Genomic DNA, 57,671 nt, shown 5'->3' on the forward strand with positions numbered 1-57,671 from the left:
GCCCTACTCAACTGTGCGGAGGTGGGACGACGAAATCGAATTCTAACGAATTACCGATTTCTGTCCCACTCTCAAGAAATAGAATTCCTAGGAAATCATTGAATTATCAATCACCCTACCAAGTTTTTCTGAGTTACTTGAAAAGTCTAACTTAATTTGACAATTTAGGTTCTTAAACGTCTCTAGTTAATCAACTAAAAATTATAACTAGCTGGGTGTTATCTAATCTCCCCTCATTTTTAAGTTTTTATCATTTTTGATATAATGGTAGAGAATGAAAGGAGACTTTATGTCAACTAAAAATTTAACGCCGGTCTTAAAAACCTCTTTTGTGCTACTGGCTATCCTCGTCCTTCTTGGTATTGTTATGCCTGACGGCTACCAAGTTTGGTCAGAACAACTAAGGGAAGTTATTTCAGATAAACTTGGCTGGTTTTACTTATTACTGGTCACGTCAATCGTTCTACTTTGTGGCTTTTTCCTGGTTAGTCCCGTTGGGCAAATCAAACTGGGGGAACCCAATTCGGTGCCTGAACACTCTACTATCTCTTGGATTGCCATGATATTTTCTGCTGGAATGGGAATCGGCCTTGTCTTCTACGGTGCCGCAGAGCCCTTATCCCATTATGCCATTTCAACGGTACGAGCTACCCCAGGGTCGCAGGAAGCCTTAGCCGATGCTTTCCGTTACACTTTCTTTCACTGGGGCATCCATGCCTGGGCAATATATGCTTTAATCGCCCTGGCCCTCGCCTACTTTGGTTTCCGAAAAAAAGAGAAATATCTTTTATCGGTTACCTTAAAGCCCTTGTTTGGTAAAAAAACAAACGGTATCCTTGGTAAGATCGTAGATACGATTACAGTGGTCGCTACTGTTATCGGGGTGGCAACCACTCTTGGTTTTGGGGCAGCCCAAATCAATGGGGGACTCAACTACCTCTTTGGTATTCCAAACAATGCCCTTGTGCAAGTTATTATCATCATTATCACAACCATCCTCTTTACCATTTCAGCCCTTTCTGGTCTTGGAAAAGGGGTAAAAATCTTATCAAACACCAATCTTATTTTAGCGATTGGACTACTCGCCATCACCATAATCATCGGTCCCACAGTCCAGATTTTTAATACCTTGACCGATAGTATCGGACTGTATATTTCCAATTTCTTCCGTATGAGTTTCAGTGCTGGTTCCTTTGGTCAATACAATCGTGACTGGATCAATACTTGGACGATTTTCTATTGGGCTTGGTGGATTTCTTGGTCACCATTCGTGGGAGTTTTTATTGCCAGAATTTCTAAAGGACGTAGTATCAGACAATTTCTATCCATCGTCTTATTAGCACCGACTGTATTAAGCTTTTTATGGTTTTCTACCTTTGGAACACTTTCAACGCATGTTCAATCACTTGGAAATGTAGATTTAACACAGTTTCCAAGTGAGCAGACCTTGTTTGCAACCTTCAGTCAACTGCCATTTGGTTTTATTGCCTCCGTTGTTGCCATCATCTTGATCATTACCTTCTTTATCACGTCAGCAGACTCTGCGACCTATGTGCTAGCTATGCTCTCTGATGATGGGAATCTCAAACCAAAGAATAACCTTAAAATCTTCTGGGGCGTACTCCTTGCGACTATTGCCATCGTCTTACTTCTTTCAGGGGGCTTAGTAGCCTTGCAAAATACGCTGATTATCGTAGCCTTTCCATTTTCACTCATCATGGTACTGATCATGGTTTCCCTAGTCATTGAATTGCTACACGAAAAAGACAAGATGGGACTGTCAATCACACCGACGCGATACCCTAAAAAAGATCAACCCTTCAAATCTTATGAAGAATAAATAACCCAATTTGTAAAACGAAGCTAGACAGAAAAAGCCATCTATGTTAGGCTCAGATAAACACCACATTTGTCTGAAAGGAACTAAGATAAATGACCTATACTCATCTTACCACAAACGAGCTTGTAACGATAGAGGCTTACTATCAAGAAAACATAATAAAAATTAATATAAAAAGTTTCTAAAATACATATTTAGACACTTTTTGTATGCTATAATTTTCATTAACACTATAACAAAGGAGAACCAAATGAAACGTTTAAATACTCTATTTCATATTATAAAAGTTACAGGTTTTAATCAATTTTTGACAAGTTTTGTAAGTTTTATTTTTATTTCAGGAGGAATACTTTTATTAGTTGAACCTCAAATAAGTAATTACTGGGATGGACTATGGTATGCTTTTGTCACATCAACAACAGTAGGTTACGGAGATATACTAGCTACTACTCTAATCGGACGTATTACTAGCGTCTTTTTAACTGTATATGGACTTATTTTTTTTGGATGCTTATCAGCCGTAATTGTCAATTACTACAGCAAATTAAATACACCTAATAATAAAACTGACTAACATATTTCTTAGTAACTGTAAAAAATAATTCTTTCTCTGCCAATTCCAAACGGCTACAATTTCCTGACCTCGCGATACTTCTTGACTATCCTCTCCAGTCTGAACAAGATTACCATCTTCGACATCATCTAAGTCTAATTCTTTCTTGATAGTCTTGAAGAGTTTTCCAAATCCAATCTGTCGTTTCCGATAAAGTCCCTCAAACAAATCACCCGTTATCCGTTCCTTCGTCTCTTCAGGCAAGACAATCACTTGTTTGTCATTCTCTTTCTCGACATCAAATGGATTTTACTAATATTTCTCAAAATTATGAGGCTGGGACAAAAGTCCTAGCCTCTTTATTGTTTTTGGATTGTCGAGCAAGACGCAGTGGTTGAGTGGGCTCTACTACGCTGATTTCATCAGCTTTTACTGCCCTACTCAACTGTGCGGAGGTGGGACGACGAAATCGAATTCTAACGAATTACCGATTTCTGTCCCACTCTCAAGAAATAGAATTCCTAGGAAATCATTGAATTATCAATCACCCTACCAAGTTTTTCTGAGTTACTTGAAAAGTCTAACTTAATTGTTATCATTTAATTTATCTAACAGAGCCTCTGCTACTTTTTCTGGAATGCCAAGGGAATGGATATCCTCAACAGTAGCTTTTTGGATAGCTGTCATAGACTTGAAGTGTTTGAGGAGTTTTTGTTTGCGCTTAGGTCCTAACCCCTCCACGCCATCAAGTTTAGAACTGAAACTATTCTTACTACGGACTTGACGATGGAAGGTGATGGCAAAGCGGTGAACTTCATCCTGAATGCGGTGAAGGAGGAAAAACTCCTCGGATTGACGTGGCAAATCAATGACTCGCAAAGGATCCCCAAAGAGCAATTCATTGGTTTGGTGCTTGTCATTTTTCTGAAGACCTGCAACTGGGATAGATAGATTCAGCTCATTACGAAGGACGTCCTTGGCGACATTGACCTGACCTTGACCACCATCCATGATAATGAGGTCTGGTGGCGTTAAACCATCTCGTTTGACACGACTATAGCGACGACGAATGACCTCACGCATACTGGCATAATCATCAGGGCCTTCAACAGTCTTAATCTTATATTTGCGGTACTCTTTTTTATTAGGTTTACCATTTTCAAAGACAACCATGGCAGAGACAGGGCTAGTTCCCATGATATTAGAGTTATCGAAAGACTCGATACGGACCGGTGTCGGAATCCCCATGAGTTTGCCTAGATTTTCAATAGCTCCTTGGGTCTTAGCCAAGTCTTTTTCGAGGAGATCAAATTTTTGGGTCAAACTGACTCGGGCATTTTTCGTCGCCAGATTAACCAACTGCTTTTTCTCGCCTCTTTGTGGTTTAAAAACCTTGACTTCATCTCCGACCAGAGCTTCGACAGACTCTTGATCAATGTCTCCAGGAATAAAAATTTCCCTAGGCTTGAGATGCCGACTATCCAGGTAAAATTGACCCATATAAGTTAGAAAATCTTCCTCAGCATCATTATAATATGGGAACATATTGACATCACGCTGAATGAGTTTCCCTTGGCGAACAAAGAAAACCTGAACACACATCCACCCCTTGTCCACGTAGTAACCGAAGATATCACGGTCCTGCATGTCCTGACGGATAACCCTTTGCTTAGTCCTGAGCGTCGATACTGCCTCAATCAAATCACGATACTCCGCAGCACGCTCAAACTCCATCTGGTCAGACATATCCTTCATCTTGGCCTTAAGCTGATTAACGATTTTATCATCATGACCGTTTAGGAAATTCTTGACATCCTCAACCAAACCTTGCCAATAGTCTTCAGTGGTGTGACAGATGGTATGGGCATTACATTGGCCAATATGGTAATAGAAACAGACCTTGTTGGCGGGATTTTTACATTTCTTAAAGGGGAAAATACGGTCCAAAAGCTTCTTAATTTCATTAGCTGCACCAGAGTCTGGGTAAGGACCAAAATAGAGACCGCCATCCTTCTTAACCTGGCGAGTAATCATGAGCCTTGGATAGAGCTCCTTAGTAATCTTGATAAATGGATAAGACTTGTCATCCTTGAGGCGGATGTTGAATTTAGGCATATTCTCTTGGATAAGATTAATTTCCAAAAGCAAGGCCTCAATATTGGACTCGGTTACGATAAATTCAAAATCTGCAATCTCAGATACCAAAAGCTCTGTCTTGGTATCATGGCTTCCACGAAAATAGCTACGCACACGATTTTTTAGATTTTTAGCCTTACCGACATAGATAATATTGCCGAATTTATCCTTGTGGAGATAGCACCCCGGGTTGTTTGGGAGTAATTCCAACTTATGTTTAATCAGATCATTCATGCTTTCATTGTAGCAAAAAAAGAGCTGAAAAGCTCTTAATAGTCATGGTTGAATACAATTTTGAAAAGTGGCCTATTTGCTCAAAATCGTCAAGATTTCTTGGTAGTTTTTGACTTGATAGGTTGGAATAGCCGGAGTCTCATTAACCAAACCTTTTGGATTAAACCAAATGCTGTCAATTCCTGCATTATTACCACCTTGGATATCAGCAGTTAGACTATCACCAATCATGAGGGCCGAATCGGGATGAAAGTCATTTACCTGATCCGAAATTTTTTCAAAAAAGTCAGTAGACGGTTTGTGGGCGCCCACTTCATCTGAAATGAAAATATCGTCGAAGAATGGCAAGATGCTTGAGGCTTGCAGACGACCACGTTGGATGTAGCTAACACCATTAGTTGCTGCATATATCTTGTGACCTCGGTCTTTAACATTCGATAAGAAAGCATGGGCCTGAGGCAACTCCTGCCCCTGTTGGCTCAAGAAATGCTGGTAACGGCCAGCTAAGTGACTGCCATCAACCTCCTGTCCAAAATGCTCAAAAAGACGAGAAAAGCGCGTGCGAAGCAATTCCGGCTTAGTGATTAAACCATGATTGAGATCTTCCCACATGGAACGATTCATGGGGATATAGTGATCCTTGTAAACTTTAAGATCTCGTGAAGCCACCCCAGCCTCTTCAAGAAGGTAGGTCAAAGCCAAATCTTCAGCACGGTCAAAATCTAGGAGGGTGTGGTCAAGGTCGAAAAGTAAATGGGTGTAGGTCATGGTATATCCTTTCTAACTGGAAATCTTTAGGCTCTATTTTACCACAATCCAGCTATATATAAATAAAGAAACACAAAAGGGCGACCCGCAGGCCGCCCACTCAGATTTATGAAAAATAAGTATTGCTTACTTAATAGGCTGCTATTATATCCATTGAACCTTAAAGAAAGCTTAAAGTAGATTATTTTTTTACTATTTCTATAGATTTTTACTTAAATACCTAATCGCTCTAATTCGTGGTATACTGAAAATACAAGATTAATCAAACGAGGCGTGTTATGAAAAATTTAAAATTTCAATCCGTTTTTGACATCATCGGACCTGTCATGGTCGGGCCTTCCTCTAGCCATACTGCAGGAGCTGTTCGTATTGGCAAGATTGTTTCTGCCATCTTTGGTGAGACACCGACTGAGGTAGAATTTCAACTCTTTAATTCCTTTGCCAAAACCTATCGAGGTCACGGGACTGATGTAGCTCTAGTAGCTGGTATTTTAGGTATGGAAACCGACGACCCTGACATTCCACGCGCTCTGGATATCGCATACGAAAAAGGCATTAAGGTCTACTGGAAAATCAACAAGGATAGTAATGCGCCGCATCCCAATACGACTCGTATTACCTTAAAAAATGATAAAAAAACCATTTCTGCCACAGGTGTTTCTATCGGTGGAGGAAATATCCAAGTAACTGAACTCAATGGTTTTGCGGTCAATCTCAAGATGAATACACCGACTCTTATCATAGTCCACCAAGATGTTCCAGGAATGATTGCTCTTGTGACCGATATTTTATCTCGTTATGGTATCAATATCGCTCAGATGACCGTCACTCGAGAAAATGCTGGTGAGAAGGCTATTATGATTATAGAAATTGACTCGCACCAGTGTGATGAGGCCGTCAATGAAATTGCTAGAATTCCTCATCTACATAATGTCAACTTTTTCAGCTAAGAGGGGGATTGCATGTTTTACACTATTGAAGAATTGGTTCAACAAGCTGACCGAGATTACCAAGGTAATATCGCAGAGCTCATGATTGCCACAGAAACAGAGCTAACTGGACGTGAACGTCCTGAAATCCTATCTCTTATGACTCGAAATCTTGAAGTGATGATAGAGTCTGTTCAGGCTGGTCTATCCCCTGAGAAATCACCAACTGGCTTAACCGGGGGAGATGCTGCCAAACTGGATGCTTATATCAAAAATGGAAAGACCCTGGCTGATTCTGCTGTTCTGGGGGCTGCTAGAAATGCCATGGCCGTCAATGAATCTAACGCCAAGATGGGCTTGGTTTGTGCCACACCAACGGCTGGTTCAGCAGGTTGTTTGCCCGCTGTTCTAACAACAGCTATCGAAAAATTGGGCTTGAGCCAATCACAACAACTAGATTTTCTCTTCACTGCTGGCGCATTTGGTCTAGTCATCGCAAATAACGCCTCAATTTCTGGAGCAGAGGGAGGATGTCAGGCCGAAGTTGGCTCTGCCTCTGCTATGGCTGCTGCCGCTATTACAATAGCTGCTGGTGGAACCCCCTTCCAAGCTAGCCAGGCCATCTGCTTTGTACTAAAAAATATGTTGGGACTCATTTGCGACCCAGTAGCCGGATTGGTCGAGGTTCCTTGTGTCAAACGTAATGCTATGGGAGCAAGTTTTGCCCTAGTAGCTGCCGATATGGCCTTGGCAGGTATCACATCTGCCATTCCAGTCGACCAGGTTGTTGACGCTATGTATCAGGTAGGTTCAGCCATGCCAACTGCCTTCCGTGAAACTGCTGAAGGTGGCTTAGCAGCAACTCCGAAAGGAAAAGCACTCGCAAAAGAAATCTTTGGTTGAGAATTAGTCGATATCCGTAGATTACTAATTCAAACATATAAAAGGCAAACATCTTTTAGTAGATGTTTGCCTTTTTCAGCTATGTCTAAACTTAGGATAGAATCTGTTGGATTTCTCGTCTGATACTATCTTTATCTAAACCATATTCCTTAAGAAGATAATCTTGTTGTCCTACTTGGCCAAAACGTTCTTTTATACCAAGTCGATAAACTGGTGTATTTACTTTGGTCGCCATCATTTCACAGATCGCACTACCTAAACCACCTATAACATTATGATTTTCAACAGTTAGTACTGGTTTATCCAACAACAAAGTTTCTACCTCAGGATGAATTGGTTTAACACGAAAGAGATCAATGACACCAACCGAATAACCTTCTTTTTCTAAAGAGTTCGCTACTTCTAAACAAGGAGCAACCATTATTCCACAACAAACCAAAGTAAGATCTTTTCCTTGTTTTAGATTAATATACCCTTTAGAGAAGTCTTCATCTCCTTTATATAGAGGGGATGGTTTTTTCCGAATAGTTCTAATATATTTTAAGCCACTCAAATGTAAAGTCTGTTGCAATACTGACTCAAATTGGATATCATCACTAACTTCAAAAACCGTAGCGTTAGGGACTAAGCGAAGGAGACCAAGCTCCTCAAAAGGCATATGCGTTCCACCATTCATCTCAGCACTAATACCGGCGTCTGATCCAATAACAGTTGCACTTAATTGAGCATAGCCAAGTGAAATAAACAACTGGTCAAATACTCTCCTTGAAGCAAATGGTCCAAACGTATGGAAATAAGGTTTAAACCCTTGGATGGATAAACCAGCAGAAAGGCCGACCATCTCTGATTCCATGATTCCACCATTAATGTATCGCATGCCAAATGCTTTCCCTAAATTATTTGTTCCCATTGAACTCGATAGATCCGCTTCTAATGCAACAACTTCCGGATGACTTTTATTAATATCAAGTAGGAAATCTCTGTAAACTAGACGCATTTCTTTTGCTTCTCTTTTCATACCATATCCTCCAGCCGCTTACGCAAGTCAAACACTGCTTTTTCTAACATTGCTCTTTGTTCATCTGAAGGGCGTAAATGATGATTAGCTGTCATAGTTTCAAGTTCAGGAACTCCTTGTCCTTTCACAGTATCTAGGACAATACACTTTGGTTGGTTAGAGGTCGAAGATTGCAATTCAATAATCGCATCGTAAATTTCCTTAATATCTGAGCCATCTACACGAATCGTTTCAAATCCAAAGGCTTTAAACTTCTCAACAAAGTCGCCAGGATTGCAGACCTCCTCTGTCGTCCCATCAAGTTGTTTTTTATTATCATCAACAAATACCAAGAGATTTCTCAATTTATGATGTGCTGCAAATTGAATTGCTTCCCAACATTGACCCTCATTTAACTCACCATCACCAACAATTGTATATGTAAAATGTGGAGAATCATTTATAATTTGACCATAAGCTATTCCAGTAGCAACGCTAATTCCTTGACCCAAAGAGCCTGTCGTCATATCAACTCCTGGAGTTAGATTTCTATCTGGATGTGACGGAAGTCGCGTACCATTCGTATTTAAAGAATGAAGAAAGTCTTTATCAAAAAATCCTTTTAAATAAAGTGTGCTATATAGAGCAGGACCAGCATGTCCTTTAGATAAAACGAAGTAATCTCTATCCTTCTTCTTAAATTGCTCTGGAGCCATATTCATCACTTTTCCGTATAACACGGCAAGTACTTCTACGACAGAGAGACTTCCACCATAATGTCCAAATCCTAAATGATTCAAGGTTTCCAGTGTATTTAATCTAATTTTGGTAGCAAAAGACTTTAATTCATGTACCTCTTTTGGACTTAGGGCCATAGCTTACTCCTCCTTAGCAGGTGCTTTATAAACGAGAGAAATTCCAACCATAGCTACAAGGACAACGATAAGACCAATAATAATACCAGCTTGTGAACCAACTTGGTTTAGAACACCAAGAATAATTCCTGACAAACCAAAGTCTGCATCTGAGAAAGTAGAACCTTGGAATCCAAGAGAACCAAGAACAGGCATCAAGAATACTGGCAAGAAGCTAATCAGAACACCTTGTAAAAAGGCACCAATTGTTGCTCCACGAACACCACCTGAGGCATTACCAATAACCCCTGCAGTTGCACCACAGAAGAAATGAGGAACAACACCTGGCAAAATGACAACAGATCCAGTAGCAATCATAAGGGCCATACTTACCAAACCACCAGCGAAACTAGAGATAAAACCAATCAAGACCGCATTGGGAGCGTATGGATAAACAATCGGACAGTCCAGAGCTGGTTTAGAATTTGGAACCAAGCGTTCAGAAATTCCCTTAAAGGCTGGTACAATTTCACCCAAAATTAAACGAACACCAGCGAGGATGACAAATACTCCTGCAGCAAATTGTCCAGCCAATTGAAGGGCATAAACTAAACCACTAGTACCACTACTCAATTCTTTTTCAATGTACCCTGACCCTGCAAAAATGGCAACGATTAGATAGATAATTGACATTGAAATTGTAATACTTACAGTACTATCACGTAAGAATGCTAAACTTTTTGGGAATTTTATATCTTCTGTTGATTTTGATTTATCCCCAACAAGACCACCAACAAATCCACTTAACCAATATCCCAATGAACTAAAGTGACCTAAGGCAACTTTATCATTACCAGTTAATTGAACCATGTATTTCTGAACGAAAGCTGGCGATAGACTCATGATAATACCTAAAGCTAGACCACCCAATAAAATTAATGGTAAGTTAGTAAATCCAGCAACTGATAAGATAACCGCAATCATACATGCCATATAAAGCGTATGATGACCTGTCAAAAAGATATATTTGAAGCGGGTAAATCTTGCAATAAGAATATTGAAGACCATACCTGCAAACATAATCATGGCTGTTGCTGAGCCGTAAGTTGTCAAGGCAACCGCTACAATCGCTTCATTATTTGGTACAACTCCTGATAGATGGAAGGCTTTTTCAAACATTGTTCCGAATGGATTCAAGGAACTTTGAATAATTCCTGCACCACCTGATACAACTAGAAAACCTACAAAGGTTTTAATACCACCCTTAATAATATCTGGTAATGCTTTCTTTTGAAGCACCAAACCTAGAATAGCAATTAAAGCCACCAATATGGCTGGTGTACTTACAATATCTAATAAGAACTTAATCATTGATAGAACCTCCTAAATAAGACCCTTTTCTTCACAAATTTTAGTTACTAATTCTTTCAGCTCATCCATATCAATAATGCTATTTAGTACCCTTACGTCACCTAGGTGTCCTGCTGAATCTTCCAAGTCACGTCCAACAATCCAAATATCCGCAGCACTTGGATCCGCACCACCTAAATCATAGTGTTCAACCTCAACACCAGTCACTCCTAGTTCGCTAAGAATAGATTCGATATTCATTTGAACCATAAAGCTAGAACCTAGTCCTGAACCACACGCTGTACCAATTCTCAACATAATTTAGTCCTCCTGTTGAATAATTTCTTTGATATCATTAAACTCTTGAGCTGTTAACAATCTTTCAACCTTAGCATTATCACGTAAAATCATCGTAAGATGTTTTAATGCTTTTAGGTGAGTCTGATTATCGACAGCAGCAATACAAATTAATAAACGAATTTCTTGAGCTGGATCATCCAGCAGATAAATTGGGTGGTCTAAAACCAACATGGACATGCCCACTTCATTAACACCATCTTCGGGTCTAGCATGGGGAATCGCAATTCCCTTTCCTAGATTAATGAAAGGTCCAAATTCTTCGACTTTTCCAATCATTGCTTCTGGGTAGTTGGCGGTAATTTGGCCACTTTCCAACAATGGCTGAGATGCTTTTCGAATAGCGTCCTTCCATCCCATTTTTTCTGAACTTCTATGAAACATTTTTTCCGTAATTAAATCTTGTAACAAAGGTAACACTTCCTTTCTCTGAATTTCTTCATATATAAATTTTTTCAGAGCAATGCGTAATTCTGATTCTTGTGAAACTGAAGCAAATCGCTTAATCAACTCAAGCAACCTCTCTAGCTCAATATCTTTGGAATCCATTTCTGGAAAATCTTTTGAGACTAATTGCACTAATTGTGAAGATTGCTCAACAGACATCATTACTGATACTAAATACTGAGGTTTTTTAGTATCAACTTTTACTGTTGAAAATACTAAATCGAATTCTTCATCCTTAAACTCATGCAAACGATCAACTCGAGTAACTCCGATAAAGCTAACCTGCGGAAATAAAATGCGTAGGTTTTCCTTTATCATAAGTGAAGAGCTCGTACCATTTGGACAGACAATAACTGCTTTGTAGTTTTTTCTAGTCGTCTCCTTCTTCTTAAGATAACCACCAAAATGAACGACAAAGTAAGCTATTTCACTGTCTGGAATAGGTTGACCTACAACCTTTGACAAGGGCTCCAAGGATTCCTTAACGAATTCAAATAAGTCTGGATGCTGTTCTTTTATCCTATCTGTATAATCATTTGAACTAGGAAGACCAAATTTTAAGCGATAGTAAACTGGAATCAAATGCTTCATCAAATTATCTTTGAGCGTGGCTTGCTTAGAAAATTGTAAAAGTGTAATACTTTCCATTTTTTCTACAATTTGATCCGTTAAAGTTTGGAAATAACTAAAATCAACAGAGGTATTTCCTTCAAAACCACTAGACAAGAGCCCAGCTATATATTGGCGATCTGATCTAGTAAAATTACTATCAAATCCCCCTAAATCATAAGCATTATCCAATAAAATATCTGCCAAATTACGTATCTGAGAAGGAGCCTCTATCTCCTCTGAAACTACTCTGGAAACTTTCCTTTGATAACGACATAAAATAAGCGTTATTCCATACAAACATTCTTGTAACTTATCGGAAATTGGCGTAAGATGTAGAATTTTTGAATAATCCTGAACAAGTTTATTTAAAATCTCAAAGGTAATACCATGAGGCCAAGCAGAAATAACATATTCAAGTCCCCAAAGTCCGACAGGAGAGTTTAGTAACTCATTAATGACTTTAAAAGCCATCAAATGTTTCTGTTTTTCATCACCAAGTATAATGTATCCTTGAGATCTAGAATATTCTATATCCAAGTGATGAGTTTGCAGATTCTTTCTCAAAGAACGAATATCAGACAAGGTGGTATTCTTACTAACCTTCAAAAAATCTTGATAGTGCCAATTGGAAACAAAATCCGTCCGACAAAAAGTATAAAGGTAAATTAACTGTAAACGAATCCTTTTGGGAAGCTGTAATTCTTCAGAACCAATTAAAGTCGCTATATTTTCATCGTTTAGTATGCCAGTAACGTAATACCTCCCTTTATCTTGCTCGATTTTTATTCCTCGGTTATCAAGATAAATAGTTAATTGATTGATACAATCTCTAACGTCTTTTATTGAGCAACGAGTTTTTACAGATAACTCATACAAAGAAAGATTTTGATTAGCCAGTAATGTTATCAAAACTACTATAATTTTATGATCAATCATTTTTTAACCTTTCTACTTAGATTATATGACACCGCTTACAAAACATAAAGATAATTAGGGCACAATTTAGAACGTTGTAAAAACTCTTTAGATTGTGCCCAAGATAGTATTTTAATGGATTTTAAAATAAAGCGACTTACAAAATCAAACCTTTTGAAAAGAACTGAATCATCCCATGACTATTTCTAAGCAAAAAAACTTAGAAGTATGAGTGCTTCTAAGTTTTTTCTTCTTATATAGCCTTTTCAACGTTTTGATCTTAGTTGAATAACCATTTTGTCAAAAAGTGCCATGTTTCTTTGGCAATACTTGCAAGGAAGGTTGATAGACTAAATTTGTTAAATGTTTTTAGGAGATTGTCAACTATTGGAGCAATAGTCTTAGGTGTTTCCACTGGAGTCTTACTTTCTTCTTCCTTACCAGTATTATCCTGAGATGGATTTGGTACTGTACTTGTATTGTCATGGCTATTATTTTGTCCAGTTGGTTCAGGCTCTGGAGCAACCTCAGGTTGATGCTCAGGTTCATCTGGTTTATTTTCCGGACTTGGTTCTGGACTAGGTTGTGGTTGAGGATCAGGTTTGATCGGCTCGTCAGTGGTGTCACTACTTGTGTTTGTCATTTTTTCAGTAACGAAGAAATTTTTGAATTCTACTGCTCCATCCCAAAGACCAACACCTACATGGGCTTGATTGAAGTAATTATCCACGGCATCAAATTGATGATGGAGCACTTCCTTACCATCGACATAGACTGTCATGGTGTCCTTGCCCTTTTCAACCTTGACGTGGTGGTACTGACCATCGTTGATTGCTTTATCCAGATGAGCTTCAGCGATGGTTTCACCACCAAAACGGAAGAGACGTACAGTATCGTTGTCAGCAAATTGGACAGAGTAGGCACGGCCTGGTTCTTCACGTTCCGCAGCTACAAAGAGGTTGACCAATCCATGTTGGTATTTGACGTCGATATCATAGTCAAATTGCTTGAAGCCATTACTTTCATAAGCCATGAAGAAGTCATTGGCACTGACATTGCTATCGTAAAGCGTATCGTCATCAATATACCAATTACCAGTGACAGCTTTCAAGCCTTTAAGGTTGGTCGCAAAATTATTGAGAGTGATGGCAATCTTAAAGGTCTTGGTCAATGAAGGATTTTCAACTGAGGTTGCTGTAACAGTGAGATGACCTTTATGAAGAGCTTTGAGAGAAAGTTTATTGTCATGTTCAGTATATGACACCAAACTTGGATCACTGACCGTCCATGTCACATCTTGCTCTTCAGAAGCGGGTGCGAGGTAAACCTGCAAGTCCTTGCTTTGACCAACTTCGAGGGTCAAATCACCTGCAACTGTGGTGTTCATGGCAACAGCCTTAGTGACTTCCTTCTTGTCAGTCCAAGTACTCTTAATTGGGTAGATAGCAATATTTGCTTTGGCTGGACCACCTTCAACCAAGACGCTCGCTCCAACGGCTCTTGGGCTTGGGAAAATCTGATTGGCACCAGCTACCGTATTGCCCTTAGCAAAGACTTCCACACTCGCACGGTCCACATAAAGATGCAAATCAATAGAACCATCTTCATTGCGAGTCACTTGTTGGCTATTAACCTTAGCAAAGGCATCAGAAAGAATTGTCCCAGATTGGCTACGGTCAATAGACAAAGTTTCCTTGGTTAAATCGTAAACGACCTTTGTAGCTTGACCATCACCGACGCGAAGGTTAAATCCAACTGCAGTCGTGTCCTTACCTGGTACAAAGTGAGAAACCACTTCATAAGTATCACCTGAGAAATCTTTAAGCAGTTCATTGTCAGAAGCTACTCTGACATTTTCAAAATACTGGGCATTATCTGTATCACGAAGGCTTTCATAGGCCTTAACAGGTGTTTGTGTTAAGAGGTAACGGTCGCCTGATTTAACCAAACCAAGGTCAAGGTTAAGGTTAAAGGTACCATTAAATTTTTGACCAACAGTATCTGCAACTAGATTGCAATAATCTTCCCAAGTGTTCATCCAGTTGATTTCAGTCAATTGCGGGATGTTTGGATGGTCAGCTGTCCCAAAATCATGAACATAGTAAGTCATGGCAGCATAGGAATCCTTACCAAAATTCATGATTTCATCATGTTCTTGGTAAACTTCATCAGCTACAAAGGCCCACTTACCATCCACTTGTTTAAAGTCTCCAACCTTGTAAGAACGACCACCACGTGAGAGGACCCACTTGAGTGCCCCATCATTGGCCACAATTGGATAGAGGTCAGGACATTCCGTATGCAAATCCTTATAGGTTGTTTCAACCTGCCAGTTCTTCAAATCTGGTGAGGAATAAATGCGGAGTGGACCACCAGCAAGGACCATAAACCATTGGTTATCCCAGCGAAAGACCTTAGGATCACGGAAATCTTGGTTTTGAAGTGGGTCCTGAGACCAGTCGGCAACCACCTTATCATATTTTTGCCAAGTTCTACCCTCGTCCTCACTATAGGCAATTTCAATCCGTTGCCCATTACCATTTGAAGTGATAATAGCTACCAGACCGCCTTCCGGAGATTTGAAGAGACCTGAGCTATTGGTACTATCAACCACGACAGAGCCTGAGAACATGTGACCTGTTGCATCTGGATAAAAAGCAATTGGCTCTTCATCCCAATGAAGCAAGTCTCGGCTGGTCGCATGAGCCCAGTGCATTGGACCCCATTTGGTATCATCGTAAAATTGATAGAAAAGATGGTAACGTCCTTTGTAGAAGACCAAGCCATTAGGGTCATTAGCCCAGCCATCCTTAACAGAATAATGATACTGATCACGGTAAAGCTCGTTGTAATAGACATCATCGCTCTGTCTTCGGTGGATATTGACACGGTAGGTCAAGGTCACTGGACGACCAAGCGAATCGGTCACACTACTTTCAATAGTAAAGTAATTGGAACCTACAGCCACTGGCAATTGAGAAATATCTGTGTAGACATTTCCTTTGGCATCTTCAACCTTGATGACAGCATTAGGATTGTGCTTAGTAATGTCAAAGCCTACCGTCTCAGCATTATGCCCTACATATTGGATATGAAGTGGTTCTTGGGAGAAGAATTGGGCTTGTTTTTCAACAGATCCTGTCTTTGAGGTCACCACAAGATTGTCAATCAAAGGAAGACTGGCATCATCAAGATTAACATAGCGGGTGTTTTTGAAAATGACATTGGCATTCCAATTAAGAAGTCCAAAGTAACCTTCTGGAAGGACTTGAGGTTGACCCTTGTCACTTTTTTGAAGAACAGCGTCACCTGTACTTGCGACAAGCACATCATTGACATAGTAAGATAGCCACTGATTAGCCGCAACTACTCTAAGATTGTAGGTTTCATCGGCAGTTGGTGTTACATCTTTTTCGTCTACAAGTTGAATATCATGATTATTGACCCAACGCCAAAACTTAACCTTATGGTTACCAGAGTCTACGTTGACCCCGTACATATTTTTATCGCTACTATCATTGTTACCACGGAAAATGAGGGCAGCGGCACCACCAGCTTCCTTGAAGGTCACATCTGTTGAATAGATAAAATTCTTGCCCTCGGATTGAGAATAAAGGAAAGAGTCTCCCTTGTCTTTGGCTTCTGAATGAATACCGTCAGCCTGCATTTCCCAGTGACCATTTTGGTCTGCGGTCATCCCTTCAAGATTGGTAACTGCTTCATTATTAGGCAAATCCGTTTTTTCCTCTGTCACATGAACAGGACTGGTGCTATTCGTTACAACTGGAGATTGTTCTTGATTGGTCTGATTCAAATCGGCTTCTTGCGCTTGGTTAGTTACTTTCTCAGCCTCACTAGCCTGTGTTTGTACTTCTTTTGACTGGTCAGGGATAGGCTGAGTGGGATTCTCTTGAGCTGTTTTAGCAGATTCGGAAACAAGAGACGGGCTCGGCTCTACCACTTGGGGGACTTCCTTGGTCGTGCTAGGAGTAAGCTCCGCTTGAGGGGTAACTTGATGGTCAGTTTTAGCTACCACTTCTTGAGGTACTTGGCTCACAGTTGCCTGTTCCACTTGGTCCGCATAGACAGGACCAGCCAGGGCCAAACCTGCAAAACTTACCAAGGCACAGCCGTAGACCCAAGTCTTCCCACTTTTGCGCATAAACCAATTTTTACAAACAGTATCATTCATGACTCTTCTCCTTCTTTAGAGTAACATTAAATGTTAACTCATTTTTCATGAAAATTCAAAGTCAATACATTCGCCTTTATTAATAAGCCTGTCAAAATTTCCGGAAATATCTCTAGGATTTACATTAAAACGGTAAACGCTTACTTTTAATATCATTATAGCACTATCGTCTGAAAATGTCGCATTTTTCTATAATATTTTTAATAGAAATAAAAAACTTCCGAATTTGCCATTCGAAAGTCCCTTACTTATGTTTAATCTGAGCCTGTTAGCAGGCTATTTCCAATAATACCAATGGTTACAATAGCAATCCCAAAGAATCCCAAAAGGCTAGGCAAAAGCGGCCAGTAAAATCAAAAGACTAGCACTCCACATCCAGGACCCACCCGAAAGATTCATATTTCGATTAAAAATGATAAATTGCAAGAATAAGTGCAACATTTAGTCAAACTCATCCTCTAGAGCTTCACAAGCAGTTCTGTAAGCTAAACATTTTCGCGGTCGGTGATTGATATCATATAAGGCTTTGTTCAAAGCCTCCTCAGAGATAGCGGCTAAATCTGTTTTCTTTGGGAAATATTCTCTTAGTAAGCCATTTGCGTTTTCATTGCTTCCTCTCTACCAGGAAGAATAGGCGTCCGCAAAGAAAAAGGGAATTCCTAAGTTCTCCACCAGAGGATAGCAGGCAAACTCTTTTCCCCTGTCTGAAGTGAAGGTTTTAAGAGTCTCTTTTGGAAATAGCCTACAAAGTTGTTCGATAGCTGAAAACATGGCTTTGGCTGTTCTATCTGGTATCTTGAAAGCTAAGTAAAAACGAGTTTTTCGCTCTAGAAAGTTCGCTAAACAGCCCTTACTTTTGCCTCTGGAAGACACCACAGTATCGAGCTCCCAGTGGCCAAAAGTCTCACGATTCCTGACCTCTTTAAGACGTTTGGCAATCGACGTGCCAATCCTAAATGTCCCACGTGTTTCTTTGGGCTGTCGACTTTTTCCCTTTCGGCGCAGGACGCTTAAATCCGGATCAATCAAACCAGCATAGAGCCAATTATAGATGGTTTTAAAAGCTACCATTGGCTTTTGTTCAAGCTGATAGCGACCACAAATCTGTTCAGGTGACCAAGAGGCTTTTAACCCCTTCTCAATTTTCTTTTTCAACTTTGGTGTCAAACAAGACTTCCGACCCTTTTGCTTAGCCCTGTGGTCGTACTGTTCCTGTGCTAAGACGGCGGAATAACCATTTTGGCATCGTCTTAACTCTCTTGAAATGGTAGACTTATGGACACCAAGTTTACTTGCAATTTGGCAAGATTTCAAACCTAAATCCAAGTAAGTTTCTATCTTTATTCGGTCGGTTATGGTAAGATGGGAGTAGCTCATAGTTTTTCCTCGGGTTCTGTTTGTGTGGTTACTTACAGTTTACACCAATGAAACGCTATGAGTTTTTTTGTTGCACTATATTTTACAATTTATCAAAAAGAAAAACTGCAATTTCTACTTTACAGTTTTCTTCTTTCCTATAATTTTTAGCTTTTCACTATTTTGAAAAGATTAACACTTATTTGTACTTTTCTATCTCCGTTTCTAATAGACTGAGCATGCTAGCATTGTGCTCTTTGACACTGTTATTATCCCATTTTCGATCATATTTCTTGAGCAGGTCACTCATCGCCTTCAACTTGGGACTTTGCTCTATTATATTTGGAAAATGCTCAACCTTCTCAATTGGAAACCGATTCGAAAACTTTGAATTGGCTGAAACAGTGATGAGAGCAAGATTCCCCAACAGATCTCTATTTTCAACAGTCACTGAATTATCAGCGTTAATAGGGTGCTGAGGGAAGAAATGTTCGATAGAATTTCTGAACTGGAATTGGAAATTGCTAAATTCAGATGCTCTATCCCTCGCCAACAGATAATCCAAATAAGTAAAGACAATCCGATCGATACCAAATCCACTTCGATTTCGATAATCTGAAGATTCAATTTTTTTGCAGCAATACTTTTCTAAGGTAGGGATAAGGAGTTTGCCATCTTGCTCTTTATTCACATTCGTCAAGACTCTAGCAATCCAGTGCATGGTCTTAGGGGAAGTATAGGTCACGCGCAGGCAAGATTCTAGGAGTCGTAATTGTTGATTATCCGTTCCTTCTTCTTGATCCATTGAGTCTAAAGTAGATTTATAGGATGGTTTTCTCCCCTTTTTATCCTCATACATGACGAGCTTTTGTAAAGACCATTTCCCTTCGACCTTGTATTCACCGATATATTCTCTTTTAATAATATAACGATCAAATAGATACCGATACTTCAAAAGAGCATAGATAAACTCCAAGGCCTTTTCTTTACTAGCCCATCTGTCCTTTAATAAGTCAAGGAATCGCTTATCATCTAATCCACTATCACGATCCGTCTCAGTCATCTCCATGGCTTCATTGACCTGCAAAAGAAAATTTGGAAAGTTAATGATAGACTCAAACCGTTCATTTTCTTCTTCCCTATCATCAATTTGATTAGACACAGTAGAATCCGGCGCTTGCAAGATAGTTTTTAAGGTAAATTGAGTCTCATCACTGTTATTTTCTGCATTAAAAATGTCACGAAGATCTGAGAAGTCAGCCACCCTCAGCATATCCCAATTTGCACTAAATAGTTTTTCACGTATTTTTACTGGGAGAACCATCTGAAGATAGTTGTCCATTTGTGCACAAGCATCCCAAATCGTAGCTGCAATTAGTTTATCTTTTTTGTCCTCTTCACTGAATCCATTTTCAGACTTGATAGCACCCAAAATCTTTGCTTTCACAATTTCATGGAGCTCCAATTGCTCTCCACGAGTATTCATGATCTCAAAATAGTGATTCAAATCGATATTTTGAGGAACCTGGGTTCGGATGATTGTTACAGTAGAAAACTTATCTCTAAACCGTTTTTTATAATCATCATTAGCGTTTTTGCTCTGGAAATATTTCTTAATTATTTCATATCCTTCTACTAACTCTTCTGAATAAAGAGAAGGCTCTTTACTATCCATTACAGTTTCGATCTCACCTAGAGTGATGTTCGATTTTTCTCTAGCTTCAAATTTCAAAGGATTTCTTTCTACAGAAGGATGATCCAGATAACGAAGAAGCAAAAACAAAGTAGTTAAGCGTTGCTGGCCATCGATTACTTCATAAACTCGAGGTTGGACTTGATTGACCACTAAACTGCCAAGGTAATATTTACTTGAATTAGTTTCGTCAAGATCATCAATATCCATTAGCAATTGCTCAATTTCATCTTTTCTCCATGCGTAATTTCGTTGATAGATTGGGATGACATAGTTGACATTTTCAAAAACATTGTCCACATTCAATTCATCTGGTTGAATATACTTTTCACTTCTCATTAGACTAGTCCTCCTCTCCAAATACTTTATCATAGAGTTTTTGATAGCGTTTTTTATTCACGTTGGAATTCTGGAAAGCTTCCTTTGAGATAATATCTAAAACAATGGTATCCAACCCTATCGGATCCTGCATTTCAGAAATCAAAGCAAAGAGATTCAATCCCTTATTGATACGATCTGATTGTCCTTGTGCGTACTTATTTACCGATTCTCTATAGACTGCTTTCATGATCAATCTTAGAGAATAAGCCCATCTATGTAGAAAAGACAATCTTGCAGGTGTCAATTCCTTCATACTGAATTTATCGACAAAGAAGATCAAAATATTTATGAAGAGATTATAAACATAGAGATCACCAGTTCCGTTTTTTATGACCTCTTCTTCATTAAATCTACTATCGACCAAGTTCACAATCTCTCTATAGAGGTTGGCATAATGCAAAGTGTATGAAAAGAATCTTTTTCCAGCAATCAAGGGTTGGGTTAACTGGAATTGATTCAAAGGAATTCCAGTTGTTAGCTCATACACTTTGTCAGCATTAAAACGTTCCACATAAAGATGAGAGGCTTTAGCATAAGTCGCAAAATGATGGGGATTCGAAGGTTTAATTCCCTTAAAAGTTTGAATATCTTTAGTAGAATAATGAAGGCCATTTTTGTTCTTATACCATCTCACTAAGGGGAAGAGATTGTCTGCAAAGAGATCCTCCAGTTCGCTTTGATTTTTATTTTCCCAAGCTTGTATGATCTCAATCTTATCACTTTCAGATTCATCATTCATTTCTCTCAAATGATAAGATTTCAACAAATCATGTGGAGAGAGAGCCTTCCCCCGAGAATTCTGGGAGTCAAAGAATTGAAAAGCTTCCTGCTCATCATTCGTGATAATCTTTACCAAAGAACAGTTATCAAGAAGATAATCAGCATACTTTTTAACTTCTTGTCCGTCAAACTCTCTTAGCTTGCGCTTGATGATTTGGAAATTATGCACGATCGCTTCTCTAGATAGTTCATTATATTCCTCATTCAGCAAGGATGAAAGATTAGCATATGATGCCTCTTGAAGTATCTCATACACCACAAATAAAAGAATAGAAAGAGTTGTTAAGCGCTGCTGGCCGTCGACAATATTAAGTTTAGAAGATGCGTCATTTATGTTTTCTCTGTGGAGTACAACAGACCCCATTCGATATTCTGGAATTCTATTCTTAAACGCCTCATAAGTATCTGTGATCAGTCTAAGTGCTGATTGTGTTCCCCAACGATACGGTCTCTGATAATTAGGAATCGCTAACCTTTCTACCATCATTTCTCTAACACTGACAATGCGCAAATTTTCATTCAAGTTTGACATTGAACAACTCCTCTATCTACTTCAATTTCTTTAAATACGGTTTTATATCACTCATTATAACATTTTAAGAAGTCAACTCAAGATTGATGACGAATTTTTATTTATGACAAAGAAAAACAGCCAACCATTGGGTTAACTGCTAAAAAAAGTTATCAAGTTAATTATTAAAAGAATCAGTATCCAAATTCACTTTAAATCGTACTTCCAGTCTTCTCCATCTTGGTAGTAGAAAAATTCAGACAGGTCTTCTTCAAGAAAGATACGAAGCATATCCTCCATATCTAGAGAGAGGTCTAGATTTGGCAATTCTTTCAGGTCCTCCCACCAGACTTCCCCCTCTTCAGAGGATATTAATTCTCCGTCAAACTTTTCTGTCTTATAAAAGAGAACTACATAACGAATGCCGTCTTCTACCCAATCTTTCATTCCACAAATCCGGGGAGAAGCAATCCTTAAGCCAGTTTCTTCCTTCACTTCACGGATTACTGCTTCCGTAAATGATTCTCCCGCTTCGACATGACCACCAGGAAAGGTTATGCCTGGCCAGTCCTTTTTTTTACGATCAATAACAAGAACTCTATCGCCGTCTCTTACCATACAAAGATTTGTAAACTCAACAGTCTCATTCATACAAATACTTCCTAACTATGTTTGTCTTTTTCTTTAAGGATAGGATAAACAATCTCTACCCTATTCTTCTTTTAGTTGCACTTGTGTACGGGCTAGTAGGTCTCCTAGATGCCTCTTATCTTTCCTAAATATCGTCATTGCCAGTAGCAAAACTGCAAGTAGAGTCGCCGAATTAGAAAGGATAATGGATACCACATCAAAATCACTATATAAGCCATGAATCGTGCCCACATGACCGAGTTGCCAAGGTAAAAATTTGATAACATTTCTAATCAAGCTAGCCTGCACTGTTTTTTTCTGGTAGACCAGTTCAAGTCCAGCTTTTACCTTCCCAAAACTGCCATCATTTTTATAATCCAAGAATGTGAAAAGGAGCGTGATTGGCAAAACAGAGGTGAAAAATACAAGCCACTGCGACTGAATTTCTGTAAACTCTGGGACACCATTAAAAAAGATGATGTAAATAAGCATCGAACTTAAAAACAGAAGAACTAAATAAGCTAGAATGAAAAGATAATCAAAGAGAAATTCAATCATTCTTTTTTTAAACGGAATAGGGTTTATTGCTATAATTTTCATCATCATCTCCCCCTTTCTCATCTCCTATTATAACATTTTTAATATTCTAAATAATATTTGAGAGGAAAATCTGCTGGCTAGCACCCTCGCAAATTGAGATTGTTTCATAATTGTAAACTCCTGTAGGTTTTATTATACACTACTTCTATTATGGCTTTTGGACTTTATTTCAATTTTACGTTATATTATTATTAAAAATCTAAATCATAAGGAATTATGTATGTCAGAAGATATTAAAATCAAGATTGGAAAAAGAATTCGTGAAGAACGTGAGCACCAAGGGCTAACTCGAGAGCAGGTTTGTGACACCGAAGAAGAATTAACCGTCAAACAACTGATGAGAATTGAGCTCGGTCGCTCATTACCAACTATTGTCAAACTGCAGTATATCAGTGATAAATTAGGAGTTTCCCTAAACTATTTGCTAGGTGAAACAAAACTAGACATTCCTGAAGACTATTATAAGGCTAAATATAAACTCATGAAGTCTCCTGTCTATGGCGACCCCGAACGTATCAAGAAGAAGCTAAAAGATATTGAGGAACTCTACGACAACTATATTGATATTCTACCAGAGGACGAGCTTTTTGCTATTGATATCATTGAAAGAACGTTAAATTTTATGGTTATGGAAGAAGATAGTCTTATTGAATCTGTATTTGAAGACTATTTGACTCAAGCGTTGAAAAAAGAAGCATACTCCTTAAATGACCTTCTATTAATTTCATACTATGCATTTCGATGTCAGGATTATGACTATGATAATGAGAGAATTGAAAAATTTAGACATAAATTAATTAAGCAAGAATTACAAGGGGAAGAGCTAGTTAATGTTGAACTACTTGGGGCATTGTCAACTATAGCTGGAATCTATGTTATGCATCATGATTATAGAAATATGAAAACTATTGTCTATAAAATGCATACTGTTATTGATAAGACACTACAACATGCTTACAAACCCGCCGTACTCATTTTGGAAGCAAAATACTATTTATATTATGAGAATAACATAGAAAAAGCAACCGAACTCTATAATACAGCTACTGTACTAGCCGAAGCTTTTGGAGACCAAGTCTTCATCAAGAATTTAAAAATGGAAATACAAAAAGATTTAAATACAAGTAACGAGTCAAAGTGACATAGATGTCCTTTTGATTCGTTATTTTTTTGTTTATACTCGTTCATATAATCAAATTGGAGAAATCAAGATATGACAAACCTTATCGTAGCAAAACAGTTAAGCAAAGAATTTCAAAAATATAAAGCAATAGAAAATCTAAACTTCACAGTTGAAAAAGGTGAAATTCTAGGTTTCCTTGGGCCATCAGGTTCTGGTAAAACGACAACAATCAATATCTTAACAGGTCAACTCACTCCTAGTCAGGGAGAAACTTATATTTTGGGCAAATCATCCCTTCAGTTAAAAGAAGATGATTTGTCAAAGATTGGTTTAATCACTGAAAATAGTGGTTTTTATGAAAAATTGACACTTTATGACAATCTTCTATTCTTCGCAAAGCTTTACAATGTTTCACCAGATTATATTGACAATTTGATGAAACGTGTCGGTCTTTATGACCATCGTAAAACCTTGGCAGACAAGCTCTCTACAGGGATGAAACAACGGATGCTTTTAGTGAGAGCTATCATAAACAAGCCAAAAGTTCTCTTTCTTGATGAACCTACTTCTGGATTAGATCCATCAACGTCTCAAACAATTCATGCTCTTATTGAAGAACTAAAACAACAAGGAACAACCATTTTTTTGACGACACATGACATGAATGAAGCTACCATTTTATGCGATAAGATTGTACTTTTAAATAAAGGAAAGATTGTCGAAGAGGGGAAACCTGCTGAACTTATTCAGAAATATAATACAAATAAAATGGTAAAAGTGACCTACTGCTCAGGTCAAGAAAAAGTGATTCCTTTCTCTGAATTAAATCATATTAGTGCTACTCAAGATATTCAAACCATCCACTCATGTGAACCAACTTTAGAGGACATCTTCATCCAACTTACAGGAGGAAAACTTAATGTTTAACCAATTAAAATCTTTACTATGGCTTAGAAAGCGAGTTATCAAATCTAACAAAACCATTATCCTACAAATTCTCCTTCCTTTAGGGTTTGCCTTTCTCTACAAACATATCTATGAGATTCAAGGTAGCCTAAACAACTCAATGAAAGTCAATCTATTAGTCAACTGTTTAGCCCTATCTTTGAGTTTATCAGTTGGAAATCCAATCAGTACTATTGTTTCCGAAGAAAAGGAAAAAAATATTTTAAGAACCTTGTTTTTAAGTGGTGTTAACAGTAAAAACTATATTCTTTCAGTTTTATTTTATCCAGTTCTTATTAGCTTAGTGATGACAACTGCTATTCCGAAAATACTCGAACTTAATATTGAAAATAATTATAGTGCTTATCTTATCATCTCGCTTGCTACAGCTATAGTAATAATGCTGATTAATCTTTTCATTGGATTAATCAGTAAAACGCAAGTATCTGCCCAAGTAATTAGCCTTCCAGTATCAATGATTAGTATGTTTATTCCAATGCTTTCAGGGATCAGTAAAGATTTCGATAATGTCACGAAGTACAGTTATATGGGATTGTTCACAAAATCTATAAGCCAGCTTGAAAGCTTTAAGTGGCAAGACCAAATAGCAAGCTCACTTTCTCTACTAGCGTGGTTGCTCCTCTTTGCTACACTGACCATTCTACAATCTAAGAGATTACGAAAAATATCTTAATTCAAAACCACAACCATCTAACACTCAGTTTAGATGGTTGATTTGTTTATTTCCCCTCTTTAGTTCTAACTAGAAACACAGACAGCTTCATAGAGTCTTTTCATTCACATGATTTTAAGGTATATTATTATATAATTAAAACTTAAGGGAAATACAGATGTCTGAAGAGATTAAAATCGAGATTGGAAAAAGAATTCGTGAAGAACGTGAACGTCAAGGATTAACACGTGAGCACGTTTGTGATACCGAAGAAGAATTAACAGTAAAACAACTGATGAGAATTGAGCTCGGGCGTTCTTTACCAACTATTGTCAAACTGCAATACATCAGTGATAAATTGGGAGTTTCCCTCAACTATTTGTTAGGTGAAACAAAACTAGACATTCCTGAAGAGTACTATCAGGCTAAATATAAACTCATGAAGTCTCCTGTCTATGGCGACCTCGAGCGTATCAAGAAAAAACTGCAGGATATTGAAGACCTCTACGACAACTATATTGATATCCTGCCAGAGGACGAACTTCTAACCATCGATATCATTGAAAGAACCCTGAATTTTATCTCTGAAGAGAAGAAAGAAGATCTTGTTGAGATTGTATTTGAAGACTATTTGAATCAGGTATTGAAAAAAGAAGAGTACACCTTGAATGACCTTCTGTTGATAAAATATTACTCTGTACAATGTCAAGGTTCTTCATATGATAAAACTACAATTGAGCATTTTCGAATGAAGTTAATAAAACAAAGATTGCAAGGTGATGAATTATCCAATGTGGAACTATTAGGGGCTTTATCAGCTATAGCTGGGATTTATGTCATGCATCATGACTATAAAAACATGAAAACTATTGTTGATAAAATGTATGAGGTCATGCATTCTATTATGCAACATTCCTATCAACCTGGGATAGCAATGCTTGAAGCAAAATATTATCTGTTCTATGAGAACAACAGAGATAAAGCGGCTGAGCTCTATAATACGGCTACCGTACTAGCTGAAGCTTTTGGTGACCAAGTCTTCATCAAAAATCTTAAAATGGAAATGGAAAAAGATTTAAACATAAAATAGAAAATATATCATCAACATTTTAAACATGATTCATTCCAAATGTAATAACTACCAAAGAAGCATCTGAAGTTAAACTCAGATGCTTCTTATCTTTCCTGAATATCGTTGAGTAAACGAAAGTTTTTCGGCAACGAATTTTTGAGTGAAATCATTGTCTTCTCTCAAATCCCTTAAACGTCGGTACATCAATCTTTCTCCTAAGGAAAAGTATAGAGGAAAAATTTTATGTATTGTCCTAATTGGACAATATGAAATATACTCAATAATATCCACTAGTATTCAAGTATATTGATTGATGCTTTATTGTTTGAAACAGAAAAATAATAAAGTATATTCCATTTATAGAGGGTTGATATGTCTTATTTATATTATTTGTAGGTATTTATTTACTTTATTTGATAATAACTCTTGATCCATGTTTAAAGTACCAGTTATGATAAGAGGTTCCAGAAATGTTAGACCTGTCAAATACTGAATCGTAGTGATAGGCTTTAAAATCTCTTCAATTGTTACATGGAAGCGGCCGTTTCTCGTGTAGTCATCTTGCCCAGCTCCAAAACTAGCTACCAACATGACTTCCTTGCCTTGTAAGGCAGTACCAGTCGAACCATAGGCCCAACCGTATTCAAAAACAACGTCAAACCACTGTTTCATGAGGGCTGGCGTTTGGTACCAATAAATTGGGAACTGGAGTACAATGCGATCACTTACCTCTAGAATCTTTTGCTCCGTTTTGACATCAATGTCAAAATTGGGATACAGTTGGTACATATCTCGCACATCATAACCAGCTCCAGCAGCAGCTGTTGCCAGTTCTTTATTAATGCGTGAGCCCGTTTTTAATTGAGGGTGAAATGTAAAAATTGTGGTTTTCATATCGTTTCTCTTTCTTATCTTAATTATGCTTGACCTTCCTTAGACACAAACCATACATCAAAAACGCACTAGAAACACATTACTCAAATGCAAAATTGGAGGGGACCAATAAGCTTATCAAAGACATCAAACGTCTGGGCTTCGGTTTTAGAAACTTTATTAACTTTAGGAAGCGTGTTTTCATCACTCTGAACATACAAAAAGAGAAAACCTATCAGGTTCTCTCTAGATGTTAGCTTTTCGTCACCCACTACAGTTGACAAAGAGCCATATTTAACCTGTCTACTTGACAGGGGGCATATCAATCATAGCGGGTGGTTTATTTGTTTCGCACCTTCGGAGCGAAACGGACTAATAGTCACATAATAAAAAGGAATTAAGCAACCAAACGCTACTTAATTCCTTGAAATTATCTCATCACCTCTATTAGCCTTTAAATTTTGATAGACTCTATTTTCTAATTAATATGACCAATATTATCAATACTAACCCTTTCAATCAATTCATTAGTTGTCGAAACTAAGTACATTAATAAATCCAAAAAGAGTATCAATAGTAAAGTAAACTAAATAATTGAGTTATAAATGGCTATTTTCACAAAACTGTTTCATCATCACACTATCTCAGTACACAAACCATTTTTCTATAGCTTTGTCTTAATCTTGATCTTTTTTCTTTAATCCAAGAAACGCACCTAAGGTAAACATTATTCCGGCAACTAATGACATGAAGACTTCGCTAACTGTTCCGGTTTTTGGCAACCTATCATTGTTAGTAGTTGATTTACTATCAATATTGGAATGTTTATTATCTATGTTCTCTGGTTCATTAAGATAAACTTCCTTCTTATTTTCAAAGTTTTTATCATTTTCATCAGGAACTTTAGCTGTGACATCCTTAGTTGAATCAGATTTGTGTGAATGATTTTCTCTTTGTAAATCCTCCTTTTTGTAATTTTCATCTAAGTGACTATGATTTTCTTGTACGTTATCTTTCTTTTTCGATACATCAAAAGTAGGTTTATTTTCCTCCTCCTTTTTCTCCTCTATTTTCTTGAATACAGGTTTTATAAGAGTATCTTTTGATACATTAATAACATAGCCAGCATCTTTTTTCCCTTCGACACCAGAAATTTCCCAGCCATCAAATTGATATCCTTTTTCTAATTCACCCTTATAGACAGGTAAAATGAAATCTTCTTCCGACACTATCGTTGAACTCATTTCTTTTCCATTTTGAATGGTCACAGTTACCGTATGAGGTTTTAGTTCGCTTACCTCTCCCGTATCTTTGTTTAAAATGAATTCTTTTACGGTTGTATTTCTTGCAAAATCTTTTACAACAATCTTAATGTTTAGTGTCTTATCTGTTAGTTGTTTAATATCATCAAATGATTTATATTCTTTTCCATTTACATAAATATGTTTGTCTTGAATCTCACCATCGAATCCATTATTTCTTTTATCATTGATATTAAAGACTACAGATTTTCCGTCAGCATATTCAATACTAGTATTTCCCTTAGGATCAATGTTTACTTCTGGTTTAACATTATCATATAAAAATTGATAGTGTACTCCAACCGCTTTCGCATTCAAATCGCTATAGCCAGTTTGAAGATAAACATTTCCATCCATATCTGTTACCTTATCTGGGAATCCGTTTGCTTTATAGTCTTTCATTCCCCAGTCCATGATGTCACCGTCTTTAACATTAAGCTTAATATTAAAATCTCTAGTGTTATCAATGTGTAAATCTCCGTAGATTAAATAATTATCTACAACCGATTCATTAACTCTCAACTCCCAGTTAAAACCACCCTTATCAGAAATCTTACCTCTTAAATAAAATTCTGGATTTCGTACATAAATTTTATTAGATTTAGATGGATTAAAGTAGTTCTTGTCCATTGAAAGATTTACTGGTTTTGCATCAATAAATAACATAGAGCCATCTTCTTTTATAGCTTCTACGTTGGAATCATCCTCCCCATGATACTCTTTATCATCTTTACCAAATAATACCAGTTTAGAAGAATCTGTTACAAGATTTCCATCTTTATCGATTGCCTCCCCTTTTTCATTCATTTTAAAGGTAAACACTTGATATTTTACAATGTTAAAGCCATCCAAAGCCGACATTAATACTGATTGAGTACTTCTTCCATCTTCAACATTTCTACTATCAGCATAAATTATTTTTTCTGATAGGACTCTTAGATTAGGATTGGCCTTTTGTATTTTTGCTATATCTTCCTGGCTATAAACTCCATTTCCTTCTAACATATCCGTTTTTCCAGGATTATAGGTAGTCACTTTTAGTGCATAGCCTTTTCTTAGAATGATGTTATCCTTTAACAGATATTGTTGTTTTTCTGAATCAGAATAGATTTTACCAGATTCCATTTCCGTTAAATTGTTTGGTTTGTTCTTTGAAAGATCACCTTCTCCTAATTCTATTACATTCCCATAACTTGATGTATAGGGATATTCTGTTTTAGTTTCCTTATTTTTTTCAGGCATTCTAATTTTAGTTTCAGCTTTTATCTGATCATCATCTTTAACAAAGAATCTCATATCTCCTGCAAAAGCTAATCCATCCACAATATCATTAATATTAGCGTATAAATCAAATGTCATCGTTTTTGATTGGGAATCATACTTAGTCGTTTTGATTTCTACAGATCTATAGTTATTGCCGTAATATACCTTGGCATTTTTAGAAACATTACTTATCTTTCCAAGAATTTCAAAGTGTCCATCTTTAGACGGGCTTAGAACACCATAAATTTTTGATTTGATTTCGTCAAGTTTTTCAGTTTCATATTGTAAGGCACTACCATCGTCATAAGCAATGATATTTCCCTTATCATCGTATTTATAATCGTATTCCTCTGTTCTCTTACCAGTTTCACTTGTAAAGTCATCAACTTCTCTAAATTTCTTTTTAATGAGTTTCTTTAAGTCTTTACTTTCAAAATCTCTAATTGTTGAAATAGTTTTATGAATAGTCAAGCTTGATTTTTCTTCGATAGACTCTTCATTTTCTTGATGATTTTCTTCCTCAGTTGTATCTTTTTTAAGACTATCCTCTTTTCTATTTTCTAAATTTTTAAATTTAGATTCGGAAATCTCGCCAAGCTTTTGGTATTTAGATGAATCTTGATCAGGATCTACTAGATAATAGGAAATCATCCCCTTTTCATCAGCATGATCAGCAAATTTAATTCTATGAATCTTTGTGAAATTGCTAGATCCATCTAATGCAATGACTTCAATGATTTTTCCTCTTAAATCTCCTGCACCATTAATTTCATAAATAGTATTTCCGTCTTTGTCTAGTTTCCTATTTCTTCCTTGACCCTCACCTGCATAAGTTACTTCAAGATTTTTCTCAACCTCTCCATCTTCATTAACCAGAGCAGCGCCTGCATACCAAACTTCGTTTGCAATCTCGTCAAATTTTTCAGGATGTTCTTTTTGATCTCTCGCAAATAAGGTTTCATTCTTGTATTGATCTTTTACCTTGTGATAAGTATCCTTTGTAATCAACTTAATTTTTTCAGGATTTGAAAAATCAACCGAAACAATCTTAGGGGCTGTATTATCAATTTTTACAGGAATATAGGAAACCTGCCATGGGTAATCTTTAGTTAATCTATATTTAAATTTATAGAAATATTGACCTTCTGCAATCGGTTCAAATTGTCCTCTTATCTTAGTAGCAGGATCTTTGGTATCCTTGCTTTCTGGTGCATTTTCTTCTCTACCTCTAGGGTTATAGATGAGTCCATCCCATTTCAAGTCGCTCCAAACTTTTAGCTTAGAAGATTTGATTCCCTTTGCATCATTTCTCTTAGAGTTTAAAATTCCTCTAATAAAGTGTTCTCTCGAAATGACTTTTAAGTCTCTTTGATTTTCTCCCTCTTTATTTGTATTTACTATTGAAATCAATCCTTCTTCTGCACTTCTTAATACAAGTGGAGAAGGTGTTAATCCTCTCCCAAGTTGAGCATCTTGAGGATTTCCATTTGAATCTAAAGGATAAATTTTAGCAATATTAGAACCACTTGATGATGGTGCGTTGATCCCTTCGTTATTGAAAGCAAACAATTCTGGATTTTGATCTAGGGATGTTGTATTTTTATCTTTTCTATTTTGTATAACTCCTGCTGGATTAAATTTATCTATACCTTCTCCACCAATCCCCTTATTTAAGGTTCCTGGAATTTTCGGTTTGCCATCATCATCATAACCTTCCATTGTTTTTGATTTTGAACCTTCTTCCCAGGCCCATTTATCAAGGATTGGTTCGTGGTTCCAATTCCCAGCAAATCCCATTAGAGGCATCGATAAAGAAGGTTGGAAGTTTATTTTCTTCCCGTTGGAGTTCAGAGCTTCCATTTCTTCCACTGACTCAAAATGAATAAATGATTCTACAAATTTATTTTTGTTTTTAGCCTCCCCAACATTTATAACCGCATTTAAATCAAAGCTAGAATTTGGACCTATAGTGAAAGTGTCATGCTCAAATGTAATATTTGCTCCTTTGATTTTTTCTGGGTGGATTTCTGGAACAATTTGCTTACCATCTGGAGATTTTTCATCTTTGTATGTTTCATCCAGTTTGAGTCTGTCAGTTAGAGCATCTGTAGTTATAGCAGATGCTGAAACTTTAAAGGTTAAAGGTCTGTTTGATGTATTGTGAAGCTTAATTGTAAAATATTTTTTATCTCCTTTTATTTCTTTAAGAGAAATAGAACCATAAGAGTTTACCAAACCTTTAGAATCCGTGTTTTTAAAAGTAGCTACGACTTCATTTCTCAAAGCATTGGCAACATTAATTAGCCCTGCTCCCTGTTGTCTAGGTGATGCAAAGTATTGACTTTTTTCTTTCCAAGAAGTTGCATCCATCATAGGGCGTGCAGTATTTTGTAGGGCTATTTTTGTAAGACTTGTAAGATCTATTTTGTCATCTCCCTTAAGATTTTTCAACACAGGTCTTTCAAGCATTTCCTTTAATTTTGGTCTAATCAAAACAGTAGAAGCTGCCACGATTGGAGTTGCCATACTAGTCCCTGACATATAACCATAAGTTGATTTCCCATTAATGACATTGAGAGTGGATTTAATATTTTTACCGGGTGCTGAAACATCTGGTTTTAAAAGTAAATCTATTCTTGGTCCCCAAGATGTGGACCCTGCTGGAACGATGATCTCTTCTTTATACAGTTCTTTGTCTGTGTCAGGTGCAAACTTAAAGTCAATCTCTTTTTCGTCACCTACATTCGGTTTATTAGAATTATAGCTTGCCATATCAATTGGATAGTATTGCTCCAATTTATCTTTAAAATCTTCTTTATTATTCCTTTTAACCTCAGTTTTTTTATCAGGGTTAATCATGTTCCATAACTTTACACCATCATCTCCTGAAATTGAAAAAACTTGACTAGTAGTTCCTTCATCCTCCTCATATCCCATAGCTGGAAGCTCTGTCCAATTATCTCTATTGTAGTAATTTACAGTATTTACAACCATAATGCCACGTGCACCCTTATCCGTTGCACGTTTAAAAGCATTTTTTAACTCCTTTGTATAAATTCTATCCATTACTGCAATTTTGCCTCTAAGATCCAATCCTATCAAATCTTTGTCTTGCCCCTTGCCTATATATACAAATTTTAATTTACTAGAAGCTTTTGATCCTTCTTCATTTGTTATGATTTTATTCTTATCGAAAAAGGCACCTATATTTCTATATTTAAAACTTTCTCCACCTATGTTAACTTTATCAAACTCAACTGTTTGATTTTTAGCAGATGCGACTGCTATCGCATCTTCATGTGCTGCAGTTCGTGTTACATTTCCAGTGTCGGTCATTTTCAGATTATTATTTGCCACTAAATCCCATGAAGAACTTGAAGCAGAAGTCGCATAGTTACCCGTAGCTACAACCATTGGAATGCCTGCTTTTCTTAATGCTCTAATAGCTTGCCAATATTTCTCACCTACAAGACCAGTTCCTGTAAAGCCAGATGATATCGAAACAACATCGACATTGTGTTTGATCGAATCTTCAATAGCATGAAACATTGTTTCATCTCCTGCGAAGCCAAATCCTGCGTCAGAGTACATTTTATAAGAGAAAATCTGTGCATTAGGAGCAATTCCATCTATTCCGTTAAAGTTTTTAATATCTTTTTCAGTATCATTTCCCGCAAGAATCCCTGCAATATGCATCCCATGTGGATCAAAATAATCGCTTCCATCATCAGCTTTTTCTACAGTAATTTTACCACCATTATAATAATTGAAAGCATGAGGGATTTTATCACTCAACCAGAAATTTTTATCAGTACCTTTTAAGTCTTCTTTTTTAAATCTCATTGAGTCTTTAGCATCATCATCAATCCTCATGGCCTTATGCCTATAATCCGTTCCCGTATCGATATTTGAAATGACCATACCTCTACCATCAAAGTTTTTCCCAAATGGTGCATTGATAGATTTTAGGTAATCGATTGCCTCTTCAACTCCAATTTCTTTTCTAGCATGATTCATCATAGGTTGGACTTTTTGTGACCTTTCAACCGATGAAATACCTTCTATTAGTTTAATTATGTCCAGAGTATCTTTGGTTGTTTCAATAGCGCTACCGTTAAAAATTCTATCATAAGTATATAAAACTTTTGTATTCTTAAGATTTGATAGTTCCTTGATTGCTTTTTCTCCAGATTCTTTATCTTTAAATTCAGCAATATAGACAAGTTTATCCTCTTTTTTGGGACTTTCTGGGTCTTTACTTGCAGACGAGTCCGCTTTATCTCCTTGGGATTGATTGGAATTTTCTTCTTTGATTTTTGCTTCTTCATTGCTAGTGTTATTGTCTATCACAGGATTTTTACTAACAACTTCTTTTTCCTCAATATTGGAATTTTCTTCTTTGATTTTTGCTTCTTCATTGCTAGTGTTATTGTCTATCACAGGATTTTTACTAACAACTTCTTTTTCCTCAATAATTGTTGTTTTCTTTTCTTCAGTATCCTTTGAAGTTTCTATAACATTATGAATATCTTCAAGTTTTTCTTTGTTTTCGTTTTGTTTACCTACTACTGTTTCTTTATCAGATATTTTTAAAGAATCTTCAGAACTAGGTGTATCTGCTAGGATTACCTCATTAGGGACATATGCTGCTAAAATAACTGCAGCTGTGGTTAATGACAATACTGTACTTTTTTTCATTTTAATTCCTTACATATTTATTTAACTTCCAATAGATAGTAAACTTTAACTTTGCTAGCATTTGTTATAAAAAGTTTTACTAATACTCTTCGAAGATCGCATCAAACCGCGTCAACGTCGTCTTAGCGTATGTATGGTTACTGACTTCGTCAGTTCTATCTACAACCTCAAAGCAGTGCTTTGAGCAACCTGCGGATAGTTTTCTAGTTTGCTCTTTGATTTTCATCGAGTATAAGTATTATCTAGGAAATAGAGTAGTACATTTATATATAATTGTTAGCTCTCCAGAAAAATAGTATATCATTTAAAAAATTTAAGTCAAGAAAAATTAACCTACATTAATTTATTTTTTAATAAGCGTTAAAAACATAGAGTCAAAAACTTTCGTAGTTAGCTGGGGTACATTATCAGAACATTCACACCATCAAAAATAGTAGCAATCAACTTAAAGCACTAGCAACATCACAAAGTCAAACATCATTAATGAAATATCAGCGCTATTAAACAATATAAAAAACCGCTAAGAATAAGACTTAACGGTTATCTTCTACATATCTATTTTTTCAAATCCTCAGTCGTTTATCTACCTATAACCTAGACTTTACGAGTGCCTTGCTCTACCAACTGAGCTAAATTGGCTAACACTTTTATAGTATGGCACTCTCAATTTTTTGTCAGGAAGTTTTAAACGATTTTCTTTATCAAAATCTGGCAAGGATTCTGGGGATCCCAAAGTTGAGGAAAAATCTCTAATTTTTTAAAACCAACACTTCGATAAAAGACAATTGTTCGATCATAATCTTTATTAGAGCCTTCTGCTACTGTTTTTACCTGTAGGTAGTCTACTTGTTTGCGTGCTTCACTTTCTAAAGTAGCAAGCAATTGACTCCCAATTCCTCTACCTTGATGAGCTTTTTTTACGCCGAGACAATCAATCTCTGCACACTCTTCACTAGAATAGGACAAGCTTACAAATCCAGTCAAATCACTCTCCTGATAGGCTGCCCAAACTTGCAAATCTTTGGCTCCTTCGATGTAGGCTTGCGTGCTTTCAGGTATTCCAAACCATTCTGGCAAATCCTTTAAAACCTCATCAACAACTGCCATTTTTTGATCTTCATCCTTGACTTCTTCAATTGTAAACATCATAAGTTCCTTTCTTGATTTTAGTCTTACTTTCCCCCTTACGAGCCAGCACTTTCGTAGGCATCCAAGCCCCTATCCCAGAGTTTGAGGGAAATGAAAAAGAAGACAAGGGAAATCAGAATCAAACCACCGATATCAAAGAGCCCATTCTTACCCTGCAAGAAATAACTGGCAGGATAGTAAGCCGTAAAGGCAAATGGCACGATAAAACTGATCAACCAACGAAGGAGCGAATTGTAAATGGAAATCGGGTACTTGGCAAAATCATTGAACATATAAAAAATATAAATCATGGCGCCTGACTGTTTAGTCCAAAAAGCGATACTGGCTGTCGCTATTTTCAAGGAAGTATAAATCAAGGTAGCAAATGGAATACAGACTAGGAAAATCAGGAATTTGGGAAGCGTCCAAGCAATGCTTGATACTGTTGTTCCCAATAGAATGCAACCGACCAAAAGTTCCCCCAAGGCATCAATCTGAAAGGTCTCAACCAGAATATGAAAGAGAGGGTTGATAGGACGAGTCAAATACTTGTCAAATTCCCCTTTTCGGACTAGTCGTTGACCTAAGGCCCAGAGATTGTCAAAAAAGAGATGATCTAATCCCTTTGGAATTAAGGAAAATCCATAGATAAAGGCAATTTCTTGAAAGGTCCAACCTTCTAGCGAGGGGATGTGTTGAAAGATGACATTGAGAAACAAGAGGTTTAGGCCTTGAGTCAGAAAGACTCCCAACACACCTACCACAAAATCCACCTTGTATTCCATGATTTGCTTGATGTATTGTCTGATAAAAATCAGATGCATGCGTTGATATTTTTTCATACTAACCTCCTTGAATAGTGATAAATGACTGGACTCGTTTCCAAATCAACTGAGACAAGCCCACCATCACTATAAGCCAGAAAAACTGAAGCAAAAGTGCTTGAAGAATCTGACTGGCATCGTATTTCCCAACAATAATCATGACCGGAGTGTAAATTAAGGATGAAAAAGGCAAGAAGGAGAGAATAGCTGAAACCGCCTTTGGAAAGAAAGCCAAGGGAATCAAACTTCCAGACATAAAGGCCACTATGGAAGTCTTGAGTAGATTGGAACCCCAAAGATTTTTAAAGACAAATGCTGAAAATCCAAAGCAGATATTAAAGAAAAAGTTAATCAGATAAGCCAGAGTTAAGCTAAAGAGATAAAGGACAGTTAATCCCAGCACTTCTACAATTCCTTGCCCAGACAGGATTTTCATCAAAATAATGACACTTAAAAATGGCAGGCCAACAGAGATGAAAATCAACCACTTGGAACCAAGCTCGGTGAAAAGGTAAGAGGCCGCAAAATGCACTGGTCTCAGCAAGCGCATGATAATGGAGCCATCCTTGACCTCCTCCCCAATCATAAAGGAGCTATCAGACCTCGTCAAAAGATTGGTCACAAAACTCATGATGATGTAGAGAGTGATATCTGCCATACTGAAGCCCTGAATCAAAGGCTCCTGGGAGGAGTCAAAGACAGCCTTCCAGAGATAGAAAGCGACAAAAGCCCCCATGACATCACCAATCCGATAGAGAATAAAGTTGACTCGATAGGTAATCAACTCCTGAATCCCTGCATTGATAAAGGGTTTATAACGTCTCCACAATTTGACCATCTTAGAGCTCCTTTCGATAGAAGCGACGGATAATATCTTCAATATCCGTATCTACCATCTTCAAATCACGAACTTCAAAATCAGATAAGGTTTGCTTGATAATATCGGCCGACTGGTAGCGGGAACTATCGAATTCAATATTGAGAGTATTTCCTTGTCTATCAATGGACATATCAGGCAGGCCCTCATAATGAGAGACGAGATGACTTTGACCTGGCGTCAGATCGAAAGAGAGAGTCTTCATCTTTCCAAAGGTTTCCTTGAGCTGGCTAACCGTTCCATCAAAAATCTCTTGCCCCTTGTCAATCATAAAAATCCGATTACAGAGTTGCTCAATGTCACTCAGATCGTGAGTGGTCAAGAGAATAGTTGTTTCTTCTTCCTGATTAATCTGAGTAATGGCCCGACGAATGTTGTCCTTGACCGACACATCCAAACCAATGGTCGGCTCATCTAAAAAGAGAACCTTGGGATTGTGAAGCAAGGAAGCCGCAATATCCGCCCGCATCCGTTGACCTAGCGAAAGAGTCCGCACGGGATCCTTGATAAAGTCCTTCAAATCCAAGACTTCATTCAAAAAATCCATGCGCTTGTGGAAGAGCGAGTCTGGGACATCGTAAATCTCCTTCAAAACCGTGTAAGTTTCTTGCAGGGCCAAGTCCCACCATAGCTGGGTGCGTTGTCCGAAAACGACTCCAATATCCTTGACATAATCTTGGCGATTATCCTGTGGAATCTTGCCATTAATCCGACAAAAACCAGATGTCGGTTTCAAAATTCCTGTCAGCATTTTAATGGTGGTCGACTTCCCAGCACCATTTGCCCCGATAAAACCTAGAATCTGCCCCTTGGGCACCTCAAAGGTCAAATCCTTGACCGCTTCAAAGGTCTGCTTTTCAGGATGAATAAAGGAACGCAAAGCCCCCTTCAACCCCGGTTCCTTGACTGTCTTCACAAAATTTTTCTGAAGATGTTTCACTTCTATCATTGCCATATCTATCTCCTACAGTAAAAAATCAACAAACCGTGTCCTCTAAACACAAAAAGCCAATTTCTCATCTCCTAAAATCTGCCTTCTTTATCACAGCAGAAGACCTTAGTATTACTCTATTATAAAGCAGTTAAAAAAGGAAACCAAGTGTTATTCTCGAAAAAGAGAAAATAGTTTTGATACTTGAAAAAATTAAAACCACCCGTCTAATTCACTAAACAAAATGACACAATTCAATAATTCATCAAAGCCTCTACATATTCCTGTAGAGGCTCATTTCAACTTCTCTCATTCTTGCTTGTGAATGTTTAGATAGATTATAAGCCACAAAAAAGCCACCATATGGTGACCTTTAATTAATAAAATTTCTTTTATAAACTTCTCCTCACCCCAACCAGTCTTTTTCTTTGGCAATGCGGACGGCTTCTGTTCGGTTGCCTGCATCGAGTTTAGTCAGGATGGCTGTCATGTAATTTCGGACAGTCCCGTTTGAGAGAAAGAGACTTTCGGCGATTTCTTGGTTGGTTGATCCTTGAGCAACCATGGCCAAGACTTCTTGTTCACGTTGGCTGAGTGGATTATTGTCAAAGGCGACACCTTCGACAAGCTCTGGTGAGTATTCCTTATGACCTGCTAGGACGGTATGGATGGTCGCCATGAGGTCACTGATGGAACGCTCTTTGAGCACATAGGCATCCACCTGGGCTGCAAGGGCTCGTTTAAAATAGCCTTTACGTTTGAAGGTGGTCACAATAACGACTTTCGTTTCTCTATGTTTGGCACGCATCCACTCAAGAACATCAAGGCCTGTTTTAACTGGCATTTCAATGTCTAAAATGGCTACGTCGACTTCTTCTTTTTCCAAGAGAGCAATGGCTTCTTGACCATCACTGGCCGCATGGACCTCTTCGACATCGTCTTCCAACATGAGAAGTTGGCAGAGGGCATCCCTCAACATTGACTGGTCTTCGGCGACTAATAATTTCATGCTTTTCCTCCCTCTTTCAAATGTACACGAATAATGGTTGGATGCGATTGAGACAGAATTTCCAAGTCTCCATCTACCAAACTGAGGCGCTCTCTGATACTGTGTAGTTCTTGTCCAGTGACTTCCTCAAAGCCACAACCATCATCCTCAAACTCAAGGACAATACCATGATCACGTCTTAGACGAATCTGACAGCTATCGGCCTGGCTATGTTTGATGACATTATTGGCCAGTTCACGAAGCACCATGGACAAGGTAGACTGACTAACTGGTGACAGGCTGTCTAAGTCAAGGCTACTATCCACGGTCAGGACGATATCAGATAGGTCAAAGAGTCGCTCAAGTTCCAGTAACTCCTCTGCCACCGTTCGGTACTTGAGCTTATTAACAATCTCACGCACCTCGTACATGGAGTCACGGCTAATCTGGTTCAATTCTTCCAGATTCTTTCTAGCAGCTTCATACTGCTCCTTGTCCATCTGTTTTAGAGCCAACTCGGTTTTAAGACTCATCATGGCAAAGGTATGTCCTAAGGTATCGTGCAAATCACGACCGATACGATTGCGTTCATTTTCAGCTGACAGGATATTAATGGTCCGGTTCTGCTCTGCAAGGGCTTCTTCCATCTTTCTCTCCTGACGTATACGGTTTTGAAAATAGTACATTCCCAAAGAAAAAAGAGTAATAGCCAGAGACATGAGGTGGGTGCTCAAATCGTCTGTCAGTTGGAAGGATGATGACGTCAAAATCAAGAGTGTCGCTAGAAAGGATAAGAATCGATAAGAAGATATGCTATCCTCAAAGTGCCAAACGAGAAGATTAACGTTGAAAAAGATAAACCACATCATGCCACCCTGGAAGGTCACTGACATAAAGATAATGTAAGCTAGAGTGTAAAACCACAGAAAGGGAATCCACTTGCTATAGGCTTTTTTCAAATACACTATAAGGAGATAAGCCAGAGTAAAGGCCAGCGTCAGACCTAAAGTCCAAACTGGGAAATCCCCACCAAACACTCCTAAGATCGGGAAGACTAGGAAAATCAGACTAACAAAATAAGCAAAATCATTTTTCTGGTATGTTCTAAACATGGTCACTTTCTCTGTACGATTTGATAAAAAGGGCTAAGCCTGTAGCTATTGTAGCATAGACCAAGATAAAAATGAGCGATTTCCATGAAAATTCCCCTTTTTTTGCGAAATTGACTACTAACTGATTGATATGATAGATGGGTGTCCACTCCGAAATGTGCTGAACCCATTTTGGAAACATGGTTACTGGCATCCAAGAACCACCGATAATAGCAAGACCAAGAAAGACGATATTTCCGACGATAGCCATGATTTGTTGAGACTTAATTTGGGCAAGGAGCAAGCCAAAGGATAGGAAGACTAGGCTTGACAAGAGTAAAAGAGCCCCTGAACCAAGCCAATGTGATAATGGCATCTTAACATCACGCACAAAAGCTCCCACACAGAAAGTCACTAGGATAGCAACCATAAAGTTCATAAGAACTCGGAAAATCTTAGAGAGGTAATAGGACTGAATACTGATTTTTGAATGTTCGATGTAGGTTAGCCAATGATCGGTTTGATCCTCTCTAAGCATGTAGGGGAAGGTAAAGAAACCAAAGCTAGACATAGAAAATCCAGTCATGGTCAACATATAGGACAAGATAAAGGCTTTTTGTGATTCAGGGTCAGGACTCATTTCCATACCTGAATACAAGAGGAAGAATCCGACGGGCATTCCGATGGACATGATGAAGACTGGCCAACTGCGCCATGTTTTTATCCATTCGATTTTAAGTAGTGCTTTCATGACTTGTCCTCCCTTGTGCTATCAAATAGGCTATCTAAAAGTGTCTTGTTTTGAATTTCAATGTCAGAAATGCGACAGCCTAGAGCTTGTAAACTACTCCATACACTTTCAATATCTTTAGTCATAAAGGTTACAACATCACGTTTTTCAGTCACATCATAAATTGCTGCCAGTTTGTCAAGACTTGGCGCAAAGCGACTTGGTAAGGTGACTTGCTTTTCCTTTTCTTCGCTACGCATAGCATGTGGCGTAGTATCCCTAATGAGTTTTCCCTGATGAAGAACCAAAATGCGGTCAGCTGTGTGCTCGACTTCTTCGATATAGTGGGACGAATAAAGAACAGTCACACCTGACTTTTTCAGATCATTGATGATTTCCCAAAAGCGTTGGCGTGTCGTAGTGTCCATCCCTGCTGTCGGTTCATCTAAAAAGAGAATGTCAGGCTTGCCAATAAGACAGAGAACAAAGGCAAGAAGACGTTTTTGTCCTCCTGAGAGTTTGTCCGCGAACTGCTGATACTGGTCGTCTTGGAATTGTAAGAGTGCTTGTATCTCTTCTTTAGATAAGCCATTTTCAGAAATATCTTGGAAAAAAGCAATCAGTTCCTTAACTCTTAATTGTGAGGGAATGGTATTTTCTTGAAGGAGAACAGCAATTTGATCTTGTGCTTTACCCTTTTTGCCCTTGATAAAGACTTGACCGCTACTGGCTTTCTTATCACCAAGAATGCAGGACATTAAGGTCGTTTTACCAGCACCGTTGGGCCCGATTAAGGCAAGACAGTCTCCTTGTCCCACCTCAAAGCTAATTTGGTCTAAAATTGTTTTTCCTTTGATTTTTTTGACAAGATTTGTGACTTGAAGGATTGCTTCACTCATGTGTGTGATTTCCTTTCTTTTGATAGAAGGCTAAAAAAACATAACAAGCTGCAACTGAGACACTCATGACACTATAGAGAGTATCACTGCTGCCATGAAGTAGGACATAGGCAAAGAGGATGGTCCAAATTACCGCTAGGAGCATGATGCTTAGTATTTTCAATAATTTCATACCGAGCCTCCTAGTTTTTCAATTCATTAATGACAAGGTCGATAAAACTTTTAGCCATAGTGATAAGAATGTAAGCTGAGATAGACAAGCCAATAATCATACCCAAATTTGAGAAGATAGCTTCAAAGTTCCCTTTTTCAAAGATGTCAGTAAACATGCTAAGTCCAGCAAAGACAGTTCCGATAACAGCGTAGATAAGGTAAGATGTTTTGATTTTCATGAGATGACCTCTTTCGTTTTTTATTATTTCTAAGTTATGACTAAAGTATATCTTTTTGGTCATTCTCTTTTTAGCACCAGATGTCATGACATGACATGACATTTGTCATGTGACGTAAAGGCAAGAAAAAAGAGCTGACCTTTCAGTCAACTCTAACTTAAGTGGCTCTATAATTTCTGTAGTGGGTAAAACCACTGTAGAGATTATAGAGCTTTTTAAGTGTACACAAAAAGTCCCATAAGAACTATAATGAAAAGCGACCAAACCATCATTAGGAAGAACTTATGAGACTTATTAAGAATACCACAGAATTAATCGGAATTAAAGACCAAAATATCAAGATTTCACTTGTTTTTGAAACTGACACTCATATAGAGATTCAAGCAAAACTTGATTACCCTGCACCATCATGTCCTCACTGCCAAGGAAAGATGATCAAATATGACTTTCAAAAGCCTTCTAAAATCCCTCTTCTCGAGCAAACGGGAACTCCAACACTACTACGTCTGAAGAAACGTCGCTTTCAGTGTAAAAGTTGTAGACGAGTCACGGTAGCTGAGACACCAATCGTTGAGAAAAACTGCCAAATCTCCAATCTAGTCCGACAAAAGGTTGCACAACTCCTAACTGAGAAGGTCTCACTAACTGATATTGCCAGAAGACTTCGTGTGTCGACGTCCACTGTCTATCGTAAGCTTGACCAGTTCACTTTCAAAGAACATTATGACAAACTTCCAGCTGTTATGTCCTGGGATGAGTTTGGGTTCAAGAAAGGGGAATTGGCTTTTGTGGCGCAGAATTATGAGACAAACGAACTCATAACCATCCTTGATAATCGTCGCCAAACCTCTATACGAAACTACTTTTTAAAGTATCCATTAAAAGCTCGCCAACAGGTGCAGTTTATCACGATGGATATGTCTGGAGCTTATATTCCACTTGCCAAAAGACTTTTTCCAAACGCTAAAATCGTTCTTGATCGTTTCCACATTATACAGCACCTTGGTCGTGCCTTTTTAAAGACAAGAATTGCGATTATGAACCAGTTCGATAAGAAGTCACTACCCTATCGAGCCTTGAAAAATCATTGGCGACTCTTCCAAAAGGACAGCCGTAAGTTATCTCTCAACTCTTTTTATTCAAAGACATTCCACCAAACCTTAAGTCCACATGAAGTTGTTGGGAAAACACTAGACTTTTCAGAAGAGCTTACCGACTACTATACACTTTATCAGATCTTACTTTTTCATTTTCAGGAGAAGAGAGTAGCTGAGTTCTTTGAGCTGATAGAGGAAAATAGGAGCAAGGTTAATCATTATTTTCAAACTGTCTTTAGGACTTTTCTTAGACACAAGCAATACATCAAAAACGCACTAGAAACGGACTATTCAAATGCAAAACTTGAAGCGACTAACAAGTTGATCAAAGACATCAAACGTCTAGGATTTGGTTTTAGAAACTTCATCAACTTTAGGAAGCGGATCTTAATCACTCTGAACATAAAAAAAGAGAAGACCTATCAGGTCCTCTCTAGATGTTAGCTTTTCGTCACCCACTACAGTTGACAAAGAGCCACTTAAGTTATAAGCAAAAGGAGGTTCTTCCGTCATTTTGACACTATCCGTTTCTAGCCAAGAAATTATAATTTCAAGGCCAGCATGTTAACTGTCATACCTGCTGCTGTTCCCAAAAGGTAGACGACATCTCCTTCTTTAACTAATCCATGATCTAATGAATAAGCCAAACCGAATGGAACAGATACAGAAACCATATTTCCGTAGTCAGTAACTATATTAAGGTATTGGTCTTCGGCAATACCCAATTTATCCATAACTAAAGATAAGGCACGGCTAGCTTGATGGGGAATGATATAGTCCACATCGGTTAGGGCTAAGTGAGTTTTCTCTTGGAATTCTTTGAACATATCAGGAAGCTTATGTGCTGATAAGAGGAGAATCTTCTTGCCCTTCATATCAAACATAAAGTCCGTTTTTGTCTTTTCTGAATATTTTTTAGGATGGTAAGAAGTCAAACCTCCACGGATTTCAGTATCATGGGCACCTTCTGACCAGGTATGTTGAAGACTTGCAATAACCCCTTTGTCTTGAGAACTTGCTTGGAAGATAAAGGCTGCTGCTCCGTCACTAAAGAGTTCAAAACTTTCTTTTTGTTTCGGATTAAGCCCCAAACTTCCAACTTCACTGGATACAATCAAAACACTATGGTATTCACCAGCCTCAATCAAATAAGACATTGTTGATAAAGCTGAGATAAAACTTGTACAAGTCGTATTGATATCCATGGCTGGGATGGCAAGTCCTTTTGCCACGCGCTCATGAATCAAGGCTGCTGTACAAGGAATAGGCTGCACACCAACTGCACTAGCTGAGACAAGACAATCAATGTCTTCAATTCTCAAATTGGCATTTTCCAGAGCTCGTTGGATAGCCACTTCGGCCAAATCCAACTGTGTTTCTTCATCTTCTACAACACGATAACGTGTTTGGTTTTTGAATTGTACGGTTTGTTTTGGAAGACAAACGCCATAACCTGCGATTTCAACATGTCTTTTTACTTCTGTCATTGTCATTCATCCTTTCATAAACGCTGAATACGTTTGAGTTTTCGACTGGTATCCCAATGATAATCGGAAAAATGGATTTCCGGAACCTTAAACTGCTTTTGTTGCGCCAAGAGTTGAAACTGAGCTGCGATTGCTGCTTCTACTTGCACGTCTCGTTGGCTGAGACAGACTTCAACAATCTTCTCTGAATGTTGCTTGACTTGATAGTCTCCAACATTTTCCACAAAGAGAATACAACGCCTGATAAAATCAGGATAGATTGTCACCTGTCCTCCATCCTGACCTTCAAAGTAGAAGATGTCATCAGAGCGACCTTCGACCTTGTCAATCCTTGTATAATGAGAACCACATGAACAAGGTTCAGGATTCTCAACCAAGATATCATTAAGTTTGTAGCGGTAAACAGGTTGACTGCTTCGCTTAAAATCCGTTATTACTGGATAAAATCGACGCTCATCCAGATACTCTTTCTCTACAAAAATGATATCCTCATTGAGGTGAAGATGTCCTGCAGAACAAGTGCAGGCTAGAAAACCTTCCGTCGCTTGATAAACCTGGTCAATAATGGGGAGCTTAAAAGCGCTCGAAATGCGAATTCTATCACTATCCTCTAGAATTTCTGCTACAGAGACAATTTTTTGCGGTGAGATAGACAAGTCTCCTGCCTTAAGACGCTTGCTCAACTCTATTAACATGGAAGCTGGTGCCACAACAATCGTCGGTTGATAATGATTAAGACGTTCAATATGTTCATCTGTATTTTTGAAAATATCGAAGTATTCTAATCGTATCAATGCTGTATTGATAGTCTGGTAGAGTTCATTATCTGCTCTCAGGAAAAAGGCAATTCGGTGGCCAAAAAGATGACCCTTGGGCAACATCTTAGCTAAAATAGCTGCCGCCCACATGCTTCGCTCTTTCTCAGTCGTGATGAAGAGGCCACGATGTCCCGATGTTCCTGAAGATAAACCAACAGCTACTTCACCTTTAAGTTCGGTGAAGTCACGAGTCTTTTCACTCTCAATAGCTAAGGCTAAAGCCTCATCACGATCGATGCCTTGAGTGTTTAACTCATTAAAATGCGCCATCATAAAGGTCTTATCCATATGGTCAAAGTCAGTAGGGACACCATTATTGAAATAAGGAGACTCTCGCTTTAGAAAATCCATATAGTTAGATAATTGCTTTTTCTGATAAGCTTCTAGGTCTGCTCTCGTTTTGAAGTTGTGAAGCCATCTGGTTTGGATAAAGGTTTTAAGAAAGGTTATTTTTTTCATACAAGATACGCTCTATCCTTTCTACAGGGTCATGGCTAACTAGTACTTCCGTCCCATCTTTTAGGATGTCCTCTAGTAACTCAGTTCCCTTAATATAATCCGACATATTATCCTGAACCAAGGACGGAATGAGGTGCATTTGTTTCGTATAAGGTAGCAAATCGACACCCCAGCACAAGTCCGCTGCGATAAAAAGATTATAATCTGGAAAGTAGAGACAAGCCTGACCCTTGGCATGGCCATCAACAGAGGCTACCAAGATACTTCCATCTCCAAATAAATCATAGGTCGGACGATAAGGAAAAGTTGAGTTTTGCTGATCAGCCTTGATTACTGTTACCTGTTTCTCAAAAGAGGCTGGTAAAAATTCCTTAAAAATCAAATCCTTCAACTTAGGCTTCTGATAAACCTCATAAACCTCCTGAGTCAGAAGGAAGCTCGCATTAGGAAAGAAGCCAGCTCCTCCCAAATGATCAGGATGCAGATGGGAAAGCATAACATGGGTAATGTCCTCAGGCCTAATCCCTTTCGCCTTCAACAAGTTTAAAATCTGATCCTTTTCTGTCATCTGCACCGGCGTTCCCAAACGATACAAGCCATAGCGAAGCTTGGTTTTAATATCGTAGTGATAACCTGTATCATAAAGCAGATAGCCTTTATCTCTGTGTTTGATTAGAAAGACACCGGCTGGAAAGGTCATCTTTTTATTCTTGACTTTCTTGAACAAAAGACCAGTATAGCTTGTACAATATCCCGCAGGAAAATAATCAATGCTTTCGATAATCTTGGACATATTGTTCAATCCCTTCTGAAATCGTTATTTTAGGCCTATAGCCCAAGTCACGCTCCGCCTTGCTAATATCCAAAGTCTGACTATAGCGTAGCAAATAATAGGTATAGCGTGTTAGGGCTGGCTCTCCTTTGAGCTTTAGATTCTTATAAATAAACTCCAAAATACTTGAAATAGCAGACACAAGTGGAGCTGGGATTTTGCGATAACGGATGGGATAGCCCAAACCTCTCAAGGTTTCCTCAATCAAGTCTCTAAATACTCTGGGTTCTCCATTGGTAATATTATAAACTTCTCCAGCTGCTTGAGGAGTTTCCAAAGCCAGACGAATAGCCAAAGCAACATTTTCCACACAGGTCATATCCATCAGTTGACGACCATCACCAATCAAAGGAATACCGATCTTCTGGCTAAGATTAAGAACACGTGGCAAAATGCTGGTGTCTCCAATCCCAAAAAGTCCACGAGGTCGCAATATAACACTAGACACATCAGGATAATCTTTAAATAGTTTTTCTGATGCCAATTTACTTCGAATGTAATTGTTAAGCCTATTTTCCTGAGGGGCATCGCTTTCTTTGATACCCAGCTGGTCTCTAGGCGCTGCATAGATACTTGGAGACGATACATATACCAAGCGCTCGATATTAGCCTCACGGCAGGCTTCAAGGACGTATTTAGTTCCTAAGACATTCGTTTGGTAAAAATCTTCCCAAGGACCCCAGACAGTTGACAAAGCACCGGCATGAATGACCATATCCATTTCCTGACAAGCTTTGGTCAAATCCTCTTGGTTTGTCAAATCTCCTTGAACAAAGGTCACAGAGGCATTTACCAGAGATTGGCCAATTGTATGATTACGACCGAAAGCTCGGACTTGATAACCGTGATCAACCAATTCTTCCACGACATATTTGCCTAAGAAACCTGTAGCCCCCGTTACTAAAACTTTCTTCATCGTTTTTTCTCCTTGTCTGCAAGTAGGCGAGCAATTTCACCCTCCACTACTTCTGTAGGATGATATGACTTGGCAGCATGACTTAAAGCCTTTAGCTCTGACCAATCTTTCTTAGCCAACAACGCCTCAAAAGCTTTCCCAATTGCCTTATCATCCTCTCTTTTAACAGTCAAAGCTACACCTGCCTCAAGTCCACGAATAGCATAGTCATACTGGTCATAATCGTGTGGCAGTATTAGGGCTGGCTTGTTATTTATAATACATTGGAAAAAAATACCTGAACCACCATGGTGAATAACATAATCCATCTGGGGAATGTACTCATTGTAGGGAAGATAAGAAACCACTGAAACATTATCCATTAATTTTTGGCATTGGAATTCTTGTCCACCAAGACCTAAAGTTACAAAAAACTGACACTCAGGATGAGACTTAGCTAACAGCTTCGTTTGGTATATCAAATTATTCTTTGCCCAGTCCAATTGGGTACCACAAGTCACAAAGACAATTTTACGATTTGCAAAAGGCGACAAATCAAGAGGATAATCCTCACATCGCTCAACTGAACCTCCAGTTGGACCCACCCAGAGATAATGTTCTGGGAATCCTTTTTTGATTTCCAATTCTTTCATACCTATTCCTAAAATAGAATACGGTGAATAGATGCTCTCTTGTCCATTTTGGTCGTACATCTTAAAACCATAGCGTTTTAATCGATTTCGTAATAAAAAAGCGGCGGAATACTTCAAAAAACGTGTCATTTTTCTGCCTAGCCATTGTTGAATCAATTGATTGCGATTCTTCGGACTTCCCATTCCTCCGAAGAAACAAGGAGGACCATCCGTCGTTTCAATAGCAAATTGTGTAGCCATTGTCGTTATCCACGGAATCCCCATTTGCTCTGCAACAAGTCCACCCGACAAACTGACATAATCGGCAATGACTAAATCAGGTTGGCTTACTTTCCATTCCGATAGTAATTGATCGGAAACAAGATTAATAATATCAAGACTAGCTGATAGTTGACGATAAGCAGAAAAAAGGCCCAATTGCTCCTTATTATTAGCCACCCTTTCAAAGTCCATTTCATGACCTTCAAGAATAGTAACAACCTTAAAGCCTGCTTCCTCAGCTACTGCACGTTTCTGCTGTCCTGTGAATAAACGAATATCATAGCGAGGATTTTTTAATAAAGGCATTAGCAGATTCATGGTTGGATAAAGATGCCCACTTAATGGAACGATGACCACGTCAATTTTTAGTTTTCCCATAACATTAGCATAGCAAATTTTTTTTGAAAGAACTACTCAAAACCAAATACTATCTAAACTCATTTTCTCTGAATAGATACACTTCTTCAGTAAGATTTTTCATCCATTAATCAATCAAAGCTTGCCACAAATACTTTAACATAAAACTTTTCAATATTTTTTAGCAAGAATCCCCTAACTTACCTCCATCATGACAAACATTCTTTCCAAAGGAATTGAGAGGTAGTTTTCTGTTTCAGTAAAATCTGATAAACTAGAGCTATGCAAACAACAGACTCATTTAGTAAGGCAATTATTTTGGGAGCTACAGGAGGAATTGGACGTCACCTAGCAACTGAACTGGCAAAACATCTTGATTTTCTGGTTCTAGTAGGCCGAAATCCAGACAAATTAGTCCAACTGCAAAATGAATTAGCTGGAAGCAAGGCACAACTTTCAATTAAGGTTTTAAATCTGTGTGATAAGGAAGCACTGGAGAATTTTGGAAAGGCATTAGATGCTGACCTTCTGGTCAATTGTGCAGGACTAGCTAGCTTCTCCATAGGAAGTGATTTAGCCACAGAAAAGGAACAAGAGCTCTGGCAGGTGAACTACCATACTCCAGTCCAGCTAATGAAATTGCTAGTGCAGAAAAATCAGAAAATCCGACTAGTCCAACTTTCCTCACTAGCAGCTCTTTTTCCCCATCCCTATTTAGCGGCATACAGTGCCAGTAAGGCTGCCTTGCAGAACTACACTCTTGCTCTTCAGGAGGAACTATGTCAATCAGATTCCCCGGTCCAGCTAGGTCTGTATATTCTTGGACCAGTCCAAACAGCTATTTTTCCTCCTAAACTAGTAGAAGCATTGGGAGGCAGTCGCTTGCAGATGAAGCCTGAGAAAGTCGCTCAGCAGTTGATCCGATTCATAGAAAGGGATACTTCCTATGCTGTTATCGGCCTTCGCTATCGATTGTTGATTTATCTAGGAAAGCTACTCCCTCAAAAATGGATTATACATTTCATTTCTAGATATTTACGAAAGGGACTTAACATATGAAACTAATTTTTATAATTATAGCAGTCGCCTATCTCCTTCTCTTCCTCGTTCGATGGCTACTGTCACTAATCTATTACAAAAAAGGCAAATCTGATGTTACTGACTTTCCAGAAGAACTATTTACAGTGGTCCAACCAATTCTCTCCGGTGACCCTCGCTTGGAGAGTGATTTACGAGCCAATCTGCAGCAAACAAAAACAGTAGAATTTTACTGGTTAATTGACCAGTCTGACACAGAAGCTCAGCGTGTAGCGAACAAAATTTGCCAAGATGAGTTATTTTCTCAGCGTATCCGAATCTTTCTTATTGAAGATGTCCCTCAGGGGATTAATCCAAAGAGTTATAAGATTGAGCAAGTTGTAGAGGATCTGACCCGACCTTACCTCATTGTTTTGGACGATGATAGTGTAATTGATTTTTCTAAAATGGGGGAACTGACTGCCTATCTGGGTCAAGAAGTCATTTTGACTGGGATACCCTATAACCAAGAGAGAAGCAATTTCTGGTCCAAGCTGGTAGCAGCATTCGTCAATGGCAATTCCTTAATCACCTATTTCACAATGGCACAAGTTGAAGCCAATCACTCTATCAATGGAATGTTTTATATCCTACCAGTAAATCTTGTAAAAGACCAAGATCTCTTTACAGCTATCAAAGATTATCTTTGTGATGATTTGGCAGTGGCTGATTTTCTAAGTAGTAAAGGGGTATCCATTGTTCAAACTCGAGTTACCTGTAATGTCCGTACGACCATCAAGAGTGCCACGCAGTATTTGCTCCAGATGAAGCGTTGGCTTCTCTTTAGTTCCATCTATTTAAAAAAACACCTGGACTTCAAGGTCTTTACCCTCATTGGCTTAACAAGTTTTCTGCCTCTTCCAATCATACTTTTGACTCTTTTTTTAGGTTGGCCTTATCTACTTGTAGCTCTGGTTCTACTACTGATTAAGGCAATCTGGATGCTCCTTTATAGACAAAGCATACTAATGAATCAACTACACTTGGACGAAGTCCTATACGAAGTACTTAATGATTTCTTACTTCCATGGTTATTTCTTTATGTCCTATTGACTCCTCCTGTGATAAACTGGCGGGGTCGAAAGATACGTGTGACGGATGGGAAGATTCGTTATGAGTAAGATGAAGTCGTATCTAGATTGTTTGTCTGATTTATCTCCTGATCAGACATTGTTGACATCTGATTGCTTAGTCCTCTTTCTTAGTGGGAGCAGTGATTACACTTGTGCTGGACTGACAGCTGGGCAACTTGACCTCCTCCATGCTATTTGTCCATCTGATTATTCAGTAGTAGCCAGTAATTTTCCTTTCAATCAAAGATTTGATCATATGAAGTCTCCTAAAGTATCACTTTTATCGGCTTCTTTAGCAAACATTGTCTACTACTGGCATACAGTTTTGAACCCTTGTTTTCAAAAACTTTTACAAGTACACATGTCTCCCTTGTTAGAAACTAAGGAAGTGATTGTTGTCTGTAAGAGTTCAGGAGTCAATATGCTTACCCAATGGTTGAATCATTTGGATAACGAGATATCCCTTCCAAGATTTCGCATAATTGCACTTGGACCTGTCTCCCAAAAACTCTTAGACAACAAAAAGCTAGAGGTATTGGTGATTAAAGGAAAAAAAGATCCATATTCTCAATTCTTGGATTCCCACCAAGCGGATATCCTAGTGGATTCGGATCATTATAGCTATGAATACAAAGAAGATGTGAAAGGAATCATTCATGACTGGATTAGACAAAGTGATAAAAATCGATGTGATAAGCGTTCCATTTAGTGGTCATTTATTTCCGACCTTGACACTGGTGAAACCCTTGTTAGAAGACCCTCGTTTTCAAATACGTGTCATTACAGGTTATCAAAAGAAGAAATTAGTTGAAAAAATTGGCTTTGACTGTGTTGCCTTATTTCCAGATCGTCCGACAGTGATGGAAGATATCGCCAATACCTCAAAGCAAGCAAAACCACATATTATGTACCAACAATTAATCGCAAATAGCAAACTAATTCCAGAAGTTATAGACGAAATCAAGCGAATTTGGGAGTCCGATGGAAAACCAGATTTGATTATTGCAGATTTCATTGCAGCTCCTGCTGGTATTTTAGCAGACCGTTTGGGAATTCCCTGGATTACGACCCTCCCAAGTCCAGTAGCTATTGAGAGTCGCACAACTACTCCTGCTTATTTAGGAGGTTGGAAACCCCATCAGGGAATCCTCTACAAATGTAGAGATGCACTGGGTAGACAGATTATTCGCATGGCAAAAAGAATTGGCTTTGCACTTGTTAAAAGAAATCTTAAAAATTTACAAGATTTCAAACTTTATAGAGAGGATGGTACAGAAACCATCTATTCTCCTTATTCAATTCTGGCTCTGGGAATAAAAGAGTTGGAGTTTAGAGATGATTTTCCATCCCATCTTAAGTGGGTTGGTTATCGCTGCCTTTCTTTTGACAAACTACCCAAGGAACAAGAACAGTATTTCACGACCTCTCAAAAACGCGTGTTAGTGACTTGTGGTACCCATTTAAAATGGGAAAAAGAAAGAATGGTGAAATTGGCCAAAATGCTAAGTCAAGAATATCCTGACTATCATTTCTATGTCACACTAGGTAACCCAAGTGGTTTGCAAAATCCGCCACATCATCTAAATAACAATCTTTTACTTTTTGATTATCTGCCCTACACAGACATTCTAGATAAAATGGACTTTGCGATACATCACGCTGGTTCAGGTATTCTAATGGGATGTATCGAACAAGGCATTCCTAGCCTTATTCTTCCTCAAGATTTTGATCAGTTTGATAACGCCTTACGAGCTGAGTTAGCCCAGGTAGGACTTGTCTCACGAAAAAAAACAGAGTCTGAAGTCTTAGATTTATTCCAAGCATTAATTTCTCAAAAAGATTGGTCTAAATTACATTCTCTAACTCAGATAAGCAAAGCCTATCAACCTACAGAAATACTTTATCAAGAGATTGAAAGACTCTTAAACATAGATCAATAATCTTATTAACAAAACTTAGGTCCTCTCCTAAGTTTTTTTGTAACTTTTAGTCATTATAAAAAGCCGACCAAAGGTCAGCTTTCTATAGTCTAATATCTCTCAGCAAGTTCGTAATAAGTGCGAACGACACGTCCTTTATAATGCACTCTGACTTTCCGTAGCCAAAGGCTATCACCTTTTTCAAGGGTATAGAAGTCATCTCGACTAACGAAGAAGTTACGTTTTGCCTCACCAACTTTAACGACTAGGAAATGATTGGTACTCGTTCTTAGTGCTTTAGCAATTCTCTTTCCAATGATGACACCTACAACCTTAGAACAGTCTTCGCTATAATAGCCCATCTTGGTTAAAATAAAGAGAAGAAATTTATCCGTTAGTACCCAAATACCAGCAGAAAGAGCAAATACAAAAAAGATAAATATTCCTGTCACCAAGCCCAGACTACCACTCTCACGTCCACTGTCAAACCAGAGATGCAAACCTTTCTCATTTCCAAAATACAGCAGGGCTAGAAAAATACCTGTAAGGAGGAGAGAGAAGACTCTTTCAATATTTCTCAAAATAAAATCTTTCATGTCTCTACTCCTTTTCTACCGTAGTGTAGCTACCATTTTCACTCTTGATAGCAATATCTGATGACATGGCAACTGATAAAGTAATTGGACCACGAACTTGGCCATCAGTATCTCTGAGTTCCCAATTGCTACCGTCGTTACTTGTAGCCAGACCCTTGTCTTCTTGACCATTTTCATAAACTGGCAGGACATAAACCTCTGTCACCCCCGGTAGTTCTTGGCTCTGCCCTGTTGAGCTATCTTCAATCACAAAGGTTGAACTGGCTTGGTCATAGACCACTTTCTTGGTGTCAGAAATAGGCTTATCTGATTTTTTAGCCAAATCAGATATGGCTGAAGCTGCCTTATCTACCGTTCCCTGTGTAACCAACTCATTTCCTGAAAGCCCCGAAATAACTTGAATCTTCTTAGGCTGTGACTGGACCATTGCTCGTGTGAAAAATCCATTGGCGAGGAATAAAATACCACACACCATGACTAGAAAGGATAAGACAATCACCCCTCCACCTGTCCGTGTGGGCCCTGTCACTTCTGTCATTGGACGAAGAGGAGGTCCTTGCCAAGCGGTCTTTTTGTGTCTCTTATCCAAGAGGTCACAAAGGTAGTCTTCCAACAATGCGAAGCCATAATCCTTGGCTAGACTTTCAATCCCTTCTAAGGTCTCATAACTTAGACCACCTCTTTCAAGTATGGTCCCAATAGTCTTGGTGAAGCGGTAAGAAAAATCCTGATCCTCCAACCAGCCCAAAGCAGCACACTCACTAATATAGTCTTTGAGTTTAGAAATAGTCAGAGTATTATATAGGAAATATAGCTCAACAGTCTGAAGAAAACTATCCTGATTTTCAATAGATAAATCTTCTCTTAAGACAGAATCATTGAGATTACTTTGATAAGGATCACTGTGATTGAACGTTTCATGAGTATCTGATAAAGTTAGCTCATCCAGTTGCTTCTGCTCTTCTTCAGCATCCACCTGCTGAACCTCGTATTCAGTCACTTGCTCGTCGTTGACTTTTTCAGTTGCATAATCTGTAAGCTCAAGTTCATCAATACTTTCCTGATTTTGACTAGATTTGCTAGCATCTGCAGCTTGTTTAAAGGAAACTTCTAGCTGAGAGGCAGACACCATCCCAACCACGCTACCATCAGCCTGTTTATAGCCTATGACAGCACTCACATCCTCATTTCCAGATTTCGATTTTTGCCAGGCAAGGGCCTCTTGATAAGCCTTTTGCAGGCGTTGGAAATTTTCAGGGTCATCCTCAGGGTGGTAGACCTTACTCTGTTTGGCATAGGCTCGCTTGATATCCTTAAGATTTTTAGTTGGTGGAATGCCTAAAATCGACCAAAAATTCATGCGTCACCTCCTATCTCCAGAAATTAGGGTCATCAGACCTATCAAAGGGCTCGCCATTCTCCTCATGGTCGTCTTTTTCTTGACGGAAAATATCCAAATCATCTAGTGACATGATATTTTCAATGCTATCAAGATAAGCTTGGTAGCGTTTCACGATTTCTTTTCGCTTCTTAATATTGTTAATAGCCAACTGATAGCCTTTTTCAAAATCTTCCATCTGCCACAAAAAATGTAGTTGCATCTTATAAGGCATCTCCATGACTAAACGATAGGCCCGCTCAGTCTGCGTTTTAAAGTCGGCCTCAAAGGACAATTGATCAGAGACAAGCTTGATATTCTCCAGATGCTCACTCTTGTCAACCTCTTCGATTTTACTTTGACTACCGATACGATACGTTTTAGTCTCGCCTGTTGACCCCAGTTTAACCTCTATATAGAGCATGGAATTAATATCGTAAGTAAAGGTGGTCTCAAAAAACTCTGTCTTAGTCGCAGTCCCAGGAACATCGATAATAAACTCATCCAAAAAGAGATTTGCCTCAGGATCGAGCGATTCTCCCTGATAAATCATAAAGCGACATTGTTTCTGTCCCCGGCTGGCATAATAATATTTGCTGGCTGAGGTCGGAAGGACAGACAACTTATTAATAACCTTTGAAAAGATATTTTTATCAAAGTCAGAGTCATAGGCACTGATTCCCAATGAGAAAGGACAAATATCAGTAATCACCAAATCTTTGACCTTTTCCTGACGCTCTTTGACAGCTAAATAAGTCCCCAAACCACGCGCAACCAACTCATCCATATCCTTCAAACGCTTAATAGGAAGATTGAGAAGATTCATGATATAGGATTGAACCAAAGGCATCATGCTAGACCCACCGACCAAGATAAAGGCATCTAGCTCATGAGCCCTGTAGCCGCTATCACTCACCGCTCTACCAATGACTTTCTTAACACGGTCAAGAACAGGTTGAATAATGGACTTAAGCTCAGCTTGAGTGTATTGTTTCATGTAATATTGGTCATCGTAGGTCAAGGATACTGCAGCCAGTTTTTCCTTTTGTAGCTTGAGTTTGCAACGTTCTGCAGACAAGAGGAGACTAGACTTTTGCTTGGTATCTAGCTTCTCCAAATCAATCCCTTGAGACTGACAAAAATCTTCAGCGATAGCCTTATCAAAGTCGCTACCACCCAAGAAATTATCACCTGCAATGGAAACGATTGAAATCACATTATCAAAACAATCAACCACAGAAACATCAAGCGTTCCTCCTCCAAAGTCGAAGACGATGAAAGATTCGTCTTTGCCAATCTTGTGACAAGCAATGGCTGCCGCAGAAGGCTCGTTAATCAATCGTTCCACCTTAATGCCCAATCGTTGTCCAATAGCCTTGGTCGCTGAACGTTGCTTTTCATTAAAATAAGCCGGCACACTAATGAGCACCTCATCTACTTTTTCACCTAAGTAACTCTCCGCATCAGCTACTAATTGTTTAACCACCAAAGTTGACAAATCAGTTGCCGAGAAAGCTTCTCCATCAAGGTAAAAGATTTCATTGGTTCCCATTGAACGTTTAAAGAGTTGAGCCGTATTCTCAGGATCAGTCACTAAGCGTTCCTTCGCAATTTTTCCAACCGTCAAGACATCGTCAGACACATGGACCACACTAGGCGTCAAATATTCTCCAAAACCATTTGGAATAAGCTCAACCTCACCTTCACGATAGGTAACCGCTAGACTATTAGTCGTCCCCAAATCAATACCAATTGTTGCCATAACATTCTCCTAAACTGCTTTTGTCCTTCCATTATAACATAGTCAAAAACGTCCCTATTCAAGAAGTAAATAAACTATTTCAAATGCGCCATGAACTAAGAAAGTCAGCAAAGAATGACAGATGATTCTCTTTGAGAATGAAGTGAGTATAACTGAGACTT

The 57,671-nt window shown here is 38.3% G+C and carries 45 protein-coding genes and 4 pseudogenes; 14 read left to right on the forward strand and 35 right to left on the reverse strand.

Annotation, left to right across the window (positions count from 1 at the left end):
- Positions 1-289: 289 nt before the first annotated feature.
- Together ACT170_RS05180 and ACT170_RS05185 are read left to right on the forward strand one after the other, a co-directional pair.
- Complete coding sequence (locus ACT170_RS05180) at positions 290-1,840, forward strand: BCCT family transporter (protein ID WP_037611795.1); 1,551 nt, start codon at positions 290-292, stop codon at positions 1,838-1,840.
- Between the two features lie 250 nt (positions 1,841-2,090).
- Entirely contained in the window at positions 2,091-2,414 is a 324-nt protein-coding gene (locus ACT170_RS05185) for a potassium channel family protein (protein WP_037611796.1), read from the forward strand.
- Here the strand turns inward: ACT170_RS05185 and ACT170_RS05190 are convergent.
- The 3 genes from ACT170_RS05190 to ACT170_RS05200 form a co-directional block, all read right to left on the reverse strand.
- A complete protein-coding gene (locus ACT170_RS05190) occupies positions 2,385-2,666 on the reverse strand; it encodes a protein rep (RefSeq protein WP_002891204.1) in 282 nt (93 codons plus the stop codon). The two genes, ACT170_RS05185 and ACT170_RS05190, sit on opposite strands and share 30 nt — an antisense overlap.
- 312 nt (positions 2,667-2,978) lie before the next feature.
- Positions 2,979-4,763 (reverse strand): excinuclease ABC subunit UvrC, encoded by a 1,785-nt coding sequence (gene uvrC / locus ACT170_RS05195; protein ID WP_064525112.1) that lies wholly within the window; start codon positions 4,761-4,763, stop codon positions 2,979-2,981.
- A 72-nt stretch (positions 4,764-4,835) separates the two neighbouring features.
- Complete coding sequence (locus ACT170_RS05200; protein ID WP_073951108.1) at positions 4,836-5,531, reverse strand: YjjG family noncanonical pyrimidine nucleotidase; 696 nt, start codon at positions 5,529-5,531, stop codon at positions 4,836-4,838.
- 278 nt (positions 5,532-5,809) lie between these two features.
- Here ACT170_RS05200 and sdaAB point away from each other — a divergent pair, with 278 nt between their 5' ends.
- Both sdaAB and sdaAA read left to right on the forward strand, forming a co-directional pair.
- A complete protein-coding gene (gene sdaAB, locus ACT170_RS05205; RefSeq protein ID WP_155124181.1) occupies positions 5,810-6,481 on the forward strand; it encodes an L-serine ammonia-lyase, iron-sulfur-dependent subunit beta in 672 nt (223 codons plus the stop codon).
- 12 nt (positions 6,482-6,493) lie between these two features.
- The gene (gene sdaAA, locus ACT170_RS05210) at positions 6,494-7,363 is read left to right on the forward strand and encodes an L-serine ammonia-lyase, iron-sulfur-dependent, subunit alpha (protein ID WP_060933718.1); all 870 of its coding nucleotides are present in this window, start codon (positions 6,494-6,496) and stop codon (positions 7,361-7,363) included.
- Positions 7,364-7,454: 91 nt separating this feature from the next.
- Here sdaAA and ACT170_RS05215 read toward each other — a convergent pair whose 3' ends face one another.
- The 11 genes and pseudogenes from ACT170_RS05215 to ACT170_RS05265 form a co-directional block, all read right to left on the reverse strand.
- Positions 7,455-8,381 (reverse strand): transketolase family protein, encoded by a 927-nt coding sequence (locus tag ACT170_RS05215; RefSeq protein WP_060933719.1) that lies wholly within the window; start codon positions 8,379-8,381, stop codon positions 7,455-7,457.
- Positions 8,378-9,235: a transketolase gene (locus tag ACT170_RS05220; protein ID WP_060933720.1), complete on the reverse strand. Its 858-nt coding sequence runs from the start codon at positions 9,233-9,235 to the stop codon at positions 8,378-8,380. Before ACT170_RS05220 ends, ACT170_RS05215 begins: the two co-directional genes overlap by 4 nt.
- Before the next feature lie 3 nt (positions 9,236-9,238).
- Positions 9,239-10,585 (reverse strand): PTS ascorbate transporter subunit IIC, encoded by a 1,347-nt coding sequence (locus tag ACT170_RS05225; RefSeq protein ID WP_060933721.1) that lies wholly within the window; start codon positions 10,583-10,585, stop codon positions 9,239-9,241.
- A 12-nt stretch (positions 10,586-10,597) separates the two neighbouring features.
- Positions 10,598-10,882: a PTS sugar transporter subunit IIB gene (locus tag ACT170_RS05230; RefSeq protein ID WP_037612076.1), complete on the reverse strand. Its 285-nt coding sequence runs from the start codon at positions 10,880-10,882 to the stop codon at positions 10,598-10,600.
- A 3-nt stretch (positions 10,883-10,885) separates the two neighbouring features.
- Positions 10,886-12,916, reverse strand: a complete 2,031-nt coding sequence (locus ACT170_RS05235) for a BglG family transcription antiterminator (RefSeq protein ID WP_060933722.1) — start codon at positions 12,914-12,916, stop codon at positions 10,886-10,888.
- Between the two features lie 259 nt (positions 12,917-13,175).
- Positions 13,176-17,087, reverse strand: a complete 3,912-nt coding sequence (locus ACT170_RS05240) for a GH32 C-terminal domain-containing protein (RefSeq protein WP_444818093.1) — start codon at positions 17,085-17,087, stop codon at positions 13,176-13,178.
- 441 nt (positions 17,088-17,528) lie between these two features.
- A pseudogene (locus tag ACT170_RS05245) lies at positions 17,529-18,464 on the reverse strand (IS30 family transposase).
- Positions 18,465-18,642: 178 nt separating this feature from the next.
- Positions 18,643-20,475, reverse strand: a complete 1,833-nt coding sequence (locus tag ACT170_RS05250; RefSeq protein ID WP_014634651.1) for a GmrSD restriction endonuclease domain-containing protein — start codon at positions 20,473-20,475, stop codon at positions 18,643-18,645.
- Positions 20,476-20,479: 4 nt separating this feature from the next.
- Positions 20,480-21,829 carry a DUF262 domain-containing protein gene (locus ACT170_RS05255; RefSeq protein WP_014634652.1) on the reverse strand — a complete coding sequence of 450 codons (1,350 nt, stop codon included), beginning with the start codon at positions 21,827-21,829 and terminating at the stop codon, positions 20,480-20,482.
- Between the two features lie 186 nt (positions 21,830-22,015).
- Positions 22,016-22,459, reverse strand: coding sequence for an 8-oxo-dGTP diphosphatase (locus tag ACT170_RS05260; protein ID WP_014634653.1), 444 nt, complete (start codon positions 22,457-22,459; stop codon positions 22,016-22,018).
- A gap of 60 nt (positions 22,460-22,519) precedes the next feature.
- Positions 22,520-23,041, reverse strand: a complete 522-nt coding sequence (locus tag ACT170_RS05265; RefSeq protein WP_225901291.1) for an RDD family protein — start codon at positions 23,039-23,041, stop codon at positions 22,520-22,522.
- 217 nt (positions 23,042-23,258) lie between these two features.
- Between ACT170_RS05265 and ACT170_RS05270 the strand changes: the two genes are divergently transcribed.
- The 4 genes from ACT170_RS05270 to ACT170_RS05285 all read left to right on the forward strand — a co-directional run bounded on the left by ACT170_RS05270 (position 23,259) and on the right by ACT170_RS05285 (position 26,869).
- On the forward strand, positions 23,259-24,179 hold the full coding sequence (locus ACT170_RS05270; protein ID WP_048790880.1) for a helix-turn-helix domain-containing protein: 921 nt from the start codon (positions 23,259-23,261) through the stop codon (positions 24,177-24,179).
- A gap of 72 nt (positions 24,180-24,251) precedes the next feature.
- Positions 24,252-25,088: an ABC transporter ATP-binding protein gene (locus ACT170_RS05275; protein WP_021143978.1), complete on the forward strand. Its 837-nt coding sequence runs from the start codon at positions 24,252-24,254 to the stop codon at positions 25,086-25,088.
- Entirely contained in the window at positions 25,081-25,800 is a 720-nt protein-coding gene (locus tag ACT170_RS05280) for an ABC transporter permease (RefSeq protein WP_048790878.1), read from the forward strand. The genes ACT170_RS05275 and ACT170_RS05280 overlap by 8 nt, the downstream gene beginning before the upstream one ends.
- 157 nt (positions 25,801-25,957) lie before the next feature.
- Positions 25,958-26,869 (forward strand): helix-turn-helix domain-containing protein, encoded by a 912-nt coding sequence (locus ACT170_RS05285; RefSeq protein ID WP_048790877.1) that lies wholly within the window; start codon positions 25,958-25,960, stop codon positions 26,867-26,869.
- Between the two features lie 87 nt (positions 26,870-26,956).
- On the opposite strand, the pseudogene ACT170_RS05290 reads toward ACT170_RS05285, so the two are convergent.
- Both ACT170_RS05290 and ACT170_RS05295 read right to left on the reverse strand, forming a co-directional pair.
- Positions 26,957-27,055: pseudogene (locus ACT170_RS05290) on the reverse strand (helix-turn-helix domain-containing protein); the annotation flags it as partial.
- 177 nt (positions 27,056-27,232) lie between these two features.
- Entirely contained in the window at positions 27,233-27,745 is a 513-nt protein-coding gene (locus ACT170_RS05295; RefSeq protein ID WP_021143975.1) for an NAD(P)H-dependent oxidoreductase, read from the reverse strand.
- 32 nt (positions 27,746-27,777) lie between these two features.
- Here ACT170_RS05295 and ACT170_RS05300 point away from each other — a divergent pair.
- Positions 27,778-27,974, forward strand: a pseudogene (locus ACT170_RS05300) (transposase); the annotation flags it as partial.
- Between the two features lie 427 nt (positions 27,975-28,401).
- On the opposite strand, the gene ACT170_RS05305 reads toward ACT170_RS05300, so the two are convergent.
- The 11 genes from ACT170_RS05305 to ACT170_RS05355 all read right to left on the reverse strand — a co-directional run bounded on the left by ACT170_RS05305 (position 28,402) and on the right by ACT170_RS05355 (position 42,846).
- Positions 28,402-34,986, reverse strand: a complete 6,585-nt coding sequence (locus tag ACT170_RS05305; RefSeq protein ID WP_225998712.1) for a S8 family peptidase — start codon at positions 34,984-34,986, stop codon at positions 28,402-28,404.
- Between the two features lie 684 nt (positions 34,987-35,670).
- Complete coding sequence (locus ACT170_RS05310) at positions 35,671-36,132, reverse strand: GNAT family N-acetyltransferase (protein ID WP_004182326.1); 462 nt, start codon at positions 36,130-36,132, stop codon at positions 35,671-35,673.
- A gap of 38 nt (positions 36,133-36,170) precedes the next feature.
- Positions 36,171-36,956, reverse strand: a complete 786-nt coding sequence (locus tag ACT170_RS05315; RefSeq protein WP_004182325.1) for an ABC transporter permease — start codon at positions 36,954-36,956, stop codon at positions 36,171-36,173.
- Position 36,957: 1 nt separating this feature from the next.
- Positions 36,958-37,776 carry an ABC transporter permease gene (locus tag ACT170_RS05320; RefSeq protein ID WP_004182324.1) on the reverse strand — a complete coding sequence of 273 codons (819 nt, stop codon included), beginning with the start codon at positions 37,774-37,776 and terminating at the stop codon, positions 36,958-36,960.
- A gap of 1 nt (position 37,777) precedes the next feature.
- Positions 37,778-38,770: an ABC transporter ATP-binding protein gene (locus ACT170_RS05325; RefSeq protein ID WP_048790066.1), complete on the reverse strand. Its 993-nt coding sequence runs from the start codon at positions 38,768-38,770 to the stop codon at positions 37,778-37,780.
- Between the two features lie 382 nt (positions 38,771-39,152).
- Positions 39,153-39,755 carry a response regulator transcription factor gene (locus ACT170_RS05330; protein WP_048790067.1) on the reverse strand — a complete coding sequence of 201 codons (603 nt, stop codon included), beginning with the start codon at positions 39,753-39,755 and terminating at the stop codon, positions 39,153-39,155.
- A complete protein-coding gene (locus ACT170_RS05335) occupies positions 39,752-40,846 on the reverse strand; it encodes a sensor histidine kinase (protein ID WP_060971943.1) in 1,095 nt (364 codons plus the stop codon). Before ACT170_RS05335 ends, ACT170_RS05330 begins: the two co-directional genes overlap by 4 nt.
- Positions 40,839-41,576, reverse strand: coding sequence for an ABC transporter permease (locus tag ACT170_RS05340; protein WP_080610623.1), 738 nt, complete (start codon positions 41,574-41,576; stop codon positions 40,839-40,841). Before ACT170_RS05340 ends, ACT170_RS05335 begins: the two co-directional genes overlap by 8 nt.
- The gene (locus ACT170_RS05345) at positions 41,573-42,454 is read right to left on the reverse strand and encodes an ABC transporter ATP-binding protein (protein ID WP_107373187.1); all 882 of its coding nucleotides are present in this window, start codon (positions 42,452-42,454) and stop codon (positions 41,573-41,575) included. The genes ACT170_RS05340 and ACT170_RS05345 overlap by 4 nt, the downstream gene beginning before the upstream one ends.
- Positions 42,447-42,626, reverse strand: coding sequence for a hypothetical protein (locus tag ACT170_RS05350; RefSeq protein ID WP_414327594.1), 180 nt, complete (start codon positions 42,624-42,626; stop codon positions 42,447-42,449). The genes ACT170_RS05345 and ACT170_RS05350 overlap by 8 nt, the downstream gene beginning before the upstream one ends.
- Before the next feature lie 10 nt (positions 42,627-42,636).
- Positions 42,637-42,846 carry a hypothetical protein gene (locus tag ACT170_RS05355; protein WP_004182317.1) on the reverse strand — a complete coding sequence of 70 codons (210 nt, stop codon included), beginning with the start codon at positions 42,844-42,846 and terminating at the stop codon, positions 42,637-42,639.
- Positions 42,847-43,130: 284 nt separating this feature from the next.
- Between ACT170_RS05355 and ACT170_RS05360 the strand changes: the two are divergent.
- A pseudogene (locus ACT170_RS05360) lies at positions 43,131-44,380 on the forward strand (ISL3 family transposase).
- Positions 44,381-44,485: 105 nt separating this feature from the next.
- On the opposite strand, the gene ACT170_RS05365 reads toward ACT170_RS05360, so the two are convergent.
- The 5 genes from ACT170_RS05365 to ACT170_RS05385 are packed head-to-tail and all read right to left on the reverse strand — an operon-like array spanning position 44,486 to position 49,726.
- Positions 44,486-45,430: a 3-oxoacyl-[acyl-carrier-protein] synthase III C-terminal domain-containing protein gene (locus ACT170_RS05365; RefSeq protein ID WP_201712277.1), complete on the reverse strand. Its 945-nt coding sequence runs from the start codon at positions 45,428-45,430 to the stop codon at positions 44,486-44,488.
- A 14-nt stretch (positions 45,431-45,444) separates the two neighbouring features.
- A complete protein-coding gene (locus ACT170_RS05370; RefSeq protein ID WP_211180937.1) occupies positions 45,445-46,707 on the reverse strand; it encodes a F390 synthetase-related protein in 1,263 nt (420 codons plus the stop codon).
- Complete coding sequence (locus ACT170_RS05375; protein WP_183136354.1) at positions 46,685-47,500, reverse strand: MBL fold metallo-hydrolase; 816 nt, start codon at positions 47,498-47,500, stop codon at positions 46,685-46,687. Before ACT170_RS05375 ends, ACT170_RS05370 begins: the two co-directional genes overlap by 23 nt.
- Positions 47,475-48,455: an NAD-dependent epimerase/dehydratase family protein gene (locus tag ACT170_RS05380; protein WP_175061857.1), complete on the reverse strand. Its 981-nt coding sequence runs from the start codon at positions 48,453-48,455 to the stop codon at positions 47,475-47,477. Before ACT170_RS05380 ends, ACT170_RS05375 begins: the two co-directional genes overlap by 26 nt.
- A complete protein-coding gene (locus ACT170_RS05385) occupies positions 48,452-49,726 on the reverse strand; it encodes a glycosyltransferase (protein WP_195435319.1) in 1,275 nt (424 codons plus the stop codon). The genes ACT170_RS05380 and ACT170_RS05385 overlap by 4 nt, the downstream gene beginning before the upstream one ends.
- A 261-nt stretch (positions 49,727-49,987) precedes the next feature.
- Between ACT170_RS05385 and ACT170_RS05390 the strand changes: the two genes are divergently transcribed.
- From ACT170_RS05390 to ACT170_RS05405, 4 genes are read left to right on the forward strand one after another with little or no spacing between them, the layout of a single operon-like run.
- A complete protein-coding gene (locus ACT170_RS05390) occupies positions 49,988-50,764 on the forward strand; it encodes an SDR family NAD(P)-dependent oxidoreductase (RefSeq protein ID WP_183136356.1) in 777 nt (258 codons plus the stop codon).
- On the forward strand, positions 50,761-51,903 hold the full coding sequence (locus ACT170_RS05395) for a glycosyltransferase (RefSeq protein ID WP_080611945.1): 1,143 nt from the start codon (positions 50,761-50,763) through the stop codon (positions 51,901-51,903). Before ACT170_RS05390 ends, ACT170_RS05395 begins: the two co-directional genes overlap by 4 nt.
- A complete protein-coding gene (locus ACT170_RS05400; protein WP_410537068.1) occupies positions 51,896-52,564 on the forward strand; it encodes a hypothetical protein in 669 nt (222 codons plus the stop codon). Before ACT170_RS05395 ends, ACT170_RS05400 begins: the two co-directional genes overlap by 8 nt.
- Complete coding sequence (locus ACT170_RS05405) at positions 52,512-53,795, forward strand: glycosyltransferase (protein ID WP_183136359.1); 1,284 nt, start codon at positions 52,512-52,514, stop codon at positions 53,793-53,795. Before ACT170_RS05400 ends, ACT170_RS05405 begins: the two co-directional genes overlap by 53 nt.
- Positions 53,796-53,884: 89 nt before the next feature.
- On the opposite strand, the gene ACT170_RS05410 is transcribed toward ACT170_RS05405, so the two are convergent.
- The 3 genes from ACT170_RS05410 to ACT170_RS05420 are packed head-to-tail and all read right to left on the reverse strand — an operon-like array spanning position 53,885 to position 57,510.
- Positions 53,885-54,370 (reverse strand): hypothetical protein, encoded by a 486-nt coding sequence (locus ACT170_RS05410; protein WP_183136360.1) that lies wholly within the window; start codon positions 54,368-54,370, stop codon positions 53,885-53,887.
- 4 nt (positions 54,371-54,374) lie between these two features.
- Entirely contained in the window at positions 54,375-55,730 is a 1,356-nt protein-coding gene (locus ACT170_RS05415; protein ID WP_201712281.1) for a J domain-containing protein, read from the reverse strand.
- A 10-nt stretch (positions 55,731-55,740) separates the two neighbouring features.
- Positions 55,741-57,510: an Hsp70 family protein gene (locus ACT170_RS05420; protein ID WP_201712282.1), complete on the reverse strand. Its 1,770-nt coding sequence runs from the start codon at positions 57,508-57,510 to the stop codon at positions 55,741-55,743.
- Between the last annotated feature and the right edge of the window lie 161 nt (positions 57,511-57,671).

It is taken from the genome of Streptococcus sp. cx1, assembly GCF_052384325.1.
GTDB classification, from domain to species: Bacteria; Bacillota; Bacilli; order Lactobacillales; family Streptococcaceae; genus Streptococcus; species Streptococcus salivarius_G.

What these genes read in the sequence shown, in the direction of transcription:
- ACT170_RS05295 (WP_021143975.1), bottom strand. Translation starts at nt 27,745, where the DNA reads ATGAAAACCACAATTTTTACATTTCACCCTCAATTAAAAACGGGCTCA.
- ACT170_RS05420 (WP_201712282.1), bottom strand. Translation starts at nt 57,510, where the DNA reads ATGGCAACAATTGGTATTGATTTGGGGACGACTAATAGTCTAGCGGTT.
- ACT170_RS05415 (WP_201712281.1), bottom strand. Translation starts at nt 55,730, where the DNA reads ATGAATTTTTGGTCGATTTTAGGCATTCCACCAACTAAAAATCTTAAG.
- ACT170_RS05365 (WP_201712277.1), bottom strand. Translation starts at nt 45,430, where the DNA reads ATGACAGAAGTAAAAAGACATGTTGAAATCGCAGGTTATGGCGTTTGT.
- ACT170_RS05225 (WP_060933721.1), bottom strand. Translation starts at nt 10,585, where the DNA reads ATGATTAAGTTCTTATTAGATATTGTAAGTACACCAGCCATATTGGTG.
- ACT170_RS05330 (WP_048790067.1), bottom strand. Translation starts at nt 39,755, where the DNA reads ATGAAATTATTAGTCGCCGAAGACCAGTCAATGTTGAGGGATGCCCTC.
- ACT170_RS05265 (WP_225901291.1), bottom strand. Translation starts at nt 23,041, where the DNA reads ATGATGAAAATTATAGCAATAAACCCTATTCCGTTTAAAAAAAGAATG.
- ACT170_RS05200 (WP_073951108.1), bottom strand. Translation starts at nt 5,531, where the DNA reads ATGACCTACACCCATTTACTTTTCGACCTTGACCACACCCTCCTAGAT.
- ACT170_RS05220 (WP_060933720.1), bottom strand. Translation starts at nt 9,235, where the DNA reads ATGGCCCTAAGTCCAAAAGAGGTACATGAATTAAAGTCTTTTGCTACC.
- ACT170_RS05215 (WP_060933719.1), bottom strand. Translation starts at nt 8,381, where the DNA reads ATGAAAAGAGAAGCAAAAGAAATGCGTCTAGTTTACAGAGATTTCCTA.
- ACT170_RS05250 (WP_014634651.1), bottom strand. Translation starts at nt 20,475, where the DNA reads ATGAGAAGTGAAAAGTATATTCAACCAGATGAATTGAATGTGGACAAT.
- ACT170_RS05335 (WP_060971943.1), bottom strand. Translation starts at nt 40,846, where the DNA reads ATGTTTAGAACATACCAGAAAAATGATTTTGCTTATTTTGTTAGTCTG.
- ACT170_RS05350 (WP_414327594.1), bottom strand. Translation starts at nt 42,626, where the DNA reads ATGAAATTATTGAAAATACTAAGCATCATGCTCCTAGCGGTAATTTGG.
- ACT170_RS05325 (WP_048790066.1), bottom strand. Translation starts at nt 38,770, where the DNA reads ATGGCAATGATAGAAGTGAAACATCTTCAGAAAAATTTTGTGAAGACA.
- ACT170_RS05235 (WP_060933722.1), bottom strand. Translation starts at nt 12,916, where the DNA reads ATGATTGATCATAAAATTATAGTAGTTTTGATAACATTACTGGCTAAT.
- ACT170_RS05230 (WP_037612076.1), bottom strand. Translation starts at nt 10,882, where the DNA reads ATGTTGAGAATTGGTACAGCGTGTGGTTCAGGACTAGGTTCTAGCTTT.
- ACT170_RS05240 (WP_444818093.1), bottom strand. Translation starts at nt 17,087, where the DNA reads ATGAATGATACTGTTTGTAAAAATTGGTTTATGCGCAAAAGTGGGAAG.
- ACT170_RS05395 (WP_080611945.1), top strand. Translation starts at nt 50,761, where the DNA reads ATGAAACTAATTTTTATAATTATAGCAGTCGCCTATCTCCTTCTCTTC.
- ACT170_RS05280 (WP_048790878.1), top strand. Translation starts at nt 25,081, where the DNA reads ATGTTTAACCAATTAAAATCTTTACTATGGCTTAGAAAGCGAGTTATC.
- ACT170_RS05400 (WP_410537068.1), top strand. Translation starts at nt 51,896, where the DNA reads ATGAGTAAGATGAAGTCGTATCTAGATTGTTTGTCTGATTTATCTCCT.
- ACT170_RS05355 (WP_004182317.1), bottom strand. Translation starts at nt 42,846, where the DNA reads ATGAAAATCAAAACATCTTACCTTATCTACGCTGTTATCGGAACTGTC.
- uvrC (WP_064525112.1), bottom strand. Translation starts at nt 4,763, where the DNA reads ATGAATGATCTGATTAAACATAAGTTGGAATTACTCCCAAACAACCCG.
- ACT170_RS05260 (WP_014634653.1), bottom strand. Translation starts at nt 22,459, where the DNA reads ATGAATGAGACTGTTGAGTTTACAAATCTTTGTATGGTAAGAGACGGC.
- ACT170_RS05345 (WP_107373187.1), bottom strand. Translation starts at nt 42,454, where the DNA reads ATGAGTGAAGCAATCCTTCAAGTCACAAATCTTGTCAAAAAAATCAAA.
- sdaAB (WP_155124181.1), top strand. Translation starts at nt 5,810, where the DNA reads ATGAAAAATTTAAAATTTCAATCCGTTTTTGACATCATCGGACCTGTC.
- ACT170_RS05375 (WP_183136354.1), bottom strand. Translation starts at nt 47,500, where the DNA reads ATGTCCAAGATTATCGAAAGCATTGATTATTTTCCTGCGGGATATTGT.
- ACT170_RS05285 (WP_048790877.1), top strand. Translation starts at nt 25,958, where the DNA reads ATGTCTGAAGAGATTAAAATCGAGATTGGAAAAAGAATTCGTGAAGAA.
- ACT170_RS05340 (WP_080610623.1), bottom strand. Translation starts at nt 41,576, where the DNA reads ATGAAAGCACTACTTAAAATCGAATGGATAAAAACATGGCGCAGTTGG.
- ACT170_RS05185 (WP_037611796.1), top strand. Translation starts at nt 2,091, where the DNA reads ATGAAACGTTTAAATACTCTATTTCATATTATAAAAGTTACAGGTTTT.
- ACT170_RS05310 (WP_004182326.1), bottom strand. Translation starts at nt 36,132, where the DNA reads ATGTTTACAATTGAAGAAGTCAAGGATGAAGATCAAAAAATGGCAGTT.
- ACT170_RS05410 (WP_183136360.1), bottom strand. Translation starts at nt 54,370, where the DNA reads ATGAAAGATTTTATTTTGAGAAATATTGAAAGAGTCTTCTCTCTCCTC.
- sdaAA (WP_060933718.1), top strand. Translation starts at nt 6,494, where the DNA reads ATGTTTTACACTATTGAAGAATTGGTTCAACAAGCTGACCGAGATTAC.
- ACT170_RS05385 (WP_195435319.1), bottom strand. Translation starts at nt 49,726, where the DNA reads ATGGGAAAACTAAAAATTGACGTGGTCATCGTTCCATTAAGTGGGCAT.
- ACT170_RS05390 (WP_183136356.1), top strand. Translation starts at nt 49,988, where the DNA reads ATGCAAACAACAGACTCATTTAGTAAGGCAATTATTTTGGGAGCTACA.
- ACT170_RS05305 (WP_225998712.1), bottom strand. Translation starts at nt 34,986, where the DNA reads ATGAAAAAAAGTACAGTATTGTCATTAACCACAGCTGCAGTTATTTTA.
- ACT170_RS05315 (WP_004182325.1), bottom strand. Translation starts at nt 36,956, where the DNA reads ATGAAAAAATATCAACGCATGCATCTGATTTTTATCAGACAATACATC.
- ACT170_RS05320 (WP_004182324.1), bottom strand. Translation starts at nt 37,776, where the DNA reads ATGGTCAAATTGTGGAGACGTTATAAACCCTTTATCAATGCAGGGATT.
- ACT170_RS05180 (WP_037611795.1), top strand. Translation starts at nt 290, where the DNA reads ATGTCAACTAAAAATTTAACGCCGGTCTTAAAAACCTCTTTTGTGCTA.
- ACT170_RS05405 (WP_183136359.1), top strand. Translation starts at nt 52,512, where the DNA reads ATGACTGGATTAGACAAAGTGATAAAAATCGATGTGATAAGCGTTCCA.
- ACT170_RS05255 (WP_014634652.1), bottom strand. Translation starts at nt 21,829, where the DNA reads ATGTCAAACTTGAATGAAAATTTGCGCATTGTCAGTGTTAGAGAAATG.
- ACT170_RS05380 (WP_175061857.1), bottom strand. Translation starts at nt 48,455, where the DNA reads ATGAAGAAAGTTTTAGTAACGGGGGCTACAGGTTTCTTAGGCAAATAT.
- ACT170_RS05270 (WP_048790880.1), top strand. Translation starts at nt 23,259, where the DNA reads ATGTCAGAAGATATTAAAATCAAGATTGGAAAAAGAATTCGTGAAGAA.
- ACT170_RS05275 (WP_021143978.1), top strand. Translation starts at nt 24,252, where the DNA reads ATGACAAACCTTATCGTAGCAAAACAGTTAAGCAAAGAATTTCAAAAA.
- ACT170_RS05370 (WP_211180937.1), bottom strand. Translation starts at nt 46,707, where the DNA reads ATGAAAAAAATAACCTTTCTTAAAACCTTTATCCAAACCAGATGGCTT.